This is a genomic window from Niallia endozanthoxylica (assembly GCF_008710145.1).
Classification (GTDB): domain Bacteria; phylum Bacillota; class Bacilli; order Bacillales; family Cytobacillaceae; genus Bacillus_BD; species Bacillus_BD endozanthoxylica.
The window spans coordinates 1-57671 of the sequence record NZ_VYKL01000037.1 but is presented as its reverse complement, the minus strand read 5'-3'; the positions used below and the strand labels follow the sequence as shown (position 1 = coordinate 57671).

49 protein-coding genes, 8 tRNA genes and 1 rRNA gene (1 of these 58 running past the window's edge) are annotated in these 57671 nt (G+C 38.0%); 12 read left to right on the top strand and 46 right to left on the bottom strand.

Features of this window, described 5'->3' with window-relative positions:
- From iolE (F4V44_RS21105) to iolE (F4V44_RS21075), 7 genes are all read right to left on the bottom strand, one after another.
- Positions 1 to 122 carry the 5' end (the start) of a myo-inosose-2 dehydratase gene (iolE, locus tag F4V44_RS21105; protein ID WP_150441985.1) on the bottom strand. 787 nt of this gene lie to the left of the window's left edge, so the window shows 122 of its 909 coding nt (coding positions 1-122); its start codon is at positions 120 to 122; its stop codon lies off the left edge, out of view.
- 155 nt (positions 123 to 277) lie between these two features.
- Positions 278 to 1303, bottom strand: coding sequence for an inositol 2-dehydrogenase (iolG, locus tag F4V44_RS21100; protein ID WP_317978354.1), 1026 nt, complete (start codon positions 1301 to 1303; stop codon positions 278 to 280).
- 289 nt (positions 1304 to 1592) lie between these two features.
- A complete protein-coding gene (locus tag F4V44_RS21095; RefSeq protein ID WP_150441984.1) occupies positions 1593 to 2438 on the bottom strand; it encodes a sugar phosphate isomerase/epimerase family protein in 846 nt (281 codons plus the stop codon).
- 38 nt (positions 2439 to 2476) lie between these two features.
- Entirely contained in the window at positions 2477 to 3340 is an 864-nt protein-coding gene (locus tag F4V44_RS21090; RefSeq protein WP_150441983.1) for a sugar phosphate isomerase/epimerase family protein, read from the bottom strand.
- Positions 3341 to 3426: 86 nt separating this feature from the next.
- Entirely contained in the window at positions 3427 to 4464 is a 1038-nt protein-coding gene (locus tag F4V44_RS21085) for a Gfo/Idh/MocA family protein (RefSeq protein ID WP_150441982.1), read from the bottom strand.
- Between the two features lie 62 nt (positions 4465 to 4526).
- Entirely contained in the window at positions 4527 to 5954 is a 1428-nt protein-coding gene (locus F4V44_RS21080) for a sugar porter family MFS transporter (protein WP_150441981.1), read from the bottom strand.
- Positions 5955 to 5986: 32 nt separating this feature from the next.
- Positions 5987 to 6904, bottom strand: a complete 918-nt coding sequence (iolE, locus tag F4V44_RS21075; RefSeq protein WP_150441980.1) for a myo-inosose-2 dehydratase — start codon at positions 6902 to 6904, stop codon at positions 5987 to 5989.
- A 616-nt stretch (positions 6905 to 7520) separates the two neighbouring features.
- Between iolE (F4V44_RS21075) and F4V44_RS21070 the strand changes: the two genes are divergently transcribed.
- Complete coding sequence (locus F4V44_RS21070; RefSeq protein ID WP_150441979.1) at positions 7521 to 8357, top strand: AraC family transcriptional regulator; 837 nt, start codon at positions 7521 to 7523, stop codon at positions 8355 to 8357.
- Between the two features lie 65 nt (positions 8358 to 8422).
- On the opposite strand, the gene F4V44_RS21065 is transcribed toward F4V44_RS21070, so the two are convergent.
- Positions 8423 to 8821, bottom strand: a complete 399-nt coding sequence (locus F4V44_RS21065; protein WP_150441978.1) for a VOC family protein — start codon at positions 8819 to 8821, stop codon at positions 8423 to 8425.
- A 297-nt stretch (positions 8822 to 9118) separates the two neighbouring features.
- On the opposite strand from F4V44_RS21065, the gene F4V44_RS21060 reads away from it, so the two are divergent.
- Positions 9119 to 9298, top strand: coding sequence for a hypothetical protein (locus F4V44_RS21060; RefSeq protein WP_150441977.1), 180 nt, complete (start codon positions 9119 to 9121; stop codon positions 9296 to 9298).
- A 22-nt stretch (positions 9299 to 9320) separates the two neighbouring features.
- Here the strand turns inward: F4V44_RS21060 and F4V44_RS21055 are convergent, their stop codons facing one another.
- The 7 genes from F4V44_RS21055 to F4V44_RS21025 form a co-directional block, all read right to left on the bottom strand.
- Positions 9321 to 10541 carry an MFS transporter gene (locus F4V44_RS21055; protein ID WP_150441976.1) on the bottom strand — a complete coding sequence of 407 codons (1221 nt, stop codon included), beginning with the start codon at positions 10539 to 10541 and terminating at the stop codon, positions 9321 to 9323.
- Between the two features lie 108 nt (positions 10542 to 10649).
- Positions 10650 to 11654, bottom strand: coding sequence for a Gfo/Idh/MocA family protein (locus tag F4V44_RS21050; protein WP_150441975.1), 1005 nt, complete (start codon positions 11652 to 11654; stop codon positions 10650 to 10652).
- 78 nt (positions 11655 to 11732) lie between these two features.
- Positions 11733 to 12572 (bottom strand): class II fructose-1,6-bisphosphate aldolase, encoded by an 840-nt coding sequence (gene fba / locus F4V44_RS21045; protein ID WP_150442121.1) that lies wholly within the window; start codon positions 12570 to 12572, stop codon positions 11733 to 11735.
- 158 nt (positions 12573 to 12730) lie between these two features.
- Positions 12731 to 14641 carry a 3D-(3,5/4)-trihydroxycyclohexane-1,2-dione acylhydrolase (decyclizing) gene (gene iolD, locus F4V44_RS21040; protein ID WP_150441974.1) on the bottom strand — a complete coding sequence of 637 codons (1911 nt, stop codon included), beginning with the start codon at positions 14639 to 14641 and terminating at the stop codon, positions 12731 to 12733.
- Between the two features lie 33 nt (positions 14642 to 14674).
- Positions 14675 to 15652: a 5-dehydro-2-deoxygluconokinase gene (gene iolC / locus F4V44_RS21035; protein ID WP_150441973.1), complete on the bottom strand. Its 978-nt coding sequence runs from the start codon at positions 15650 to 15652 to the stop codon at positions 14675 to 14677.
- 22 nt (positions 15653 to 15674) lie between these two features.
- Positions 15675 to 16493, bottom strand: coding sequence for a 5-deoxy-glucuronate isomerase (iolB, locus tag F4V44_RS21030; protein ID WP_150441972.1), 819 nt, complete (start codon positions 16491 to 16493; stop codon positions 15675 to 15677).
- A gap of 143 nt (positions 16494 to 16636) precedes the next feature.
- A complete protein-coding gene (locus F4V44_RS21025) occupies positions 16637 to 18103 on the bottom strand; it encodes a CoA-acylating methylmalonate-semialdehyde dehydrogenase (protein WP_150441971.1) in 1467 nt (488 codons plus the stop codon).
- Between the two features lie 435 nt (positions 18104 to 18538).
- Here F4V44_RS21025 and F4V44_RS21020 point away from each other — a divergent pair, with 435 nt between their 5' ends.
- The 3 genes from F4V44_RS21020 to F4V44_RS21010 all read left to right on the top strand — a co-directional run bounded on the left by F4V44_RS21020 (position 18539) and on the right by F4V44_RS21010 (position 22919).
- On the top strand, positions 18539 to 19114 hold the full coding sequence (locus F4V44_RS21020; protein ID WP_150441970.1) for a TetR/AcrR family transcriptional regulator: 576 nt from the start codon (positions 18539 to 18541) through the stop codon (positions 19112 to 19114).
- Positions 19115 to 19255: 141 nt separating this feature from the next.
- Entirely contained in the window at positions 19256 to 21358 is a 2103-nt protein-coding gene (locus tag F4V44_RS21015) for an MMPL family transporter (RefSeq protein ID WP_150441969.1), read from the top strand.
- A gap of 301 nt (positions 21359 to 21659) precedes the next feature.
- Positions 21660 to 22919 carry an MFS transporter gene (locus F4V44_RS21010; RefSeq protein ID WP_191090796.1) on the top strand — a complete coding sequence of 420 codons (1260 nt, stop codon included), beginning with the start codon at positions 21660 to 21662 and terminating at the stop codon, positions 22917 to 22919.
- An 80-nt stretch (positions 22920 to 22999) separates the two neighbouring features.
- On the opposite strand, the gene F4V44_RS21005 is transcribed toward F4V44_RS21010, so the two are convergent.
- On the bottom strand, positions 23000 to 23821 hold the full coding sequence (locus F4V44_RS21005) for a squalene/phytoene synthase family protein (RefSeq protein ID WP_150441968.1): 822 nt from the start codon (positions 23819 to 23821) through the stop codon (positions 23000 to 23002).
- 240 nt (positions 23822 to 24061) lie between these two features.
- Here F4V44_RS21005 and F4V44_RS21000 point away from each other — a divergent pair, with 240 nt between their 5' ends.
- The gene (locus F4V44_RS21000) at positions 24062 to 24799 is read left to right on the top strand and encodes a polysaccharide deacetylase family protein (protein ID WP_150441967.1); all 738 of its coding nucleotides are present in this window, start codon (positions 24062 to 24064) and stop codon (positions 24797 to 24799) included.
- Between the two features lie 22 nt (positions 24800 to 24821).
- Positions 24822 to 25802, top strand: a complete 981-nt coding sequence (locus F4V44_RS20995; protein WP_150441966.1) for an ABC transporter substrate-binding protein — start codon at positions 24822 to 24824, stop codon at positions 25800 to 25802.
- Between the two features lie 62 nt (positions 25803 to 25864).
- On the opposite strand, the gene F4V44_RS20990 is transcribed toward F4V44_RS20995, so the two are convergent.
- From F4V44_RS20990 to F4V44_RS20965, 6 genes are all read right to left on the bottom strand, one after another.
- Positions 25865 to 26614, bottom strand: coding sequence for an ABC transporter permease (locus F4V44_RS20990; protein WP_150441965.1), 750 nt, complete (start codon positions 26612 to 26614; stop codon positions 25865 to 25867).
- On the bottom strand, positions 26611 to 27366 hold the full coding sequence (locus F4V44_RS20985) for an ABC transporter ATP-binding protein (protein ID WP_150441964.1): 756 nt from the start codon (positions 27364 to 27366) through the stop codon (positions 26611 to 26613). The genes F4V44_RS20990 and F4V44_RS20985 overlap by 4 nt, the downstream gene beginning before the upstream one ends.
- Before the next feature lie 185 nt (positions 27367 to 27551).
- A complete protein-coding gene (locus F4V44_RS20980) occupies positions 27552 to 28112 on the bottom strand; it encodes a hypothetical protein (protein ID WP_150441963.1) in 561 nt (186 codons plus the stop codon).
- A 450-nt stretch (positions 28113 to 28562) separates the two neighbouring features.
- Entirely contained in the window at positions 28563 to 28874 is a 312-nt protein-coding gene (locus F4V44_RS20975) for a hypothetical protein (RefSeq protein ID WP_150441962.1), read from the bottom strand.
- A gap of 72 nt (positions 28875 to 28946) precedes the next feature.
- A complete protein-coding gene (locus F4V44_RS20970) occupies positions 28947 to 29615 on the bottom strand; it encodes a P-II family nitrogen regulator (RefSeq protein ID WP_150441961.1) in 669 nt (222 codons plus the stop codon).
- Positions 29599 to 31098 (bottom strand): DUF1538 domain-containing protein, encoded by a 1500-nt coding sequence (locus F4V44_RS20965; RefSeq protein WP_150441960.1) that lies wholly within the window; start codon positions 31096 to 31098, stop codon positions 29599 to 29601. Before F4V44_RS20965 ends, F4V44_RS20970 begins: the two co-directional genes overlap by 17 nt.
- Before the next feature lie 846 nt (positions 31099 to 31944).
- Here F4V44_RS20965 and F4V44_RS20960 point away from each other — a divergent pair.
- The 3 genes from F4V44_RS20960 (at position 31945) to F4V44_RS20950 (ending at position 35721) form a co-directional block, all read left to right on the top strand.
- Complete coding sequence (locus F4V44_RS20960) at positions 31945 to 32412, top strand: sigma-70 family RNA polymerase sigma factor (RefSeq protein ID WP_150441959.1); 468 nt, start codon at positions 31945 to 31947, stop codon at positions 32410 to 32412.
- A 402-nt stretch (positions 32413 to 32814) separates the two neighbouring features.
- Positions 32815 to 33114, top strand: a complete 300-nt coding sequence (locus F4V44_RS20955) for an ArsR/SmtB family transcription factor (RefSeq protein WP_396897509.1) — start codon at positions 32815 to 32817, stop codon at positions 33112 to 33114.
- 12 nt (positions 33115 to 33126) lie between these two features.
- A complete protein-coding gene (locus F4V44_RS20950; RefSeq protein ID WP_150441957.1) occupies positions 33127 to 35721 on the top strand; it encodes a heavy metal translocating P-type ATPase in 2595 nt (864 codons plus the stop codon).
- A 168-nt stretch (positions 35722 to 35889) separates the two neighbouring features.
- On the opposite strand, the gene sdaAA (F4V44_RS20945) is transcribed toward F4V44_RS20950, so the two are convergent.
- The 5 genes from sdaAA (F4V44_RS20945) to F4V44_RS20925 form a co-directional block, all read right to left on the bottom strand.
- Positions 35890 to 37452: an L-serine ammonia-lyase, iron-sulfur-dependent, subunit alpha gene (gene sdaAA / locus F4V44_RS20945; protein ID WP_150441956.1), complete on the bottom strand. Its 1563-nt coding sequence runs from the start codon at positions 37450 to 37452 to the stop codon at positions 35890 to 35892.
- Between the two features lie 486 nt (positions 37453 to 37938).
- Complete coding sequence (locus F4V44_RS20940) at positions 37939 to 39255, bottom strand: aromatic amino acid transport family protein (protein ID WP_150441955.1); 1317 nt, start codon at positions 39253 to 39255, stop codon at positions 37939 to 37941.
- A gap of 154 nt (positions 39256 to 39409) precedes the next feature.
- Positions 39410 to 40303 carry an L-serine ammonia-lyase, iron-sulfur-dependent, subunit alpha gene (gene sdaAA / locus F4V44_RS20935; protein ID WP_150441954.1) on the bottom strand — a complete coding sequence of 298 codons (894 nt, stop codon included), beginning with the start codon at positions 40301 to 40303 and terminating at the stop codon, positions 39410 to 39412.
- Positions 40304 to 40325: 22 nt separating this feature from the next.
- Positions 40326 to 41024, bottom strand: coding sequence for an L-serine ammonia-lyase, iron-sulfur-dependent subunit beta (gene sdaAB / locus F4V44_RS20930; protein WP_150441953.1), 699 nt, complete (start codon positions 41022 to 41024; stop codon positions 40326 to 40328).
- Positions 40999 to 41205, bottom strand: a complete 207-nt coding sequence (locus F4V44_RS20925) for a hypothetical protein (protein WP_150441952.1) — start codon at positions 41203 to 41205, stop codon at positions 40999 to 41001. The genes sdaAB and F4V44_RS20925 overlap by 26 nt, the downstream gene beginning before the upstream one ends.
- Before the next feature lie 661 nt (positions 41206 to 41866).
- Here F4V44_RS20925 and F4V44_RS20920 point away from each other — a divergent pair.
- Positions 41867 to 42556 (top strand): helix-turn-helix transcriptional regulator, encoded by a 690-nt coding sequence (locus F4V44_RS20920; protein ID WP_150441951.1) that lies wholly within the window; start codon positions 41867 to 41869, stop codon positions 42554 to 42556.
- Positions 42557 to 42870: 314 nt separating this feature from the next.
- On the opposite strand, the gene F4V44_RS20915 is transcribed toward F4V44_RS20920, so the two are convergent.
- The 3 genes from F4V44_RS20915 to F4V44_RS20905 form a co-directional block, all read right to left on the bottom strand.
- A complete protein-coding gene (locus F4V44_RS20915) occupies positions 42871 to 43398 on the bottom strand; it encodes a hypothetical protein (RefSeq protein ID WP_150441950.1) in 528 nt (175 codons plus the stop codon).
- Positions 43399 to 43830: 432 nt separating this feature from the next.
- Entirely contained in the window at positions 43831 to 45027 is a 1197-nt protein-coding gene (locus F4V44_RS20910; protein ID WP_150441949.1) for an MFS transporter, read from the bottom strand.
- Positions 45028 to 45145: 118 nt separating this feature from the next.
- Entirely contained in the window at positions 45146 to 46309 is a 1164-nt protein-coding gene (locus tag F4V44_RS20905) for a Gfo/Idh/MocA family protein (protein ID WP_150441948.1), read from the bottom strand.
- A 347-nt stretch (positions 46310 to 46656) separates the two neighbouring features.
- Between F4V44_RS20905 and F4V44_RS20900 the strand changes: the two genes are divergently transcribed.
- The gene (locus tag F4V44_RS20900; protein ID WP_223881994.1) at positions 46657 to 47430 is read left to right on the top strand and encodes an IclR family transcriptional regulator; all 774 of its coding nucleotides are present in this window, start codon (positions 46657 to 46659) and stop codon (positions 47428 to 47430) included.
- A gap of 352 nt (positions 47431 to 47782) precedes the next feature.
- On the opposite strand, the gene glmS is transcribed toward F4V44_RS20900, so the two are convergent.
- The 16 genes from glmS to rrf form a co-directional block, all read right to left on the bottom strand.
- On the bottom strand, positions 47783 to 49585 hold the full coding sequence (gene glmS / locus F4V44_RS20895; RefSeq protein ID WP_150441947.1) for a glutamine--fructose-6-phosphate transaminase (isomerizing): 1803 nt from the start codon (positions 49583 to 49585) through the stop codon (positions 47783 to 47785).
- Between the two features lie 603 nt (positions 49586 to 50188).
- Complete coding sequence (glmM, locus tag F4V44_RS20890; protein ID WP_150441946.1) at positions 50189 to 51538, bottom strand: phosphoglucosamine mutase; 1350 nt, start codon at positions 51536 to 51538, stop codon at positions 50189 to 50191.
- A gap of 120 nt (positions 51539 to 51658) precedes the next feature.
- Positions 51659 to 52930, bottom strand: a complete 1272-nt coding sequence (locus F4V44_RS20885) for a CdaR family protein (RefSeq protein ID WP_150441945.1) — start codon at positions 52928 to 52930, stop codon at positions 51659 to 51661.
- The gene (gene cdaA, locus F4V44_RS20880; protein ID WP_150441944.1) at positions 52923 to 53750 is read right to left on the bottom strand and encodes a diadenylate cyclase CdaA; all 828 of its coding nucleotides are present in this window, start codon (positions 53748 to 53750) and stop codon (positions 52923 to 52925) included. The genes F4V44_RS20885 and cdaA overlap by 8 nt, the downstream gene beginning before the upstream one ends.
- A 207-nt stretch (positions 53751 to 53957) precedes the next feature.
- Positions 53958 to 54605, bottom strand: coding sequence for an anti-sigma factor family protein (locus tag F4V44_RS20875; RefSeq protein WP_150441943.1), 648 nt, complete (start codon positions 54603 to 54605; stop codon positions 53958 to 53960).
- Positions 54606 to 54621: 16 nt separating this feature from the next.
- Positions 54622 to 55185 carry an RNA polymerase sigma factor SigW gene (gene sigW / locus F4V44_RS20870; RefSeq protein WP_150441942.1) on the bottom strand — a complete coding sequence of 188 codons (564 nt, stop codon included), beginning with the start codon at positions 55183 to 55185 and terminating at the stop codon, positions 54622 to 54624.
- Positions 55186 to 55415: 230 nt separating this feature from the next.
- Positions 55416 to 56312 (bottom strand): arginase, encoded by an 897-nt coding sequence (gene rocF / locus F4V44_RS20865; RefSeq protein WP_150441941.1) that lies wholly within the window; start codon positions 56310 to 56312, stop codon positions 55416 to 55418.
- A gap of 162 nt (positions 56313 to 56474) precedes the next feature.
- Positions 56475 to 56547 (bottom strand) — tRNA-Lys (locus F4V44_RS20860).
- Between the two features lie 3 nt (positions 56548 to 56550).
- Positions 56551 to 56625: transfer RNA gene (locus F4V44_RS20855), tRNA-Gln, on the bottom strand.
- Between the two features lie 71 nt (positions 56626 to 56696).
- A tRNA-Tyr gene (locus F4V44_RS20850) sits at positions 56697 to 56780 on the bottom strand.
- A 62-nt stretch (positions 56781 to 56842) separates the two neighbouring features.
- Positions 56843 to 56918: transfer RNA gene (locus F4V44_RS20845), tRNA-Thr, on the bottom strand.
- Positions 56919 to 56922: 4 nt separating this feature from the next.
- A tRNA-Val gene (locus F4V44_RS20840) sits at positions 56923 to 56998 on the bottom strand.
- Between the two features lie 53 nt (positions 56999 to 57051).
- A tRNA-Glu gene (locus tag F4V44_RS20835) sits at positions 57052 to 57126 on the bottom strand.
- A gap of 16 nt (positions 57127 to 57142) precedes the next feature.
- Positions 57143 to 57215, bottom strand: a tRNA-Thr gene (locus F4V44_RS20830).
- A gap of 32 nt (positions 57216 to 57247) precedes the next feature.
- Positions 57248 to 57322: transfer RNA gene (locus F4V44_RS20825), tRNA-Asn, on the bottom strand.
- A gap of 9 nt (positions 57323 to 57331) precedes the next feature.
- Positions 57332 to 57447, bottom strand: a 5S ribosomal RNA gene (gene rrf / locus F4V44_RS20820).
- Positions 57448 to 57671: the final 224 nt, after the last annotated feature.

Genomic DNA, 57671 nt, shown 5'->3' with positions numbered 1-57671 from the left:
CCGGCTAACGCCATTTCGCTAATACACTGTTCAAATGTATTTTCTCGGCCTAGTTCAGGCATATCATCATTTGTCCAAGCAATAGGAGCACAACCAAACTTAATTTTTGTTTCTGCTGACATGTTAAATTCCTCCCTAAATTGGATGAGTTTTTGGCAAATTAATAGATTCATAATGAATTTGGAATATAAACTTCCACTATTACCATTGAATTCTCATTAAATCCTCAATCCTATAGTGAAAATTCCTTTATCACACTTGAAGCATTGTCATTTTATTACTTAACTTCAACAATTTGATTGGTTTCAACAGATTGTTGACAGGCAATTGCTACTTTTGTACTTTGCAGACCATCAATTGCCCCTACTTCCGGCCGGCGTTTTTCTTTAATACATGAAATAAATTCTTTCATTTCATTCACGAATGCATCCCTAAAACGTTCAGGAAAGTTCTGTGAAGTTGGTCTTACTACTCCATTTTCATCAAAAATAGTGACTAAATTTTTCTCCGGTGCAGAAGCAACACGAAGCATTCCTTTTGTACCAATTAATTCCGTTTCGACATGATAACCATGTGCTGCATTTCTTCCTGCAACTAAAATGGCCATTGTTTTATCTTCTAATTGCATCATAGCTGCGCCAGTTTCTAACTCATTTAAATCATCTAACTCAGGATAAGCAGCATTTTTCCCCATTGCCCATACACGGCTGATTTCTTTTTGCGAAAACCATCTAACTAAGTCAATATCATGGATAGACATATCAGAGAATAGACCACCGCTGTAGCTAGATTGAGCAAATTTCACAAACCCTTCCATCCCTGAGCTTGGATCGATTCCGTAACAGCGAATAACAGTTAATTCACCCAATGCCCCTTCGTCCACCATTCTTTTAGCATATTGATAGGATTCATCATATCTTCTCATAAATCCAAGCTGGAAAACCTGTTCAGGATAGGCCTGAATGACTTCCATTGTTTTTTCGATATCTTCAATGTCTAATCCAATAGGCTTCTCACTGAATACATGCAGCCCTTTTTTCATCGCTAACCGAATCTGCTCCGGATGATAGCCTGATGGGGATACGATACAAACAGCATCTAGATTTGGGCTATCCACCATTTCTTCATAGGATGTATATGTTTCCGTAACGCCAAGTTCTCTTTTGGCATATTCTAATTCATCTTCAACAAAACTGCAGGCAGCTACTAGCTTAGCACCTGGAACATTCTGGGCTATATTGGTTGCATGTGCTTTTCCCAGTCTCCCTAGTCCAACAATACCTACTCTAATTTCGTTCATCATTTCCTCCCCCGTTTATTTCTAAAATAAACGCTTTCATAGTTTATAAAAAAACTCATGTGATGGAACTAATACTTGATAAAGGTTTTTCATTAATTTGTTAACTTTTGAGCATCTCTTGATAACTTCTATATAGATAATAATATTAATAGCGTTTTCAGTCAATCTTTTTTTGCTAACTTTTGTAGTTTTCAAAACTTTTGAATATATTTTGGTTAACTTACACATCGTTAACACTATGACTATAATAAAAAAGAGCAGCTCAGGTTAATGAACTACTCTCTTCTACGCATTATTTATAGTACTTCTCCAATACTTCCATCGTCGTTTCTTTCGCCTTTTTAATGACTTCTTCTGGATCCATTTGATAATATTCTGGTCTGAATAGTTCAACGGATGCTGCAAAATCATAGTTTAATTCTTTTAATCTCTTTAAATGAGCTTCTAAATCAATGACACCATGGCCCGGCCATACACGATTTGTATCATGCATTTGGCCAACTGGGAACCCATCTACATCATTAATATGGAAAATAAAGATTTTTTCTGCTGCATCATCTGTTACATCTTCAAATCTTGATCCCATTCCAGTGAATTGGAACGTATCATATACAAGTCCTACATTCTCTCTATCTACTTGTTTAACAATATCGAATGCCTGTGCAAATGTATTAACCGTGTTTTGCGGGATTCCGATAAATTCAATAGCAATCTTTACGCCGTAAGGCTCTGCTAAATCAGATAGTTGTGTTAGAACTCGAACACAGCTTGCATTGACTTCCTCTGTTAATGTTTTTCCTTTTTCCGTCACATCAATATTGGAAGGCACGACACAAATATATTCACAATTAATTTTTTTACAGATTTCTAAGTATTCTTTGAATTCTTCAATAATCTTTTCCTCATCTTCTTTCTTACGATTATTGAAAAAGCATAAGGCATTTAAAGAAAGAGGTTTAATATGATGAGTATCAAAGTATTCTTTTAAATCATCTAATGTATTTTCTTTTAAATAGTCGATTAACTGGTCAATCGTACGGATTTCAATATAATCGTAACCATATTTTTCACAAAGCTCTAAGTTTTGTTGAAGTGATGCACTTTCCCATGTTGTGCCTTCGTTAAATGATAATTTCATCGGTTTTTCCTCCTAAGCCAAACTAGCTTACAACAGTTTTATATATTTAGACCTTCTCTAATCGATTTCAACGTTACTTCATTTGACCATTCAGGGCGGTCAGGATAATGAAATACAGCATTTGTAACAATACCGTCAAAATTCGTTTCTCTTAATTTACGATATAAAGTATCGAAATCCACTTCCCCATCACCAGGATTCATGTGCTGGTGGATAGTTACGTTGGCATCAGGAGGATTAATAATATAGCGTAATCCAAATGCTGCTTTATGATTCCATGTATCAGCAATAAGAACATGTGCAAGTAAATCTCCTGCTTCATCAATGTGTTTCGCTACATCTCCAATGCCATTATCATAGTAGAATGCATGCGGTACGGAATACACTAACTTAATCCACTCTTTATCTAATGCGCAAATCATTCGCACAGCTTCAATGTTTAACTCTATAAAGTCATTTGGATGAGATTGTAAATTTAGTTTGATGCCTTCTTTTTCAAAAATCGGCATGAGCTCGTCCATTGATTTAAGGAATGCAGCTTCACTATCAACCGGACGGCTCTTGTCGCCGCTGAACTCACTGTTCATCAAATCTACCTCTAATTCAGAAGTGATTTCTATGCATCGCTTCCAATTTCTTACGGCAGCTTGACGTTCTTCTTCTTTCGGAGAAGACCATTGCTGAACGGGAAGAACGGATGAAATCTTTACCCCTGCGTCACGACAATATCTTTTTAAATCCTTGATAATCTGCTTGTCTGCCTTCGGGTATTCATAAAACCAAATAAAATCTTTACGTGGAGATAACTCTACCCATTCATAGCCTAGTCTGGCTACTGTATCGATGGTATCTTTTAAATTCGTATTATCACGATAATGTGACGGATCGTATGCTAAACGCAATTTTATTTTCCCCTTTCTTTCCTGGGATTGTCCCATATGGTGCCTGACACCTTTGCTTTTAGGACATCCTCTTTTGCTGATTTATATTAAACTCTCTCTAGAACAGTGTTTTCACTATAGAATACTGGTCTTTCTTGAAGTGTAATTGCTTCTTTTTGACCTGTTTGTTGCGCCTTCACACACGCATCAGCCGTTACTGCTGCAATATAACCATCCCATGATGTTGGTCCTTGAGGCTCACCTTTTTTGTTGATAGAATCCATGAAGTCTTGGATTTCCACATCATATGCATCCATGAAGCGATATTTCCAGTCCGTTAAGATACTTGAACTTAACTTCGCCTCTTTGCGTGTGACAACACTTGCGAACTCTGGTAAATAAGCCACACCATCTTCACCAATGACTTCACATTGAATGTCGTAGCCGTATTTACAATTGACAAATACTTCAACATTCATCACGATGCCGCTGTTTGTTTCGATGGTAAATAGCTGTGGATCTTGAAGTTTGCCATGAGAATATTTTGTTTTTCTCGGGAAAACAACTTGTACTGATTTATAATCATCGTTCACTAGCCAGTGAAGAACATCGATTTCATGGATTAATGTATCGACAACAGCCATTTCAGTTACATAAGCCTCGCCTACTTCTGGATTGCGGTGTACCGCACGAACCATTAATGGCTGACCAATTTCACCTTTATCAATCGCTTGTTTTAATGCCACATAACCGCTGTCATAACGACGCATAAATCCAACCTGAACTAATTTTTTGCCCTGTTTTATTTCCGCTTCAACAATTCGCATACAACCTTCTGCTGTTGTCGCAAGAGGCTTTTCGCAGAATACATATTTTCCTGCTTCAACAGCTGCTATAACCGTTGCTTCATGGGCAGGTCCCCAGCTTGTTACTAGTACAACATCTACCTTTTCATCTGCAATCAATGCTTTATCATCCTGATACACAACTGCATCCAATCCATATTGTTCAACGGTTTGTTTAGCTGACTCCTGATTAACATCTGTTACAGCAACAATTTTTCCGCCGGATAATTTATTTGTAATTCTATTAATATGCTCTCTGCCAATTGCTCCTGTTCCAACTACACCAAATCCTAATGTCATAATATTTTCCTCCTATTAATTAACCATCTATTTTTTTGAATTCTGAACGATTATTTCGAGAATTATTGATTACTAACTTTTACTGTTTCCGATTTCTTGTGGTCGCGGAAATAAGCTTCTAACTGTTCAAGTGACTTTCCTTTTGTTTCAGGTAAGAATTTATTTACAAATATGATTGCTCCAATACCTAAAACAGCGAAGATAAAGAATGTGGCAGACAAGCCTACAGCACTTAATAAAATTGGGAATGAGAAACCAACTAGGAAGTTTGTAATCCATAAGCAGAATACTGTAACACCCATTCCAATTCCCCGAAGTTTCAGCGGGAAGATTTCTGACAGCATAAGCCATGTTACCGGAGAGATAGCCCCTTGTTGGAACGCAAGGAATGTAACCGTCATACCCAGCACAGCGTACGGAAGTGCTGCTGACCCTTCAAGCACCAATGAGAATATTCCGATTAATGTAAGTGCTGTTGTTGTTCCAATTAATCCAACGGCTAGCATTGGACGGCGGCCAACCTTTCCTAAAAGCCAAATTCCTACGAAAGTGGCTAACACTGAGATTACACCGTTTGCTATATTACCGACTAGTGCAGCATCTGTAGAGAAGCCGGACTGTTGAAGGATTTGAGTTCCGTAATACATAATCGAGTTAACACCAGTAATCTGTTGTACAATAGCGATACCAATACCAATTAAGACAATGCGGCGAACCCAAGGTACATTTAAATCACTGAATGTTGCTTGCTTAATTTCAGTCTCTTGTGCAATATTATCTTGAATTTCCTTTAATTCCGCTTCAGCACGGCTTTGTTCACGAATTTCCTTAAGGACACGAAGAGCATCCCCTACTTTTCCATTTGATGCAAGCCAGCGCGGGCTCTCAGGTACTGTCAGCATTCCAAACCATAGGATAACCGCAGGAAGCGAGGCAATAACTAACATATATCTCCAAATATGTGCAACTTCTTCACCAAACGCAGTACCAAGAATGGCATTGAAAACAAATGCTAACAGCTGGCCGGTTACAATCATTAATTCGTTCTGAGTAACCATCCGTCCGCGCCTTTCTGCAGGAGACATTTCTGCTAAGAAGGCCGGTACCATTACCGATGCAGCACCGACAGCAAGTCCTAATAAGAAACGGACAAAAACCATGATTCCTGCAGAAGGTGCAACCGTACAACCAATGGCTGCTAAGAAGAATAGAAAGGCAAGATTCAGAATCATTTTGCGGCGGCCGAAACGGTCTGCTAACCGTCCGCCAAACACGGCACCAAATGCTGCTCCAAATAGAAGGGAGCTTGTAACGAGACCTTCTGTCACTGGAGTTAAATTAAGCTCATCCGGTCTTGCCATATAAGGCAATGCTCCGTTTATAACACCTGTGTCATAACCGAATAGAAGCCCTCCGAATGTTGAAATAATGGTAATCTTTTTTAAAGCTTTCTTGTGATCATGCTTTTTTTCAATTGCTTGACTACTCATGCTTCACCCTCCCCAGGGTTTAGATTTTTTTATTAAGAACTAACTAATGCATTTTCTTTATCTAATACTAATAGTTCTTCATTAATATATTTACGGGCTTTTAAAGCATATTCTAATGGGTGCGCTACAGAAGGATCCTGCTCAGCTTCAATGACAATCCATCCCGAATAATTAACATCAAGTAATTTTTCATAAACTTCTGTAAAATCAATACATCCATCACCAGGAACGGTGAACATTCCCGCTAAAAATGACTGTAGGAATGATTTTCCTTCCTTTTCACATTGTCCCCTTACATCTTTACGAACATCCTTAAAATGAACGTGTTTGATGCGATCCTTATGTTTATGTAACAATGTATTATAATCACCATCAGAAACGAAAATATGACCTGTATCATAAAGTAAATGAACATGATTCTGATCCGTATTTTCCATCAGGCGATCTATTTCTTCTAATGTTTGTACACCCGTACCCATATGGTGATGGAAGACCAGCTTCAATCCGTATTGCTCTGCGATTTTCCCAAGTTCATTAAGCCCTTGGCAAAGTTTATTCCATTCTTCATCAGTGAAATAAGGTTTTTCGGTGAAGACATTCTTGCTTGTACCTTGAATACTATAAGTTTGCTCAGATACAACAGCTACAGCCGCGTTAACCGCTTGCAAGTATTCGCAATGTTTATGGAAGGCTGTTGAAACTTCTTCTACTCCATCACGAATAATAAAACTACTAAACCACTGGCCTGCTATTCTTAGATTACGAAGCTGAAGCTCTTTGTTTAATATGTTTGGTTCAGGGAAGAAACCTCCTACTTCTGTTCCTTCAAATCCGGCTACAACAATATCACTTAGCAAATGTGATAGCGTGTTCTCTGCTCCGATTTCCGGAATATCGTCATTACGCCACCCGATTGGAGCGATTCCCCATGAAATCTGTTGACTCCCCATAGTAACACCCTCTTTCCTTCTAATAAATTGCATAACATTTGATTCCCCTTAGATAACTTACCTTTTACAAGAAAGAATAATAATTCGCAAAAGTAGACTTCACTGTAAGTTTTGAGCGAATTCAACATAAAACTATTACGTTTAAGCTATTCTCCTCCTTTTACTATATATAACTTCAATCTCATCATGCGCTCGTTGTTATGTTTTGATTAACTGTTGATAACCTATGCATCAATCATATTCATAAAAGCGTTTTCAGTCAAGAGGGCACAACTTTGAGGAGAGAAACGATAGTTCCTCTCCTTTTGATCATTCATTCCGTTCCTTTACTGATTAAACATGCATGAAAAGCCTGTTATATCAACGTTTTCAGACGCTTTCCATTTGCCCGTAAACCGTTTCAATTAATTGGACAATTCTCTATCATTTTTGCCATTTTAGATTATTGCTGTCTATGTTTCATTTTCATATACTTACATTATTATAACATTAAAGAAAAACGATACTTTTTTTAAAATAATTGCTATATTTATAAGTAAATTGCTATTCCCATAGTTTTTTTAGAAATATTGCTATATATTAAAGTTAATTCAGTACGATTTTGAAAGGAGATAACATGGAGGAATTGGGAGTTTTATCAGATTCTAAGTCATATTTCCACACTTCAAGTTGTTTTGCAAAAAAGGCCCTTTATTACCTTTTTAATGCCGGCAGCTACGTATGCTCTGACCTTTATCAAACAAAGCGGGACTGCTTTGAACAATTTTTATTTATCTATATTAAAAAGGGTAAAATGGAAATTCATTATAAAGATTACAAATATATTGCTAATGAAAATACCTTTGTTTTCCTTGATTGCTATCATCCCCATCTTTACAAGACATTGGAAGAAACGAGTTTTGAATGGATTCATTTTGATGGAAATTCCAGCAGAGCTTATTTTGATTATCTTTTTCAAAAGCATGGCTGTGTCTATTCACTGGAAAACTACAGGGACATTCCTGATTTTATGAATAGAATTCTTAGTATAATGGAAACAGCTAAAGTAGATGAGCATGCCATTTCCATACTAATCCATAGAATTCTTTATGAGTTAGAAAAGATCTCAAACCAAGCAGACCATACTCTTGAAGAGACGATTAAGAGCGCCATTTCCTTTATCGAAAGTCATTATAATCAAGACATTACCTTAAATGATATTGCTGCCCATGTAAAAATAAGTCCTTATCATTTCACAAGACTGTTTAAAAAACAAACAAATTACACCCCGCATCAATATTTAATTGATTATCGGGTCAATAACGCAAAAGGGCTTCTATTTAGTTCTAATCTCTCCATTAATGAAATTGCATCTCAATGTGGTTTTAACAGTGTTTCTCACTTTGTGACTACCTTTAAGAGTCATACAAACTTTCCTCCTAAGAAGTACCGAGAGTTTCTGCTTAAGATATAATGAACACAAACTAAGATGAGTAACACAGACCACGGTCATGTTCTGTGCTACTCATCTTAGTTTGTTTATCCTAATCTATGTGTCTGACGTTCTTCTACTAACTGTAATACCTCTCCATTAGGCCCTTTAAAACGAATCGTTTTCCGGCCAATGCCATTTTTCGGTTGATCAGATTGAAAGATGACCCCTTTTTGGATAAAATCCTCCATCGCCTGCTGAAGATCCTCTACTACAAACGCCAAATGGTTTACTAATCCATGTTCAGAATAAGAGGTTACTGGAGATATTTCACGTATCAGCTCTATTTCAAAACCAGGCAGCCCATGATGCGTTAAAAAAACTAACTCTTTTTGTCCAACATTAGCCCTCACACGCACATTAAACCCTAAAAGACTTTCGTAAAATTGAATAGACTCTTCCATATCACTTACCATAATCCCAACATGCTCTACTTTTTTGATCATTCGTATCCCTCCTAAAAAAAATAAAAATAAGTGAAAAACTGAGAAAAACATAGAAATAGTGAGCAATAGACTAATGATGTCCGTTTTCACATGCTTTGTTTCCGTTTTCAGCCACTTTGTCAAAACTTAACCAATATATGATAATAAACTCATCAAATAAAGAAAGGAGATAACAAAGATGAAAAAGTTCACCTCATTCATGAAAACCATTAAAGCTGATTATGAAAAATCAATGAATAACTACGGAATGGCTTTAATCACTGTTTACGAAAAACACTAAAAAAGGGGATGACAAAAATGGAAAAATTAATAAAGTTAATAACAAATTTCTTAACTGATTATAAGGAATCGGCGAATCGTTACGGAGCTGCCCGTCTCGCTGTCCATGAAGGATTATTAGCACAAAATAAGGATATTAATTTACTGAATAACTATATTGAATATCAGCATGGATCATCAGCCAATTCTCCTAGATAAAAGAGAATTGGCTTGTTTTTTTTTATATACTTTCATGTTTGTGTAAATCATTTTCTGAAGCTACTTTTTCAAATGCCTTTGACCTACTCTCTCTTCTGCTCCAAATAATGATTAACACGGTTGCTATCATCCCTAATACTCCCACAAAATAAAATCCTGCCTTAATTCCCATGAATGAATTGAATAGCCCTGCAAAAAAGGGCCCTCCAAAAATACCAATGGCATATAAGGCCTGATATGCCCCCATTGCTGTAGCTCTTTTTTTCTGATCGATTTTATCAATAGACATTCCCAGCAAAAGTGGGAAAATTAAGCCAAGTGAAAAACCGCTAATCATCTGAACAATTAAGAATAAACCTTTTGTTTGAACAAAGGGCAGAACTAAAGTAATAACAGCAGCCATGAAAAAGGCCCATTTCAACGATCGCCATTCCCCTAAAAGCGGAACAAGCACCCTTCCCATAAAAAGGGTTGCAATCGCATGCGGAACCATAAATGCAAAGACGATAAACGTAAGCTCACTGGCATTAAACCCAATTTGCAGTGCATAGTTAGAGGTAAAACCAAACATCGTAGAAAAAATGATGCTATGAGCTATGATTGACAATAGCGCGACTTTTAACAATGAAGGCTCCTTCATAACAGACACTAATTCTTTTACTTTCATAGGCTCTCTATGAATCTTTTCTTTTGGCTCATAGATAAAGAAAGAAAGAACAGCACCTAAAACACTAAATACAACACCTATCCAAAACGGTGCCTTCCAGCCCCATTCATCGACAATATACCCGCTAAATGCCATGCCTAAAAATTGCGCTAATACAACAATAAAAGAAATACTGCCCATAGCACGATGAACTTCATGAGCGGCAAAATAGCCTGGGTATAGGACTGTAAAGGCAACCCAAGAGGCTGCAGAAACTCCTGCCAGCGCACGAGCTGCCAAAATTAACCATAAACTATCCGTGAATAAAAAGAGTAGACAACTGGTCAGACTTGCTAACATGCCTAATATAATAAATGGTTTTCTCAGCTTCAAAAGGTCTGAGAAAATCCCGATTGGCAGCCGGCACAGAAGCTGCGTCACTCCATAGCTGCTCAGAACCACTCCGATAAAGGTATATTGTGCCCCTATTGTTTCTAGATAAGGAGACAAGATTGGAACATACATAAACTGCGGAAACCACAAAAGAAAGGAAACAACCATAAATAAATATTTATTCCTAACAGATAACTCCCCCATCACACCACCTCCGTTTTTTTATTCAGATTTTTTAAAAAAGCCAGGCAAGAAAATTGCCCGGCTTTTCACGATGTAAAATTAAATAAGAAGACTTATATGCATTACTAATTATTTATATAAATCTGGGCATTTATCTATTTTTATTTCTACCCGCTTTCCTGTTTCTCTTGCTTCAGTACCAGCTGTAGTGGTAACAGATGCAACATATCCATCCCAAGCAGTTGGTCCGTTCATTTCATCGGCTGTAACTGAATCAACCCAAAGCTGAAGTTCTTGTTCATATGCCGCTTCGAACCGTTGTTCCCAATCTATAGGAATCCCTGTGAAATCCTTTCCTGCTGTACGAATGCTGGAGTATGATGGATTAGATAAGGAGACCACTCCATCCTCACAAACAACTTCACACTTTATGTCGTATCCATATTTACAGTTAACAAATATTTCTACATCAATATGAATACCAGATTCTGTTTCTAAAATCAGAACTTGCGGGTCATGCAGCTTTTCATGTGTGTTTGATGTTTTCTTGGGCATGATGACTTGAGCTGCCACATAATCTTCATTCAGCAACCATCTTAATACATCGATTTCATGGACAGCGCTATTCACGATTGCCATTAGAGTATCATAATTCTCGCCTGAAGAAACATTTCGATGTGCACAATGGAGCATCAGCACCTCTCCAAGCTTGCCGCTGTCGATTATTTCTTTTAACTCCATATAGCCTCTATCATATCTTCTCATAAATCCAACCTGAACCAATCTTTTGCCGAGCTTTACCTCTGCATCAACAATTCTCTTACATCCTTCTGTTTCAACAGAAAGCGGCTTTTCACAAAAAACATATTTGTTATGATTTATCGCTTCTAATACATACTGTTCATGTGTTGGATCCCATGATGTAACAACAACTGCATCAACTTCAGGAAGGCTAATTAACTCTTCACCTGTTTTAACAAACTTAGCACCGACTTCTTGTGCAATTTGTTCTGCTCTTTCGACATGGATATCCGTAACGGCAACCACTTTGGCACCTTTCACTTTATTGGTAAATCTACGAATATGATCCTGTCCGATTGCTCCTGTCCCAATAACCCCAATCTTCAATTCCACCGCAGGCCCTCCTTTATTTAAAGAATACCGATAATTGAGTAAAGGGAATGACTATTACAGCCATCCCCTTCCTTTGAATTAAGCTTTATTACTAGATTTAAATTCTCTTATTTTCGCTTTTACAGTCTCTTTAACCGCTTCTTTACCTGGGGTAAGAATGGCACGGGGATCATACAGATGACTATCATTTGCCAATACTTCACGCACAGCCTTTGTCCATGCCTGCAAGCACTCAGTGTTTACATTAATCTTTGCATGTCCAAGTTCAATCGATTTCTGAATTTGATATTCAGGAATCCCAGAGCCGCCATGCAATACAAGGGGGATATTCGTTAACTCGGAGATTTCCTTCATTTCGGCAAAACCAAGCTTCGGCTCACCCTGGTATGGTCCATGAACAGAACCAAGGGCTGCCGCTAAGGCATCAATGCCTGTTTCTTTTACAATACTTACACATTCCGCTGTATCCGCGTACTGGATACCACCGATCAATCCATCTTCATTTCCGCCTACTGTTCCAACCTCTGCTTCAACAGAAACACCATGCGGACGTGCATAATCTACAACTTGCTTTGTCATAGCGATATTTTCAGCAATTGGATGATGTGAACCATCTATCATAACCGAAGTATACCCTGCATCAATTGCCTCTTTACAGCGGGCAACACTCATCCCATGGTCTAAATGCAATGCTACAGGAATGGTTATATTCTTTTCTTCTACTATTCTATTTACCATCGCAGCGATTGTTTTAAATCCGCCCAGGTAATCTACAAGTCGATCGGAAGACGAAACAATAACAGGAGAATTCTCTTCTTGTGCAGCCTCTAAAATAGCCTCCGCCCATTGAAAGCTATTAATATTAAAAGCCCCAATAGCATATTTACCGTCTTTTGCTTTTTCAATCATTTCCTTCATAGAAACTAACTTTGATGAAATTAATGTTGTCACTTATCCCTCACCTCTCTTACTTCTTCAAAATTCAATTTATAATAGTTTAAATTTTCAATAAATATTTTCGATTTTTTTTAATAGCGAGGGCTTATCATACCCTCGCCACAAAATAGAATCATCTATTAATATTGTTTAGCAGTTTCTAATTTTTGCTTTCTTGCTTCACTTACTTTTTGAATGCTTTCTTTGTTAGATACTTCTGCCACACCGACATTCCACCAGCTTTCATAGCCGTCAGTCATTGTTTTCGGAAGTACTTTAATATCAATTAACGTAGATACTTCTTGTTTCTTTGCATCTTCTAAAGCAGCCTTTAGTTCATCAATTGAATGAACACGATAGGTTTTAGCCCCATATCCGTCAGCTACTTTTGCGTAATCGATATTTAAAATCTTGTTATCATGCGTTCTAAATTCACAGAAGTAACTTCCGCCGCCATTGTCCATTTGCAGGTTATTAATACAGCCAAAACCAGAGTTATCAAACAGGACCACATTAATTTTTTGATTGTATTGAATAGCTGTAATTAATTCTGAATGAAGAAGAAGGAAGCTTCCATCACCCACAAGGGAATATACTTCTTTATCAGGCTCAGCCAACTTAACGCCTAATGCCCCTGAAATTTCATAGCCCATGCATGAATAGCCATATTCGACATTATACGTATTAGGTACTGATGTATTCCAAATACGCTGTACATCACCTGGAAGAGAACCCGCTGCAGTGATAATCGTACTGTCAGGTGAAATGATCTCATTTACAGCTAATAATGCTGTCGTTTGAGGTAATTCTGTATTTAATGCATCTGCATACTCATTTAAAATTTCCTGAGTGAAATGATTTTTTACTTCTGGAGTAAAGTTTTCACGAGTGAATGTTACTTTGCTTAAGCGCTCACGCTCAGCATTCCACTCTTCCTTCAATTCAGTAATGATACTGCCAAAGTCACTTTCATAACCATCTAATAGCGGTGCTAGTTGCTCTAAAGTAGTTTTGGCATCTGCCACTACTTGGAATGCATCTAGTTTATACGCTTGCAGACGACTAACGTTGATATTTAAAAACTTCGTTGTTTCAAAGTCAAATGCTGTTTTAGATGAAGTAGCAAAATCAGTATATCTTGTACCAATACCGATCACTAAATCAGCTTGGCGTGCCGCTTTATTAGCAGCCAATGTACCAGTGATACCCATGCCGCCTAAATTATTTTTGAAATTAGATTCTACAGTCGCCTTCCCTGCTTGTGTTTCAACTAGCGGGATATTATGTTTTTCAGAAAGTGCGATTAAAATGTCACGTGCTCCAGAATACTTTGCACCGCCGCCAACTAGAATAAGAGGCTTTTTACTTGCCTTAATTAATTCAGCTGCACCGTGCAGTTCACGTTCAACTGGTGCTTTGCGATCTAAATAGTGAACGCGTTTGGCAAAGAACTTTTCATCATAATCGTAAGCTTCCCCTTCAACATCCTGTGCAATACACACTGTTGCAGGACCGGCTTTGCCCGGATCTGTCATGACTTCGAAAGCACGGATTAGACTTGACATTAACTGCTCAGGACGTGTAATACGATCCCAATATCTTGAAACCGGCTTTAATGCATCATTTGTTGTAACTGCTAAGCTGTATTCTTGCTCTACTTGCTGTAATACCGGGTCAGGCTGTCTTGTAGCAAATGTATCGCCAGGAATGAATAATACAGGGATATTATTTGCTAATGCCGTTCCTGCAGCCGCTGCCAGGTTAGCTGAACCTGGTCCTACTGATGTAGTAACAGTATAAATTTTTCGGCGTAACATTTGTTTGCTGTAGGCAATAGCCGCATGTGCCATACCCTGCTCGTTTTTACCTTGAATCACTTTTAAGTGACCAGCATCTTGTTCAAGTGCTTGGCCCATACCTAATACGTTTCCGTGACCAAATACATTGAAGATTCCTTCTACAAATGGAAACTCTTCACCATCAACATGAATATATTGCTGGTTCAAAAATTTGATTAATGCTTGTGCTGTTGTTAATCTAATTTTCCCCATTATTTCTCTCACCTCGAGCCGTTTTGTTTCCGATTATGATCTTTCAGCGATTAACTGTTCAATTTCCTCAACTGTAGGCATGGCTTCAGAAGAACTGTGCTTGCTGACAACAATTGCTGCAGATGCACTGCCATATTTTAAAGCTGTTTCAATCTCTTTACCAGAGATTAATGCATATAAGAAAGCAGAAGCATAAGAGTCGCCGGCACCGAAAGTTTTTAATACTTTTGTTAAATAGGCTTGACCTCTGAATGTTTCGCCTGATTTTGTATACGCGTAAGAGCCTTCTACGCCATGTTTAATCACAACTAGTTCTGGAGAATGTTTAAATAGGCTGGCAATTGTTGCTTCATTGTTGCCTTCTTCTACATTTTCCATCACATCAAATTCATCACGTGTACCAACAACAACATCTGCCTGCTCAGCCACTAATGTATAGTAGACAGAAGTTTCTTCTTTTGATGCCCATGTATAGCCGCGGTAATCTAACTCAAAAATAACTTTTACATCATTTTTCTTAGCAAGTTGTACTGCCTTTAATACCGCTTCACGAGATGGACTTTTTGCAAGAGCTGTCCCTGAAACTAAAAGGATTTTTGATCGTTTAATATAGTCTTCACTTACTTCTGAAGGATCCAGGTAAAGATCGGCTACTTCATCACGGTACATTAAAATACTGCACTCTTCCGGGCTTAAAATTTCTGTAAAAGCCAACCCTGTTTTATGTCCTTCTTTATCTGTAATCATATTAGATGTATCAACACCAATGCCGCCCATGTATTGTTTAATAAAACGTCCATGCTGGTCATCAGCCAATTTTCCAATAAACCCTGACTTCAATCCTAATTTAGCTGTTCCAATCGCGATATTTGCCGGGGAACCACCTACGTATTTTTTGAATGTCATCGTTTCTTCCATTGGACGATTATACTCTACTGCGTTTAAATCGATGCAGGCACGGCCTATTGCAATAATATCAAATTCTCTATCTGACTTAAATTCGACTCTCATGTTATCGGACAACTCCTCTTCTTTATTTACGGTCTAAAATCCATTCATGGGCTGGATCGTTATGGAATTTCCAAATTTTTGTTGGGCCCGCCATAACGTTTAAATAGTAAGAATCATAGCCATCAGGAACTCCTACTGGATGATACCCGGCAGGTACTAAGACTACATCTCCGTTTTCGACTGTCATCGTTTCATCTATTGATCGATCATCTGTATATACTCGTTGGAATACAAATCCTTGTCTTGGATTCATTTCATGATAGTAGGTTTCCTCTAAGAATGATTCGTGCGGTAAATTATCTTGGTCGTGTTTGTGCGGAGGGTAACTGGACCAATTTCCCCCATCTGTGTACACTTCAACAACTAAAAGGCTGTTAGCAGAAGAATCCGAATCGGTTAACATATTATGAACCATACGTTTGTTGTTATATTTTCCTCTATGTTCAACACCGACATTCTCGGCTTTAATCAGCTTAGTTGGAAGCTGCTTTTCTGACGGAGAGTAACAAAGAACAACACGAGCAGAATTTACTGCAGTTACTTCAAACGTACGATCATTTGATACATAAACACTGTCAGTTGGCTTCTTTTCAAATACGCTTTCTCTCGTTCCTAAATTTTCAAATGTCTGTTCTTGATCAGTCACATTGATTTTACCTGTTAATGCGACAATGCAGCATTCCCATTTTCCTAATTCTTCTTTATATAAAGCTCCAGGAGCTAAGTCGACTACCTTAAAGCGTACGTATTCTAATGGCGAATTTCCTGATGTCACATCATGGACAATTGTCACTCCAGCTGAAGTTTCTTCTGTATTTGGTTTACGGAGTAATTTACTCACTATGTAATCTCCTCCTCTAATATCTTAAAAAAACAATCCTCATACATATGGATTAAGTTGATATTCTTCAAATAATCACTTATGTATGGCTATTATCCCGCGAGAACGCTCACAGGATAATAGCCATTGTTTTCTTCTATTGATTATTCAAATGTAGGTGCTTTATAATTTGCTGTTACAACTTTTTTACGAGTATAGAATTCTACGCCGTCTTTTCCGTTTGCAGGAAGTGTACCATAGAATGATGATTTCCAGCCAGAGAATGGGAAGAATGCCATTGGAGCTGGAACCCCTAAGTTGATTCCTAACATACCTGCATCAATGTTCTCACGGAAGTAACGGATGGAAGAAGCATTTGATGTATAGATACATGCACCATTTGCAAATTCTGATTTATTTGCTGTTTCAACAGCTTCTTTTATGTTTTTCACGCGAACAATGGAAAGTACAGGTGCAAAGATTTCATCCTTCCAGATAGACATATCTGTTGTTACTCCATCGAAAATAGTTGGTCCAACGAAATATCCATCTTCAGGTAAACCAATTTCACGTCCGTCACATACCAGCTTCGCACCTTCTTCGATACCCTTTTGGATATAACCAAGTGTGCGTGTTTTATTTTGTTCTCTAATAACCGGTCCTAAGAATACACCTTCATCTAATCCGTTACCGATTTTTAATTCTTTAGATCTTTTAATTAATAGATCAAGGAACTCATCTGCAATACCTTCTTCAACTGTTACAACCGCACATGCCATGCAGCGTTCACCAGCTGAACCAAATGCGGATGCAATAACATTTGTTGTAGCTAATTCTAAGTCAGCATCATTTAATACGATGGAGTGGTTTTTAGCACCTGTTAGTGATTGAACACGTTTTAAATTTTCGCTGCCGCGTTTGTAAACATATTCACCGACAGGTTGTGAACCAACAAATGAAATCGCCTTAATTGCCGGGTGATCAAGGATTCCGTTAACCACATCATGCGCACCATTTACAATGTTGAATACACCATCAGGAAGTCCTGCTTCTTTAAGCAATTCAGCTAACTTTTGCGGTAAAAGCGGTGTTCTTTCAGATGGCTTTAATACGAATGTATTACCAACTGCAATCGCCATTGGGAACATCCAGCAAGCTACCATCATTGGGAAGTTAAATGGTGTAATTCCTCCTACAACCCCGATTGGATAACGATAGTTCGTAATTTCAACATCTGTTGCAATCGTTGTTAATGAATCACCCATCATAAGTGTTGGTGCACCTGCAGCAAATTCTACATTTTCAATACCGCGGCCAACCTCACCTAATGCTTCAGTTAAGTTTTTACCATTTTCAATTGTAATTAAGCGTGCTAACTCTTCCTGATTCTCTTGTAATAATTGTTGGAATTTAAACATGATTCTAGCGCGTTTTTGAACCGGTACGTTCTTCCATTTTTCAAAAGCTTTCGCTGCAACTTCTACTGCATGGTCCACATCTTCTTTTGTTGATAGAGGAACTTGCGCAATTAACTCACCTGTTGCTGGATTGTACACATCTTCATATTGTGCTGTTTTACTTTCTACCCATTCACCATTTATAAAGTTTTTAAGTTTTCTAACCTCTGCCATGTGTTTCTTCCTCCTCAAGTTTGAACATTATTCTGTATTAGTAGCTATCATTCTAGTAAAATCTTAATTAGTTATTGATATAGTTTTGATAACCTTCTAAAAGTTAGCCTTTTCTTTGGTTTTAATTCTGTTTTTATTAACTTTTGGTTATGTTTTGGTTATCTTTGATTACATCTTAATACTAAAAACGTTTTCAGTCAACCGTTTTTTTTGCTTTTCTTTTAAATTCAAACCATGTGTAAACGATTTCATTCTAATCATTTATTAAAAGTTCGATTTTTTATTATTAACTATTGGTTATATCTTGATGATGTTGAATTAATCATAATATGATTATTACCATCAGTCAATCATTTTTATATAGGACCCAACTTCCACGATATGAACTCCTCCCCACTGTCCAAAAAGTGCTATAATACTGTCTGAGGTGAAGACATGGCACGTGAGCGAAAGTTTTCTAAAGAGGAGTTATTTCATGAAACAAAGGAGCTTCTCCTTCTTCATGGCTACGAAGGATTCTCCTTTAGTGTTTTAGCAGACCATTTACATGTTTCCAGAGGAACGATTTACAAATACTACGATAATAAGGAGGAGTTAGTGACAAGCCTGATGATTCATGAAATGAATCAATTCTTGTCTGATCTAAAAGAAATTGAACAATACCCAGGTTTTGATGCCCAATTTGATTTTCTTTTGGAAGTTATTTTAAAGAAGAGGGAGATTCACCGATTTATTGGAATAAACGCTCAAATTCCCATTGGTACAAATGAGAGCGTAAAGAAGAATAAAGAGGTATTGGATAAGCTTCATCTCGATATGTATGGCTATCTGCAAAACTTTATCCAACTTGGAAAGAAGGAGTCTAAATTAAAGCCTCATCTCGCTAATGGGTTAATGCTGGGATTTATCTTTCAATCTGTTGCGATTCCAAACCACTTTGGTATTCCGCACGCCGAATGGATTCAGTCCATAAAGGAAATAATTAGTCATGGCATGCTAGTTTCTAAATAATTGACACTACTGTCACTTTGATTGATAATGAGAACTGACATTGGTGTCATTTACTATTCACAAAAGTGACGGATGTGTCACTTTAAACTTTTTATTCTCATGAAAGGCGGCGTAATAAATGATGACAAGAGGAATGAAAAAATGAAAACAATTATTCATCATATTACTGATTTCGTGACAACTAAAAAGGGAATGTGGATTACCCTAGTCACTTGGCTGGCAGTTACACTTCTTTTAGCCGTCTTTGCACCAAGTGCAAAAGACTATGAAGTTTCAAGCATTGCTACCCTGCCAGATGATGCTCAATCTGTTATCGCTCAAAATAAAGTGGATCAATATTTTTCAGAGGATGATGGAACTCCAGGAATACTTGTCTTCCAATCTGAAAAAGGAGAGATTGACGCAACACAGCTAATAGACTTTTTTACAAAGCTTGAAAAGGAAATCGATGGGGTTGAACAAGTAGTACCATTTGCTTCCCTGCCTCCTCAAGCAGTTGCAGGTTTCTTTTCTGAAGATAAACAGACAGCTGTGATTCCGCTAACCTTTGACCCGAATATAGACTCAAAAGAACTACGGGAAAAGCTGGAACAAATTCAAATTCTAGCAAAGGATACAACTAGTTTGAACCTTTACATTACTGGACCTGCCGGAATTGCTGTCGATTCCTTGAATCTTTTCTCACGTGCAGATCTTGTACTGATTTTTTCAACAGTTGGTTTAATCCTCATCTTATTGATTGTCATTTACCGTTCACCATTATTAGCATTAATCCCGCTTTTGGCAACGGCTTTTGTCTATGAGGTCGTCTACCAAATCCTTGGACTAATAGGGAAAGCCGGGCTGGTAATGAGCAGTCAAACGTTATCGATTATGACCATCCTATTATTCGCTGCGGTCATTGATTACTCATTGTTTGTCTTCTCCCGCTTCCGTGAAGAGTTAAAGGTACACGAAAATAAGTATGAAGCAATGAAATGGGCGATGCGTGAAACAGGCATGCCGGTATTCTTTTCCGGAGGAACGGTATTAGCTGCGATGCTCGTCTTGTTCTTTGCAGAATTCGGCGACTATCGTAATTTTGCTCCAACCTTTGCGACAACCATGGCCGTCATCATGCTGTCATCTATCACTCTAGTACCAGCACTGTTTACGCTTTTTGGAAGAAAATCTTTTTGGCCAAAAGTACCGCATGTCGGTGATAAGCATATTAAAAACCACTCAGTGTGGAGTAAAATTGCTCGATTTGTTACAACAAAACCCGGCTTAGCTGCTGGCATCATCGGCATTATCTTACTAGTATCTGCGAGCAATATGGTCAATCTCAACTATGAGTTTGATACGATGAAGTCTTTTCCTGATGATATGCCTTCGAGAATGGGGTATGAGATTTTAGAAGAGAATTTTGATAAAGGCGACCTAGCACCGACCACGGTTCTGTTTGAAGGAAAGGATGCCCTCACGAAAGAAGATCAGGATCGATTGATTGCTGTGTTATCAGAACAGGAAGGCGTGAACAATGTCCGCCTCAGCGACTTGACCGAGGATCAAAAGGTCATGAATCTAAGTCTGACATTTAAGGAAAGTCCTTATGCAGTTGAAACGATGAATACTTTGGAGAACATAAGAGAGATGTCAGATCAATTAGTGGCCGATAGTGATTTGAACGGTACACTCCACTTTGCCGGTGAAACAGCGAAAAAAGTGGATGACCGGGCGGCTAATAATAGAGACCTTGTCGTGATTGTACTGTTAGAAACCTTGTTAATTTTCCTATTATTAATTGTTCTCACAAAGTCATTTAAGATGCCTATTTACATGATGGGTACCATTTTAGTCTCTTTTCTTGCAGCCTTAGGCTTAGGAATGTTCTTAACCAATTTATTCTTTGATATCCCTACGATTTCAAATCGAGTACCGCTTTATTCCTTTGTCTTCTTAGTGGCGCTAGGAATTGACTATAATATTATTTTAATCTCGCGCTTCCAAGAAGAAAGAAGACAGCATCCTGTTAAAAAAGCGGTAGAAATAGCCGTTTCCCATACAGGAGGTGTGATTTCCTCCGCTGGAATTATTTTGGCCGCAACCTTTGCCGTCCTTATGACACAGCCAGTGGAGTTATTATTTGTGTTTGGCTTTATTGTTGCAGTCGGCATTCTTTTAGATACATTCTTGATTAGAGGAATTTTATTACCAGCCCTCCTTGTATTACTTGAAAAAGATCAAGTAAAAGAAACAAATTGATAAAGTGAAACTTCCATCCGTGGGGGTTTTCTTCATCCCCCACGGATGGTTAGTTGAGGCCCACAGGATGTGGGTCACACAGACGTTGCCACAGATGTGGCGTTCTTAGTCTGTGATTCCACAAGTGGACCGTTAAGAGTGGGATAAAAGCCGATCCAGTTATGCTGAGGCAGACCTGGATCGGCTTTTTCTTTTTTCACACCAACATAATACTTGCTTACTAATAATAAGCTAATATATGAATTTATTATCAGGAAGCATAGAATCTAGGTGAATTGCCGATGGATAGAAAGCGGAGGTCATGATACTGAAATTAAATAAGGCTTTTTCCTACAGCAAGATTTTTGTTATTGGCAGTGGTTTCTTAACGTTAATGCTTGTTTGGACCTTTTATAATGCTTATATGCCGCTTATTCTAGGGGGATTTATTGAAAGCAGGGCCATCCGCGGTGCGATTATGGGGCTGGATAATTTACTTGCCGTTCTTCTCATTCCCATTATTGGAGCTTGGTCAGATCAAGTGAAAACAAGAATAGGAAAGCGGCTTCCTTTCATTATCATCGGGATGCCCATTGCCGCTCTTTTCTTTATATTAATTCCTTACGGTGCTGCTGTGTCTTTCTGGCTGCTCATCACCATTGATATTATTTTCTTACTTGCGATGACGCTATTTCGGGCTCCTGTAATTGCCCTCATGCCTGACCACACACCTACAGACAAAAGATCGTCTGCTAACGGGGTCATCAATTTTATGGGTGGCATCGGATCCATTATCGCCCTGTTCGGCTTATCTTTACTATATGACTGGGATCGTACGTATCCCTTTCTAGCTGCAGGTCTTCTTCTGCTGTTGACCTTTATCCTGCTCTTTACGACAGTTGACCGCAATCCACCTTATGGCAGCAGTACGGCAGCTGATTTGGAAGAAACGAAAGTGTCCCATTCCTTTATTACTGATTTTCGGCAGCTGACAAAGCCTGAATTTAAAGGGCCGCTGCTTATTTTACTGGCTATTTTTGTTTACTTTATCGGGTATGCCGGGGTAGAGGCGTTATTTACGGTTTATGCAGTTGAATATTTAAATATGAAGGAAAGCGCCGCCGGGGTCACACTAGGCTTTTTCAGCCTTGCCTTTCTTCTTTTCGCGATTCCGGCGGGAATATTAGGAAATAAATGGGGGAAACTGCCGCTCATGCGTGCAGGACTTATGCTCCAGCCTATCTTCTTTATCAGCATTCCACTCCTGCCATTACTCCAGTCTCAATTCCCTGCACTAAATGAAATCCTATTGTTACAGATCATCCTCTTTAGCGGAGGAATTACATGGGCACTTGTGAATGTTCAAGCTTATCCCCTCGTAGCTGACCTAGGAGGAAAAGACAAAATTGGCTTTTTCACCGGCTTATATTACTTATTTTCCATGGCCGCGGCCATTATTGCCCCTAGCATATTAGGACTCATGATGGATTTATTCACACACCCTGCCCTTTTCTATAGCTCAGCCATCAGCTTTGTCCTCGCTTTTTACTTACTAAGGAAGGGAAGCCGGCATATCAGCTAATGCGATCTTTCAACGTAAGGGATTCTAGGAGCAGGGGGACAGTTTCGAACCGTGTACCCTGCTTCGTATTCTTTTTCTGCCTATACATTTCCTACTACTTTTCCTACTGCTTTTATTACTTCCAGTCTGCTCATTTTTTCTTTTCCATTCATTAAAGCCTGCAGCGTACCATGTGCCAAAGCCAAAGGAATTTTGCAGAACTTTAGAATCGAATCATTTTTGATATCTTTAACGTACTGGTCGGCCAACTCAAGATTTCGGCTGGCATAGGCAAACATATCTTCTAGTTTCCATCCATCTGGAAAGAAGCTGACACCGCGATCCTTATCCTCATGATGGTTGCGAAGAATATTAACTGCCTGTAAGCCCCGGCCAAATGCAATAGCTAAATGTTCATCGGCATCTGTCTGGTCATACCACTTCCATATATCTGTCAGCATCACGCCTACTAGACCTGCTACATAATACGTATATTGATCTAAATCCTCTTCATTTTGTATTTTCCAATCTTTATTTACCCATTCAGCCATCCCTTTTGCCATTATCGATGTTGATTCCAATACCTTGTCGACAATCGTTTCCGGACAAACCTTAATCCACTCAGCAAGCTGTAAAGTGACCTTTGGCAGCTGTGACTGATACGGCTGGAAAAGGGCTGTTAATTCATTCTCATGAAAAGGCTTCTGGAGAATTTGACTAATGGAAAATAAAAGATGGCTTTTATCCTTTGATTGAAGTTTGGGATGATCTTCAATTTCATCAATTGCCCTCATACATAAGTAAGCAGATGCAACAGCTTCCTGTAATCCTTTTGCCAGATGACTGATTGGGATATAGAATGTCCTGCTCGTCGCCTTTAGCGTATCTCTAGCATTTTTATTTAAATACTTTGTTTCGCTCACTCAGTATTGCCTCCTTACTTTCCTGTAAAAGCAAAATTTTTCCCATTAAAAAAACGATAGTTGGAGAAAATTTGTTAGATAATACAAATAGAATGTAAAATTCCTCTATTTTAAATTATACGATTATAAAAGCCAATAAACAACACAGACCATTTTATAACCTACTTTTCCCAAAATTAGTTTGACTAATAAAAAAAATAAGCTCTATAATATAGTGAAATAGTGAACAAGGAGGCCTTTATGTCATTTTCTGTCCTTATGTATCATGAAATAAGAAAAGAACAGGAGTTTAACCCGGAGCAGCCGTCACCTATTGATGTAAAGCAGGATTATACCGATTTTCTTCCATCGCCGCTCTTTGTAACTCTTGAACATTTTGAAGAACAAATGGCTTATTTACATGAACAAAACTACCACACATTAACATTAGCTGAAGTAAAAAATTATTATCTCGGAAAAGAAATTCCTAGGAATTCGGTACTGCTTACCTTTGATGATTGCTTTCAATCGGTCAAAGAGTATGCCTACCCTATTTTAAAGAAATACAGCTTTCATGCAGTAGCTTTTGTTGTGACAAGCTGGCTGCACGATACATCAAAGGAATTTAATCCCGAAAAGTCGATATGTATGACGAAAAAGGATTTAGCGGATATCTCAGATGTTTTTGAGTATGCGAATCACACCCACTCCTTTCATCAAAGGGCAGATGCAGCAACAAGCAGGATGATGGAAGCAAGTGATGAGGAATTTGCGCAGGATCTTGATAGGTGTAATGAATTTGTAGAAGTAAAGGATGTTTTTGCTTATCCATTCGGATTATATAATGAACGAAATGTATCACTCTTAAGAAAAAAGGAGTTTTTATTAGCCTTTACAACGGAAACTGGTAAAAATGATCGGCGGACCGACCCGCTCACTCTTAAGAGAAATGCCGTTCCTTATTTTCTCAATTTAGATGCTTTCAAAAAAATAATCTAGTAAACGATTGGAGAAAAGGTCGATGAAAAAACGATTAATCGCTTTATTATTACTTGTATTTTTATTCCTTTTATCAGCATGCGGGAATGAAGGAGCCGAAAAGGCGGACGACGCAAAGGAAGAACCAAAACCAGAAGCGAGTGTAGAAGAGCCCAGCGGTGAGGAAATGACAATCGGCGTACTGCCTGCTGAATCAGCTATTCCGATTATTTTAGCGAAAGAGCAAGGCTTTTTTGAAGAGGAAGGCGTTAATGTTTCGATTAAAAGTTTCTCCTCTCCTAATGACCGAAATGTTGCTGTGCAGGCAAAAGAACTGGATGCTGCTATTGGCGATGTCATGACAGAAGCTACATTTAAGGATAATGGAATAGATATGAAAATCACCTCTGATATCAGTGAGGATTTCAAGATTCTTTCGTCACCAGATTCCGGTATCACGGAAATAAGTGGATTAAGCGGCAAAAAGGTGTCCCTTGTCCCAAACTTTATTTTAGAGTACATAATGGATGAATTTGCGAAAAAAGATCACTTTGACTATAAGGTTGTTGAAATCCCTTCTTTCTCGGGAAGAGCAGAAGCCTTACTATCCAATCAAATTGATGGCGTTGTTTTTACGGAACCGCAAGCAGGTATGCTAGTCAAACAAGGAGCCCATCTTCTAGGCAGTTCAAAGGAAGCAGGTATCAAGGGCGGTACCATTCAATTTACGGATGAGATGATTGACTCAAAACCAGGTGATATTAAAGCCTTTTATAAGGCCTATAATAAAGCGGTAGATTATATGAACGAAACAGAAGCTGCCGAATACAGTAACATTCTATCGAAATATCAATTCCCTGAACAAATGAGCACATACTTATCCACCATGGAGGATGACTTCGCCCATGCTGGCAAGATTGACAAAGAACAATTTGATAACATTATCAAGTGGACAAAGGAAAAAGGCCAGATTAAGAAAGAATACACTTACGAGGAATTAACTGATTTCAGTTTCATTGAATAAACTTTGGTGTCAGGCACCGTAAAAAGACTTTGGTCTTTTTGCGGCGCCTGACACCTTTTCTTTTATTTTGCGGCCCATGGTGTCAAGTGGGTTTCTAGTAAATCTAACAGTTTAAAGAAGAGCAACCCAATAAAACCTAGAACAATAATCCCGCAAAACATCTCCTCATAATTCATTTTCGTCCAAGCGCTCATAATAAAGTAGCCAACTCCATATGTTGTGGCATAGTTTTCCGCAAAGAATAACGATGCAAGGGAAATGCCAATACTGATTCTCAGAGCTGAAAATACCTGCGGCAGAATGGATGGAATGATAAGAAAGCGATACTGCTGTTTGATTGATGCAGAATAGCTTTCCATCACCTTAAAGTGCGAGACGGGTATCCTCATCACCCCATCTCGGACAGATAGAATCATCTGAAAAACAACAATCCATATAATCAGCATAATCTTTGAGACATTCCCGAGACCAAATAAAAGCATAAACACCGGAAGAAAAGCAACCTTTGGAATCGGATAAATATAATATAAAAATGGAGAAAACAGACGATTGGCCTTTTTATTCACTCCAAGAAAAATACCGGCCGGAATTCCAAGCAGTATGGCAATGCTTAGAGCTGCCAGCACTCTTAGAATACTTCCAAGCGAATGAAAGCCCAGAACATCTATGACGGTAAAGAAATAGGAGAATGTCTCAAGCGGTGACGGGATAGTATGCGTTTGGACAAATAGATAGATGATTTCCCAAAAAACAATAAAACTAAAGAACCCGACAATCAATTGATTACCAGCGATTTTTCGTATGATGTTCATTTCATTGGCAGCTCCATATTCATTGATTTTCTTATTTCTATACAGGCCTCATAGAACCCAAGCTGCTCCTTTGCATCCTTTTGCGCAAAGTAAGGGTTCTTCATTTCTTGTATTGTACCGTTTTTATTTAGAATTAAAATAACTTCACCTAAGAAGACTGCCTCTTCAATATCATGCGAGACAAACAGCAGGGTCGTTCTTAATTTTTGCTGCTGCGCTAATATTAGCTGCTGAATATGTTCCTTTGTCATTGAATCTAAGGAAGAAGTTGGCTCATCCATTAACAGCAGCTCAGGTTTGCTGATTAACGCTCGTGCAATAGCGACCCGCTGCCTTTGCCCACCGCTCAGTTCATGAGGATACTTATCCTTTAGACTCTCGAGCTCCATTTCTTTTAATAAGACAAGAATTTGTTCTTTCGCCTTTTCTCTATTTTTCTCCTTCTTCAGCAATAACGGCATCATAATTGCTTCCATGACCGTCTGCCATGGAAAAAGACCTAAATCCTGAAATAAAAAGGCTGTATTTCCTTTTGACTTCTTTATCGGCCCGCCCCCGATTGTAACACGGCCTTGACTGGGCTGAATAAACCCCGCAATTAAATTCAACAATGTACTTTTGCCAGCACCAGACTTACCAATCAAAGCATAGGACTTTCCCTTCTTCAAGGACAGCTCAACATGATTTAGAATAAGCTGCTCTCCAAATTGAAAAGAAATGTCACTTATCACCACAAAGTCCTCATTACTCATAAAGTCTCATCCTTTAACAGAAGATATGATCATAATATCACAATGAAGGAAGCAAAGTGCAGTACCTGTAATACATTCAGACTATTTAAAAGTAATAGAAAAAACAGCAAGGCTGCCCCTGCTGTTTTTTCTTAGCTATCTATTTAATAGGATACCAATGAAAGAAAGCGGATAAACGACTTTGTTCATTTTGTAAGAAGAATCCCCTGCTCCTGTATCATGCTAGTCAGCCTGTCTTTCATTTCATTTGATGTCGTGATCACGCTGCATGAATGTCCTTTTGCCTTTATGATGAACTCATATCCTTCGTTCACTTCTTTTGTATAGCCATAGTATCTGTGATTTTGATCAATCGGAATAATCTGAAATGATTTGATCTGTTTCCAAGCGATATACCTGTTTCCACAAAGGAGACCGGCTTCAACTATCGCGAATAAATTAAAAGAGTTTCGTGAATGAACTAACGGAAGGAGCAATAATAATTGATAAGACCAATTTAGATCCCATCCGATAATAAACATCGCTATAACAAAGAGCAGCATGAAGGAATAAAGTATGATACCCCATTTTTGCTTAGAATAGGTTGGAGAGTTAACTACTTTTTGAGGAAAAATTCTAACCGCATTCTTTTCACTATCCGTTGCCGGCACTATAATCGTTTGATTCATTTTTATTAATAGTTGAACAAATCGATAGGTATAATAAACAACTGCCATTAAAAATAGAATATTGAATACTAATTTCAATGGATTCACCGCCTTTAACACTTTCACCTCATGTTCATCTACGAAACAAAAGGTCTTTTCGTTTCACCTTGTTTGAGCACTCAGACTTAGATACCTAGTAAACTTACGTTTGATTCCTATATATCCAACTTATTAAATCGACATAGGAATTCTTTTTCTATCATGTATGAGTAGTAAACATAGTTCTTCCGCTAGATATTTGACTCATCCGTGTGAAAAGGACTTTTCACACGCCTTTCAGCTCCGCTGAAAGGTTGCGATATGGTCATGAAACGGGAGGAGAAAACTCGTTTTCTCCTCCCGTTTCATGACCATATCGCTTAGATGAATCAAATATCCACTAGTATATATCGAAATATTAAAAAGAACATATATAATTAATGGTCAACGAAAAAGGGAAGCAGAAGAATCGACGCTCTGCTTCCAAACCGGAGAAAACCCCTTCTACTGCTAATGTTTATACCTTCTTTTTCTGTTTAAGACAAACAGACTGCCTCCGAGTGTGAGCACGGATATAAATTTGCTTGCCAATAACAAATACGAGGTGGTTTGAGAATCTATTGGGATGTGCGGAAAGATTACTAAGAAGTAAACGATAACAAGTCCAGCTATTAGAATAATATAAGCATGATCAAAAGCTTTATTAATAATTTCCTGTCCTTTCACATCCTCTGAACTTCTTAGAACAGTAACAGCATAAGTAAATACTAATATGATAAAATAAGCGATAGTTATCACAACAACAGAAACATCAAGATTCATTTGTATGACTGCCCCCTTTGTATTCTAATAGGTACTAGGATGATCCAAGCAGGATGGCAACATATACAGTTGTTACTTATATAATCCGTACGTCTTATTCACATCTTGAATAAAGATGATTCCATTGCCCGGTTCATCTATATTTATTTTTTTCCTTATCGAATCGATAATGGCATCCGTGCTTTCTTTTTCTGACAGTATCAGGACAATCTCTTTCTCCGGTTCAATAGCCATAGCAAATACTTTACTTGTTTCATGGATTCCCGAACCGCGTGCATTTATAATTGTACCACCCTTTGACCCTGCTTCAGCTGCTGCATCAATCACATATTCCGCATTCCCTTTTTCTACAATCACCGTAATCGCATGATACATGATAGTTTCTGCACCTCTTCCTTCTTTGATATTATCGCTTTTGCAGCTCCTGGCCCCAATAATATGACCAACAGAAGTAGTAAAGGCAATACCATGATTTGGTTTTGAGAATTTGAATTTCTCATTAAGCTTTTCAAGGGATTGATGGACTCTTTCTTTATCACAAACCATCAGCACAATTTCTTTTCTCACATCAGATAAAGCCAAAAATTCCAAGAGGCGGTTCTTGATGGTGCCTTTCCCAAGCAATACAGTTCCGCCCGGCATCCCGCATTTCTTAGCTGTCTGTATAACCTTGCTGCCTAAACCAAAGTCAACAATAATACATATTAATTCAAAGTCAGCCGCTTCAGATTGACTCAACATCCTTAACCATTCCTCCTTTTTTCGATTTTAATTTAAACACAAGACCCAAAATCTGCAAGGCAATTAATGGCGTCAATGCAACCATCGCAATCATACCAAATCCATCCACTAATACGTTGGCACCTTCTATAGATTCTGCTGCACCCTGTACAAAGGCCAGGATAAAAGTCGCTGTCATCGGTCCTGAAGCTACACCACCGGAATCAAAGGCAATTCCAACAAACAGTTTTGGAACAAAATAGCTCATAGCAATCGCTATAATATAGCCAGGTAATAGATAGTGCCATAATTGTAGTTCAGGAATAATAATTCTAATCATGGACAAAGCAACCGCAAGACCTACTCCAAGCGAGAGAGTGCCAATGACTACTTTTCTCTGCACATAGCCACTTGTCACATCCTCGATTTGATGTGTTAATACATGAACGGCTGGTTCAGCCAGAATGGTAACAAGTCCCAATATAAAGGATATAATTACAACATATGCTTTATTATCTAAAGATGCAATACTATGTCCAATCGCTGTGCCCACATCCATAAAACCGGCATTCACTCCAACTAAAAACAATACAAGTCCAACAAATGTAAATAAAAGACCCATCAGTATTTTCCTTACCGAATTTTTAGACATCTTAAACGATATTTTCTGGAAAATAAGAAAGAGTAAAATAATTGGCAGCAAAGCAACAACAATTTCCCCCGCGATCATAGGCAGTTCATGAATAAACGGACCAATAAGAGAAACGGTATCCATTTCATGGTGCTCGAGGCTTCCCGAAATTTTATCCGTTTTCGAAATAATATTCATGATCATAACGGAGATAATCGCTCCAGTAGACGCAATGGCCACAAGCCCAAAGCTGTCCTTCTCAGAGGCTTTACTGTCTTTCTTCAGTACTGAAACACCCAGGGCAAGCGCCAGAATAAATGGTACAGTTAACGCTCCTGTTGTCGCTCCCGAGGCATCAAAAGAAATCGCTAAAAACTCAGGTGACGTAAAGATGGCTAGAACTAAGATGATGAGATATAAAATGGTTAATAATTTATAAAGAGGAAAGTTAAAAACAATTCTAACGAGGCCTACACTAATCAATGCACCAATACCAATCGAAACTACAGCGACAATACTCGCTTTTGAAATCAAACCTGACGTGACTAAATCAACCTGCCTTGCAAGAATATGCAAGTCCGGCTCGGCAATGGAAATAAAAAAACCAAGCATCAATCCAGCTGCGACAACAATCCAGACCTTATTTGATTTTGCAATCGTCCCCCCCATCGATCGTCCAATCGGTGTAATTCCAATATCAACGCCAAATAAAAATATAGCTAACCCAATAATGATGAGAATAGCTCCAATAATAAAACGGAAAATTAATACGGGGTCAAGCGGGGCCAAAGTAAAATGTAAAATCAGAACGATTATAGTAATGGGTAAAACAGCGTACAATACTTCCTTTATTTTAGAAGCTAATACATTCAATGAAAATCATCCCTTTCCATTCAACTTTAATGAGGAAAAACGTTAATAACACCTCTTTCATTTATTATTTTAAAGTTTCAGGCAATCAAGTAAAAAAGCCTGTTACAAAAGGACATACTTATCCCTTTGTGACAGACTCCACCTATTAAAATCTATGAATTTATAGTTTTATTGCATAAGAGAACATTAGAAGTTATTCCTATATCTATAGTAACATACCTTTGCACTTTCCTCTAACAATATAGCCTTTTCCTACCTTTATCATATTCTGAGACTGATACGACTTCCATGCAGCCATCGGAAGTCATTTCCGATGTTCAATCCGATGAAACATTCTATCCGGCACAAACATCAGAAATGACTTCCGAAGTTTATTCCTCTCAAAATTCAACTTCGGAAACCATTTCCGAAAACCATTCCGAATTCCTCGCTCGTTCGGAAAATACTTCCGTTGTTTGTTCCGCATTATTTAAACAACAACAGACAAACAACAGCATGCAGGAGAGTTTAACAAATTTGAAACAGAGGAAATCCGTCCGTCTTTCGTTCCTCAAGCAAAACAGATTTCGTTCGAATACGGGATACCTAACATATTCAAGGGCAATGCTGATTATGACAGAAAAAGCATTTCTTTGAATTTTTGTTTTGTAAAATTTCTACTCTTTTTCTCAATTTCCGGCTCAATTGACCCCTTTTCCAGCTGAAAACGTATAAATTCCGGCTGAATTGGTATATTTTACGGCTGAAATTCGCATTTTTGGAGATTCGAACTCTTTTCTATTTCACGGTATTTTAGTGGTACCCGGGAATACAAGGAATGGTGCACGTTCCGAAAGGTGTCCAAGCATGGACTTTGAACAACTAGCCGCTGAGTATTCGAACATGATTCACTCCATTATTCATTCACTGCATATTTACAAAAATCAGGATGATTTTTATCAAATTGGCCTGATTGCTCTCTGGGATGCAAGCAAAAACTTTGATGAACAAAAAGGGAAGTTTTCCACATATGCCTATAGCTTTATTAAAGGGAGAATCCTCACTGCGCTCAAAAATGAGAAAAGGCACGACGATCACTCTTTCTATCCAGATGAAGAGTATTGGAATCTATTAAACTGTGACACAAGGCTCCTCGAAAAAGAAATGCTCTTAAGCTACTTCCACCACCTGACAGAACGTGAAGAAAAGTGGGTCCTTCAGCGCTTCTACTACGGTCTGTCAAATAGAGAAATAGCTGAAATGGAAAAGATGCACTTAACGACCGTCCGCTCCTGCGAAAGACGTGCCATGCAAAAGGTAGTTGCTCTCAACTAGAGCATGTGGTCCTATCGTAGTTTTTATATAAAAGGTTTTGTTAACGTTGATCTTTATAAAGCACATGAGCAAAAAACCGAAGTGCAACTGATTTCACCTCAGTTGGCCTTCGGTTAAGAATATTATTACTGTGTAAGAAACAGTAATAATATTCTTAACTTAGAGAAATATAGCTAATACCTTTTTACTGATGAAAACATCTCCTCCGTAGTCATTTCACTGATAAATTCTAACATCAAACTTTTTCTAGATTAGACAAACTAAATTACATTTGGGAAAGTCGGAAATTTCATTACATAAGTTTGACACACATATTAGAGATTGCTAATATGATAGCAACAAAACACATTAGCTCTGTCTAATATGTTAGGAGGGTTATATTTGAAAAACAGCAATATTGACATGAAAGTAAAATTAATTCATGGATTTTCTAATAAAACTAGGATTCAGATTCTTGAAAGTATAAAAGACCAGGAAAAAACTGTTTCACAGATTGTAGAAGAGATTAACGGCAATCAATCAAATATTTCTCAACACCTTGCTTGTTTAAAAGGATGCGGAATTATCGTAGGGAGAAATGAAGGAAAATACTGTTATTATAGCTTGCGAAATCAGCATATACGGGATCTATTGACCATGTTTGATGTCGTTCTTGAGGATGTTCAAAATGATGTGGCATGTTGCGAACGTCACATAGATTAGGAGTTGGTTGGAATGGCGGACAAATGCTGTGGTTCAAAAGAAAAGGAACCACTTATAGCAAAAGAAAACACTAACACTGTATTAACCGATACTTGTTGCAGCAGCCAAATTGAAAAAGAAGACATACATGTCATTCAAATAGAGAGCTGCTGTAATCATTCATCTTCATCTAAATTATCTGAAGAAAAAATGGCTATTGCATCTTGTTGCAGTAAAGAAAATGAAGACGCTCAAGAAAAAGCAGGCTGCTGTTCAAGTAAACTTGAAGTGCCTCAAACAGTAAATAAACTTTCAACTATAGGTGAACAAGCTGAATTTCGCATTTACGGAATGGATTGCCCTTCTTGTGCCTTAACCATCGAAAAAGGATTAAGTAAATTAAAGGACATTCAGGAGGTAAAGATAAATTACAACACCGCAAAACTACAATTAGTCGGTAAAGATAGCGCTTCTTTTGACCAGATAGAAAGTGAAGTTCAAAAATTGGGCTATACAATTGAACCCCTTAAACAAAATAAAAACGTGAGAACGTACAGTGTGGAAGGAATGGACTGTGGGAGCTGTGCTAAAAGTATTGAAAATCATTTAAATACTCTTCCAGCAGTTAAAAGTGTAAGTGTTCACTTTTCAACTGGAAAAATGAAGGTTGAACATGAAAACAGTGTGGAAGAAATCGTTTCAGAAGTATCTAAAATTGGTTACAAGGCTTCTTTACTAACAAAGAACAAGCTAGCCGAGACACCGAAAAACAAAGAAGGATATGGGTCCATTATCTTTTCGGGTATTTTAATTGCACTTGGTTTTATTGGCTCTTATGCTGGAATCTCTTCTTTAATGACCACTTTAATGTATGCAGTTGCAATGGTCATAAGTGGGTATAAACCAGTAAAAAGCGCCTACTATTCTATTAAAAGCCGATCATTAGATATGAATGTTCTTATGTCAGTAGCAGCGATCGGAGCTGCCTTAATAGGTGAATGGTTAGAAGGGGCAACGGTAGTCTGGTTGTTTGCTTTAGGAACGACCCTTCAAAATATGTCAATTGAGAAAACAAGAAATTCAATACGTAATTTGATGGATTTAGCACCATCAGAGGCATGGATAAAAATAGGAGCTCAATTGGTCAAAAAGCCAGTAGAGGAAGTTTCAATTGGTGAAATATTAATCGTAAAACCTGGAGATAAAATCCCATTAGATGGTGAAATTATTGAAGGTGTATCAAGTGTCAATCAAGCACCAATAACAGGAGAATCGATTCCTGTTGATAAAGAAGTCGGAGACACTGTCTATGCAGGTACAATTAACGAAAGCGGATCACTTGAAATAAAAGTCATCAAGTTAGTTGAAGATACGACAATAGCTAAAATCATTCACTTGGTAGAAGAAGCACAAGAACAGAAAGCACCGACGCAGGCATTCGTTGATAAGTTTGCAAGTATTTATACACCTATTGTCTTTATCTTAGCATTAGCTGTAATGGTTCTACCCCCTCTCCTTAACGTTGGTACATGGGATGAATGGTTCTATAAGGGGCTTGAACTATTAGTTGTCGCTTGTCCATGTGCCTTAGTTATTTCTACACCTGTAGCTATTGTTTCTGCCATCGGAAATGCGGCAAAGAATGGTGTATTGATAAAAGGAGGTACATTTTTAGAAAAAGCAGGTGCTATAAGTGCAATTGCTTTTGATAAAACAGGAACATTGACTGAAGGAAAACCAAAGGTATCTCAAATCAAAGGATTTAATACATTAGAAGACGAATTATTATCCATCGCTTTAACACTTGAAGAATATTCAACCCACCCAATTGCAAAAACAATTGTGGAATATGCTCATGTCAAAGGTATTAAAGCAAAAAATGGTGCGTTATTTAAAAACATTGTAGGCAAAGGTGTTCAAGCAACAATTGATGGAGTTATCTATTATGCTGGTAATGCAAGACTTTTTGAAGAAATGAATATCCCCCTAGGTACTGTAATAACAGAAATTCAAGAATTACAGAGCAAAGGAAATACTGTCGTTATTATTGGTACACAACAAGATATTATAGGTATCATCTCAGTTGCTGATTCAATCCGTACGACTACTATTAAGGCATTAAGCGGATTGAAACAAGTCGGAGTTCATCAAGTTGTCATGCTAACTGGTGATAACGAAGGCACAGCAAAGATGATTTCAAAAGAAGCTAATGTTAATCGTTATTTTGCAGAACTATTGCCCGAAGATAAGGTAGAGGCCATTAAGAAATTACAACTCGAAGGTCATAAAGTAGCAATGGTCGGAGATGGCATAAATGATGCTCCTGCACTTGCAACGGCTGATTTAGGAATTGCTATGGGTGGAGCAGGAACGGATACAGCAATGGAAACCGCTGATATTGTTTTGATGGCTGATAACCTTGAAAAGCTGCCGCACACGATTAAATTAAGCAGGAAAGCATTATCAATCATCAAACAAAATATTTGGTTCTCATTGATCGTTAAATTTGTTGCATTAGTTCTCATTTTCCCAGGATGGCTTACACTATGGCTAGCCGTATTAAGTGATACAGGAGCTGCCATCATTGTCATCTTAAATGCCTTACGTCTATTAAAGGTGAAAGAATAATCAAGTGGTGGACCAGCTCAATCCAATGGACGAACAAGAAGAAAAGAATGGAATCTATTAAGTCAGCTAGCATTTAACGGCTTACTAGGCCTGCCAAAAACATAAAAGAGACTCCGAAAAGTCAGCTGTCACTGATTTTTCGGCAGTCTCTTTTCCCATTGTATTCCCCTACACAATTTGAACGAGAAGAATCTCATCTATAATCGGAATCTCCCTTTTTAGCATTGCTAAAAGACTCTCATCTACAGTATCATCCACTTCGCAAATCGTAATCGCAGGACCATTGATTTTTGAACGTTCATTCCCCATACGGGCAATGTTACACCCCTTTTCCTGAATAATCCATGATAGATCTGCAATGACTCCTTTTCGATCGGAATGGCGAATTATTAGCGTTGGCCGTTCACCACTAAACTTTAACGGATAACCATCAAATTCCTGGACTTCCACTTTACCTCCGCCTAAAGAACTGGCTAATACCTTCACCTTATGCAACTCTCCGGCTAATTCAATCAAAACAGTGTTCGGCTGGTAGCTTCCAAGAACTCGTTTTGTAAATTCATACTTTAATCCATTTTCTTCGGCTAATTCTTTCGCATTCAGAATAGCATCATCCATTATTGTTAACCCAAGAACACCTGCTAAGAGAGCTAAATCTGTGCCGTGTCCCTGGTAAGTTTCAGCAAAAGAACCCATCAGAGTAAACTTTGCAAATAGAGGTTTTTCGTTTAAAAGCTGGCAAGCAATATTACCAATCCGAACAGCTCCGGCTGTATGAGAGCTCGAAGGACCCACCATTACAGGACCAATGATATCATAAGCACTTTGGTGTTTTACCGGACCATTGGCATCAGATTTCCCACCTAAAATCTTTTCTCTTATTTGTTTCCCTGCTGGAGTTCCCGCCAAACCTCCCATTCCCGTTTCTCTTAACGATGCGGGCATTTGCTGTCCAACCTCATGCATGACTTGTATGACTTCATCCGGAGGAATTAAGCTAATCACCCCAGCTAACGCCATATCTGCCGCAGCTAGAGCAGTAACGGCATGTAAACCGTTACGATAAATGCATGGGATTTCTACGAGCCCGGCAACAGGATCACAAACCAATCCCATTGAACTTTTCAACGCAATCCCAACCGCATGTCCCACTTGCTTCGGTGTTCCGCCAGCAAGTTCCACCAATGTACCTGCAGCCATCGCAGTGGCTGATCCAATTCCAGCCTGGCATCCCGCTTCACCGCCTAATAGCGAGGCTTTATTGGCAATCACTAAGCCAAGTGCAGCAGCAGTAAAATTCGACTGGACGATCTGGTCACGAGTAAATCTACCGCTGTCTAGAGCATGAACAAGTACAGCTGGCAAAATCCCAGCTGAACCGGCCGTTGGTGTTGCTACAACTCTCCCCATCGCCGCATTAACCTCTGATACTGCAAGTCCGTTGGCTGCGACCTGTAAGGTTGTAGAATGGACAAAAGAGTTCGCCGTTTTAGCATACTCATAAAGCCGATGCCCATCTCCCCCCGTTAAACCTGTACGAGACATGACTGGACTCTGAGTTCCTTTGCGAACAGCCTCCTCCATGACTGTAAATTGTTCGGACATTTTTTCAATAATCGTCTCTCTCGATAAACCTTTCTGTATCTCTTCTGTTTTTATCATTAATTCTGCAATAGTTATATTCTCACGCTCTGCCGTTTCAATTATTTCCTGTAAATGTGTAAAAGACATGTTGTCACCCCTTTAAGCTAATAGAAGCTGTTGCAAAAAAATGATTCAACCGCAGATAAAAATCAAGAACTTTTATAAACCATACTTCCCGACAGTAAGAAGGAATCAAACAGCCAAACATTCGACTTATTGGACAACCCTTTATTTGTTTCATTTTATTCAAAATACTCCACTATAAATACTGCCATTTTTCTTAGCATTGACTAAGATGAGTATTTTTAATAGCTCGATAAACAACCTTACCTAAATCCCCTTTTTATCTCATAACTGATATCACGTATGAATCGGTTAATAAATAAGCTTTAGTTATTTGCATTGTTGATTTTTGACTCATCCGTGAGAAATGGGCATTTCTCACGGATGAGTCAAAAATCCGACTGATTAACATGATTCGTTAACATAGCCAATAAAGAAAAAAGAGCTTTTTCAGGTGACAATAACAAGCCATCTGATCAAGCCCAACAGATATAGAAGTGAATGATTTAATTAAAATAATGAGTTCAGACTTGCTAAAATTGTAAGTACACCCACAACAATAACAAACACATTGCTAAGTTTTCCTCTGTACTTAGATAGTACAGGAACTTTACGGATTGCATACATTGGTAACACACATAAGATAGCAGCAACTAGCGGACCGCTTAGAGAATCAATAAGTCCAAGAATACTTGGATTTGCATAAGCAACATACCAGCATGTTAATACAACAAACACAAGGATTGATGTTTTAATTGTTTTTTCTTTGATATCTTTACCACGAGCTTTACCAGACTTAATGATCATGTCACGCATTACCTCATATGCTCCAACATAGTGACCAAGGAAAGATTTTGTGATAGCCACAAAAGCAATGATAGGAGCTGCAATAGTTACTAGAGGTGAATTAAGTTCATTAGCAAGATAGGATAAGATAGATAAGTTCTGTTCTTTTGCCATAACAAGATCATTTGGAGTCAAACTTAATACACTGCTCCAAACAAAGAACATAACAACACCGAATGTCATGATATAACAAACTTTCTGTATTTGAGCACTTTTGGCGTCAACAGCCTCTATTCCATAGGTTGCTCTCTGTTTCATAACAAATGACGAAATAATAGGAGAATGATTGAACGAAAATACGATAATTGGCAGTACCATCAAGATTGTTGTAAAAATTCCTGTTCCTGTTGAAGCACTAGAAACACTTGAAAAACTAAGCATTGACGTATTCCACTTTGGAATCAATGAAATGGCGATAAAAAGCAATGAAATGATAAAAGGATATACTAGCATACTCATTACTTTTACAGTGATATCCTGACCAAAATTCAATATAGCGATAAGACCGAGTACTAATACAAGCGATAAAATAGCTCTTGGAGGCTCACTCATATGCAATTGGTTTACCATGAAACTACTAGCAGTATTTGTAAGAGCCACTGAATACATCAGCACGATAGTATAAATGGAAACGAAATATACGATGTTAAAAACAATACTTGCCTTATTTCCGAAATACTCTCTTATCGTACCTGTAATTCCCTCTTCAGCAGAATTAGAAGCGTATATCATTTTCGCAAGTGCTCGATGCGAGTAGTACATGACAGGAAATGCAAGTACGGTAATTAACAATAATGATAATAAACCTCCTGAACCTGCATTAATAGGTAAGAAGAGTACTCCAGCTCCAATCGCTGTTCCAAAAAGGCTCAGTGCCCAAGTGGTGTCTTGTTTATGCCACTTTTTAGGGTCTGGATAGTTTTCTTTTTTTAACGAAGGATCTTCATAATATTCTAGTTTTCTAGCAGTATTCCCATTCATCTAATAATTCCTCCTTGTTTCCTGCTCTTATGCCTCTTTTTTATAACATAGGAATAAAAACCATTCTTGAAAATTGAATTGCTTTCACTAGTCGCCAATAGGATCAGTTGTTGGCGTTTTCAAAACATTTTAAATGTATAATAAAAGTTAATTATTACTGTGGCTGCAGTACTTTCTCTCCGAAAATTTTACTTTTAATAGCAATACCTGTAGGTGTGGCTGCCACTCCACCTAAACCTGTCTCTCTTAATTCGCGAGGCATCTGTCTTCCAACTCTATACATGGCTTCAACCACTTCGTCAGCATTAATAATATTGGTTACGCCAGCTAATGCAAGGTCCGCTGCTACTAAAGCATTTGCCGCGCCAATCGCGTTTCTCTTTACACAAGGAATTTCTACCAAACCAGCAACCGGATCACAAACTAAACCGAGTAAATTTTGTAATGCAGTTGAGAAAGCCTCAGAAGATTGCTGTGGTGTTCCTCCGGCAGCTTCCACTGCTGCTGCAGCTGCCATTGCCGATGCACTGCCTACTTCAGCTTGACATCCTCCGAACGCTCCGGCAATACAAGCGTTATTTGCAACAATCATTCCAAATAATGCCGAAGTGAATAGAAAATGGACTTTATCTTCATGACTTAGCTTTAACGTATCACTAATAGTAAATAGTACTCCTGGGATCGTTCCACTCGCGCCTGCTGTTGGAGTTGCACATATAACCCCTAACGAAGCATTTACCTCATTAACACCGATAGCACTTTGGACCCCGAACATCATCATATCTCCAGAAAGGGTTTTTCCGCTTTCTCGATATTTTTTTATTTTTACAGCGTCTCCTCCGGTTAAACCAGTTGGAGAAAATACCCCATCGCCTTCAATACTTTTATTTATAGAATTTTCCATAGTCACTAAATTCTTTTCCATCTTGCTCCAAATTTCTTCATAAGAAGCTTTCGTTTGTTCCATTTCCTGTTCAATGGCTAATTCATAAATTGGCTTTTGCCTTTGATTAGCCGCATCTATAATTTCCTTTATGCTCATGTACATAAAATTTAACACCCCTATCTCATTAAAGAATAATGATATTAGCTGTACCGCTAAAAGCCCTCAATTCCTTCTGAACATCACTAGGCAATTGATTATCTAGATCAAACGCATAGAGATATTTACCGTCCTTTTCCAAACTATTAAAATTGGTAATTTCCACATTATATTGTTTAAAGACCCTACGTAAGACAAATTCAAGATCATCTCTTTCGGAGATTGCTATAAGAACCGGCAATGGCCCTTGAAGATTTAAGCTAAATCCATCAATCTCTGTATGTTTAACTTCAATTAAACCGCCACCGACTGAAATCCCCAGTGCTCTAACACATCTACTTTCATCCTCCAGATAAATATCTGCAGTATTCGGATGACCAACAGGACTGTCACCTGCTTCTTCAATGAAGGTAATATCAATTCCTTTAGATTCTGCTATTTTAATAGCAATAGGAACTCTACTATCATCAGTAGCAAATCCTAATACACCAGCAATAATGGCAAAGTCCGTTCCATGTCCTTTATGAGTTTCAGCAAATGATTCATAATACTTCACCACTACTTTTTTCGGAAGACCTTGAAATAACTTATTGGCAACTGCTCCAATAGCTAAGGCACCTGCAGTATGCGAACTCGAGGGCCCTATCATAACCGGTCCAATCACATCAAAACAACTTTTGTAATTAATAACTTTTTTTTCTTTAATAGGTACTACGTTCATGTTCATATAAGTTTCCTCCCATAGTTGCCATACCAATTGTCGGAATTACTACTCCGGAATCTTTTCTGAGTATTCCAGTTCTAACATTTGTTCCAAAAGCAAGGATCGGATTCGCTGCAATCATGTCAGCTTGAGTAAGAGGTTCAATAGCAACAAAAACTGCAGTAGAATGATCACCAACATTCATTTTCGGGTTTCATTCCAACTAAAGGAATAATAACGCCTGATATGTAAGGGTTTTCAACAGTGGCAAAAATTGAACTTCCCATTCTTTTGGGTACTTATTGAACACTCAGAGAAATTATCGTTGCCACAATATTTGTTTCCATTCGTTCTATCAAAACAACGATCGTTTAACCTAATCCTTTTCTAAAACTTTAGAAAAATTTATTACAGTAATTATTTTTTATTACCACACGCATAAAATACCATATACCTGCGCATAATGTCAATGAAATGATAATAAATTATTTTTATGAAAATTTATTATTATAATTTGGAATGTTTTTAAAATGCATTATAGTTTTAGTATTGCAATATATTTAATTTTAGTGATTTTCTGGAATGATTATCTTTCCCTTCCCAACCTGTAATTTTAATAAATAACCAAAATCCGTGACAATACGATTAATTTTTCTTCCTGTAAAGTTCCAAAAACCTTGTTATAATAGATTTATCTATCTATTTACAATGCTGGCTTCATTATTAAACAAAATCCTTGTCGTGAAAGGTCTGAAGCTTGGTTAGCTAGAGCTGAACAAAAAAGGAAGCTACCTAAGAATAAGCAGGGCATTTCATAGTGAATTAATTTAGGGATACGGATTACTCTTATAAGGAGGAATACTCAGTTGGATAAGGAACTATTTCGACACTATCAAAATATAATGAATTATTTCGGGGCAATTTTAGGATCTAATTATGAATTTGTTTTACATGTTTTAAATCCTAATGGAGGTTCTCATATTGGGCACATAGTTAATGGAGAGTTAAGCGGAAGATCTTTAAATGGTCCATTAACTGACTATGCAAAAAAATTAATCAACGAAAAAGTATATTTAAATAAGGATTATGTTGTGGATTATGTTGGAGAAGGACCAAGGGGTAAAAAGTTCCGCTCATCAACTTTATTTATAAAAGATCATGAAGGTCAATTACAAGGTCTTTTATGTATAAATTTTGACGCCGATGCCTATAGGAAGGTAGCAAAGGATATATTAAAATTAGCCAATCTAAGCTTAGATATAGAGCATATCGAAAAAGAAACGGATAAGGAACAACCGGTTGAAAAACTTACCGATAATATTCGAAATATCATTTATGCAGTAGTAGATAAAGATATATTAGAATCTGGAGCACAATTATCACCTGAACAAAAGAGACTTGCCATTTCCAAATTAAAAGAACACGGGATATTTGATATTAAAGGTACAATAAATGAAGTGGCTGATATTATGGGAATGTCGGAATCAAGTGTATATCGTTATCTTCAAATGATTACACGCAACGAAAAGTATCTTCAAACGAACGATAACACTTAAGCTGTTCATGATAAAATTGTTTAATTTCTACTTATTGCTTAGGCCATTTGAAAAAGGTTTCAAATGGCAAGCGGGATTGTAAATTAGACTTATGTTTGTACGATGCACATTCCTGTACAAGTTGTTTCCTTGAACACTGGATACATGGAGTTGTGACAAGAAAAGCTTTGTTACGTAAAATAGCCAAGCACCATTCGCCCTATACGTATCAAAGGAGCTAATCCTTAGCAGAGTAGAACGGTGCAGTCAATTCAAATGGATAAGCTTACCTAACCGCAGAAGACCTTTTAAACACCCAGTAATCTTTATCGCTTTCAAATGACCTTCCCCTTGGAAAACCCTGTAATAACAAAACATGTAACAAATGCACTCAAAGTCACTATGATAGCAAAAACTAATCCAATAGCTCCCATAAAAGTATCCTCACCCGGATAAGAAGGTTTCAAGTTTACTAACCAAAAGACAAAAATAAAGGTTAAGAGAATATAAAAACTGCTTCCTACAGCCGCCATTTTCAAACGGTTATTTCTCGTACCTTCCCAGGCCTTATTTATTAAAATCCAAACATAGATACTTGCAATGACAGCAATAAACATAACAATAAGATGAATAAACGGAATAAATAAATACATCAACATATAAAGAAAAGTAACCGTTAAAAAGAAGAAAACTCCGTTCAGACCAAATAAGAATATTCCAGATAACCAATGGTTTTGAAACCATTTTGCATCTCTTAGCTTATAAACTAGTTTATTATCTTTACCAACCCTATCTATTAATGGCCTTTTAAAAAAAAGCACCAGCAACATTCCTATCATACCCATTAATATAATTAAACTCATATTATCGTTCTCCCACTGTGAACTAATTATAGCATTAAAGCATAAATTCCCTTTACAATAAGGCTACGAAGAACTTCGCTTACTAGTTACAAATCCTTTTCTATTGTTTCAACATCCTTGTTCTCAACATAATTGATATGCCAAGTCTATATATGTTTTTTCAAAACCATCTACCCATTCTACTAATCGTCCTTCCAATATTACCTTTTATCTAAATAGTAGCACAAATATTTGCAGCTAGATTTAGCAATTGAAAAAGCTAAAAACCGTGTTTTAGTCACTATAATCAAGTATGGCTGCGAAAAGGAGAGAAGATGATCTGGAATAACAATAAAAAAGGACTGAACCCGTATTGGATCCAGCCCCGAACTTTGGTCTAGCTTCTAACCAATCCATATAACGATAGGTTACGAAAATAAGTAACTTTAAATACTAGCTCGCCTGTAGGATATTGTTTTCTATACGTTTCTTTTTTCCATGGAGTACATAGTATAAAAAGATACTCGCGAATACGACTACTGCCAAGGTAAAATACAACCCGCGAAAACCAACTATAGGAATGATAAATCCTAATAGATAAGGGCCAAATCCTACTCCTGAATCCATAAATACGTAAAAGGTTGAGGTTGCAAGCCCCACTCGGTGACGCGGTGATTCCTTTATAGCAATTGCTTGACAGCAAGAATTCATCGTTCCAAATCCAAGACCAATTAGCGCTCCTGCTAGAAGGAGAATGAATCCTTGGTTAGCTTGACTAAGAGTAACTAATCCAATCACAAATAATATTAACGCCGGATACATAACAATGTTATCTCCTCTTTTATCTAATAACCGTCCAGTAAATGGTCTTGAAACCAAGATGAAAACAGCATATACAAGAAAGAAGAAACTTGCAGCCTCTATTAAATTAATTTCTTTTGCATAAGAGTTAATAAATGACAGGATTCCTGAGTAAGCAAAACCCATAATTGCAATAATGATGGAGATAGGAACAGCCTTTATTTCGAAAAAATCTTTCAACTTAAAACCTTTCATCGCATCAAGCTGTTCTTCTGTGATATCTCCTTCAGGGATATGCACAAATAATAAAATAATAGTACTTATGAGAGAGAAAAGTGTACAAGCTGCAAATATTATCGTAAAACTTCCTTGTTCGCTGATATAAAGACCTAGGAAAGGGCCAACTGCCATTGCAAGAGTTATACTTAATGAAAAATAGCTTATTCCTTCTCCTCTACGTTCATTCGGAATAATATCCATGATAATTGTTGCTATAGCTGTGGTAAACACCCCAAACGCTGCTCCATGAATAAATCGAATAAATAATAATACGTTCATGTTTTCTACAATAAAATATAACAGCATCACAATCAAAAATAAAAATAATCCGCCATAAAGCATCTTTTTACGTCCAATGATTTCAATATATTTGCCAGCAAAAATACGTGAAACTAGTGCACCCACTACAAATATACTAGACACTAGACCCGCCATGCTTTGTGAAGCGTGAAATTCTTCAATCGCATAAACAGTTAAAGTCGTTATTAATAAGTAAAAGGTCAAACTCCCAAAAAAGGTGGATGCGGACATGATAATAAAATCTTTTGTCCATAATTTCGATGTATTCACCCCTATACCCTCCTATTTCCAAAACAATAAAGTACTTTGTTTCATATTTTTCTAAACAGATTATTTTTTATTTGTAAAAGCTTCATTTCCAATTCCAGTAAGCCAATAGTTAAAATTATTAATGAGTCCCTTTTACATCTAATGTTGTGTTCGTTACATTCTTTTTCTCAAATGTAGAAGCGCTGATTTTTTCTTGTAATTTTTCATAATAATGGTCTGGATCGACGGGCAGTTCAACCATTTCGTTTGACCAAGAAGATAAATAAATAGCATTTGAAATTTCTAAAGCCTTTATCCCGTCTTCTCCTGGTGCAAGTAAAGGTGAACCTTTACTAATTGAATCAATCCAGTTTTGAATAATGCTTGCATGATTTGCATTTTCACTTTTTACAAGAATATCAATTTTCCTCCATTCCGGCTTACCGAAACCGCCTTTGTACGTCTTATTAAATTCACGTTCTGATTGTGTTAATTGGTAGAAAGTAAGTTCCTCATTTTCAACAACAATTTTCCCGCGATCTCCAATAATCTCAAAGCGATTCGTGCCTGGTACTTCTCCTGTTGAAGCAATAAATACACCGGTCGCCCCATTTTCATATTCGACATATACTGTTGCATCATCTTCAACCTCAATATCATGGTACTTTCCTACGCTAGACATTGCATGAATCCGTTTTGGCATATACCCTGTCGTCCACTGCCAAATATCTAATTGGTGAAGTGCCTGATTTAATATAACACCGCCGCCTTCACCTTTCCATGTGGCCCTCCATTTACTTGAATCATAATAACTTTGTGAACGGTAAGTATCAGTCACTATCCAATTGGTCCGCTTCATCTCACCAAGTTCTCCTGAATGAATAAGGTCCCTCAATTTTTGATAAAGGGGATTTGCCCTTTGATTATACATGATACTAAACACTTTACCACTTGCTTTAGCTGCTTCATTCATTTCCAACACACTTTTTGTGAAGACGCCTGCCGGTTTTTCAATGAGGACATGTATCCCTTTAGCAAAGGCTTTTTTTGCTAGCTCGGGATGACTGTAATGCGGTGTCGCAATAAGAACTGCATCAATTCCTGATTCACTAAAGAAGGTCTCTTCATCCCGGAAAATTTGCATATCTCCTTCAGTATGATTTTTTATCCATTCAATTCGACTTTCATTCCTACTACAAATGGCCGTTAATGTTGCGCCTTCAATCTGTCCTTTATCTAGTAATTGAATATGTGAACTGCCCATATTTCCTACTCCGATTACGCCAACTTTTATGAAACTCATATCTATCGACCTCTAATTTTTAAATGTTTAAAAAATCATGATAAAAAATTAATAGTATGCAATAACTCTAAAAAATATTAACCGTAATGCGATACACATGTATCATTATATGGTTAAATTGAGTATAATGAATTTAGAACACCTTTGTCAATCAGATTGTTTTCTTCATACAATTATCAGTTATGATAGAGTATAGTGAGTAAAATCGTTGATACAATTGGGTATGTTTATGACAAAGAACTTGAAAGTTAATTTTTACACATTTGATCAAGAACAGAAATTCTATATGAAAGATCAAAACTTCAGATATAATTAAATTGGGATATAAGGTGGAAGGAGTACACACTGTGAATAACGATAATCAAATTCAAAATAAGACATCTAGTGTTCAAGTTATTTCCCGTGCGGCTAACATACTGAGGACTCTTAGGGATCATCCAAAAGGTTTAAGCCTGTCACAGATTGCAAAAGAAGTGGGATTAGCAAGATCAACAGTACAACGAATTGTTTATACACTAGAACAAGAAAATTTTGTCGCGCAAGTCTCTGCTTCTGGCGGTATCCGTCTTGGTCCTGAAATCGCAATGCTTGCTGCTGCTGTCCATAGTGACCTTAGAGAAGAAATTAGGCCATTTTTAATACAACTATCTAAGGAAGTAAATGAAACGGTCGATCTCTCGGTTTTAGATAACGGAAAAGTGCTTTTTGTGGATCAAATTATCGCTCCACATCCTTTACAAGCGACTTCACAACCAGGAGCAGCTTTTCCATTACACTGTACAGCAAATGGAAAAGCTATCCTCGCCTCCTTACCTATAACTGAGGTTGAAAATCTGTTACCGGAGCAATTAACAAAGTATACTGATACGACAATTACAAATCGTAATGAACTCTTAAAGGAGTTAGAAGCAGCTCGTAAAGAAGGTGTTACTTATGCCAGAGAAGAGCACATTCATGGAATTTGCGCGGTAGGCGCAGTTGTTTTTGATCGTATGAAAAATTTAAGTGCTATCTCAATCCCACTCCCAACCACTCGCTTTTATGGGAATGAGGAAAAGCTAGCAACTGCTCTTCGCAAAACTTGTCAACAGATCCACCAACACTTTGAAATAGAAAAATAAAGTACCCTCAATCCATTATTTTTTCTGAAATAATGGATTACATACTCAATAATTACCTTTGCAACTATCCAAAAAAGCCCTTGCTCTATGCAAAGGCTTTTCTTTTGACAAATTCCCCGAATTATTCAAAAGGTATGGACTAAAAAAGTAGTTTTATTCAATAATTTTAACTAGCTCTCCAAACCTTAGAATCACTTGTTCTAGCTAAAACTTGCTCAATTTCAATTAAAATGACAAAAAATACCCCTAACCATCGTTAGAGGTATTTTCTAAGACCTTATCAGTATAGAACTTTTTATTCAGTATAAAACTTTTTGTCTTTTTATAATTGAACCGAACCTTCTGCTTCTTCTTACTCAACTGTTACTGATTTAGCTAGGTTACGCGGCTTGTCGACGTCGCAGTTGCGGTGCAGGGCTGCGTAGTAGGCGAAAAGCTGCATTGGGATGACAGAGATAAGAGGTGTTAATAATTCATGCACTTCTGGAATGACGAAACGATCATCAGCCATTTCGAGACCCTTCATGGAGATAATGCATGGATTTGCGCCGCGGGCTACGACCTCTTTCACGTTTCCGCGGATACTTAAATTGACGCTTTCTTGTGTTGCCAAGGCAATAATTGGAGTACCGTCCTCAATTAAAGCAATTGTTCCGTGCTTCAATTCTCCGCCTGCAAAACCTTCCGCTTGGATATAGGAAATTTCTTTTAATTTTAGTGAACCTTCTAGACATACATAGTAGTCCACTCCACGCCCGATAAAGAAGGCATTTCTTGTTGTTGATACATATTCATGGGCCATTTTTTCAAATTCTTCTTTACTGTCACAAAGAATTTCCATTGCATTTGCAGCAATTCCAAGCTCTCTAGAAAGGTCAAAGCCAATTTCTTTCCCCTTGCTTCTTGCCACAACCTCAGCAAGGATAGATAATACAGCTAACTGAGCCGTATAAGCTTTTGTTGAAGCAACAGCAATTTCTGGACCGGCATGAAGCAGTAATGTAAAGTCAGCTTCTCTGGATAATGTTGAACCAGGAACATTTGTGATGGTTAATGCTTTATGGCCAAGTTCTTTAATCTGAACTAACACGGCACGGCTGTCTGCTGTTTCACCGCTTTGTGAAATAAAAATAAACAACGGCTTGGCAGATAATAATGGCATGTTATAACCAAATTCGCTCGCAATATGAACTTCAACTGGTACAGCTGCGAGCTTTTCAATGAACTGTTTCCCTACCAAACCTGCATGATAGGAAGTACCTGCAGCAATAATATAAATCCGGTCAGATTCATTAACTGCCTTCACAATTTCCTGATCAATCTCCAACTCGCCCTTTTCACTGCGATACTTTTGAATAATTTTGCGAAGAACTAACGGCTGTTCATCGATTTCCTTCAGCATAAAGTGCGGATACGTTCCTTTTTCAATATCGCTGGCATCTAGTTCAGCACGATAAGGATTACGCTCAATTACTTCACCCGCAAGCGTTTTGATTGTTACTTCGTTTTTCTTCACGATAACAATTTCTTTATCCATAATTTCAACAAATTGATCTGTGACTTGCAGCATAGCCAATGCATCACTCGCCACTACGTTGAAATCTTCTCCAATACCAACTAAGAGCGGACTTTTATTTTTTGCCACATAAATAATATCAGGATTTTGCTCATCCATTAAAGCAATGGCATAAGAGCCTTTCAGAAGCTCAAGTGTTTGACAGAAGGCTTTTTCTACATCTATTCCTTTATTAACAAATAACTCGACAAGCTGAACAATGATTTCCGTATCCGTATCACTCATTAATGGAACATCCATCAAAAACTCATTCTGGATTAATTCATAGTTCTCAATCACACCGTTATGAACGAGTGTGAAACGCCCAGAATTACTTTTATGTGGATGTGCATTCGTTTGACTTGGTACACCGTGCGTAGCCCAACGAGTGTGACCAATTCCTGTATTCGCCAACAAATCATAATCAACGACATTACGTAAATCAGCAATGCGGCCTTTCTCTTTAAACACTTGTACTCCGTCACCACTCATAAGGGCGATACCGGCAGAATCATAACCTCTATACTCAAGTTTTTCTAAACCTTTTAATAAAACCTCTTTTGAATCCTGGTTACCAATATATCCTACTATTCCACACATATTTCTTCTTCCTCCCTATAAGGGGACAAGAAGTCTTTTATAAAAGTTCAAAATGATCAACTGCTCACAAACAATAAGTGCGATCGGTCGCATAATATCTGCAAGAGATATTTTGAACAGTATTCGGGACATTCTTGTCCCCTTATCTCTGTATTATTATCTTTTATCAAACATGACAGACCTTTTGATCTTATCATTTATTAGCATGCCCTTCCCTTTGTCCATTAAGTTGCCTTAATGATTTAAGAAAGAGCTTTTCGGTTGTGCTTTTCAACCGGGAGGCATCCGCCGAAACTTCGATAAACCTCCTCCTCGTCAACTATCACCTATCATTCTAGGTGTAGTTCAGGCGCTTTTATAAAATGATTATTTATTATCTTTCCCCCGCCTCCCTCATCATCATATGTGCTGCTCCCAAAAATGTTCAGAAACAAGAACATCATACACTACTTTATAACCTTCGTCAATGTTGGCCATTTTTATTCATTTTTGGATTTATACAATTAAAATATGCATAAAAAAAATAAAGGTGTCAGGCACCGCACATGGACAATTTCACTCATTTTGTCTTTTGCGGTGCCTGACACCTTCTATACTATGTTTTTATTCCGTTAATCCCATTTCTGTTTCAACGACTTGCGCAATGCGGCTGACATATGACTCGCAAAGCTCTTCTGTTGATGCTTCGGCCATCACACGAACAAGCGGTTCGGTTCCTGAAGGACGAACGAGTATACGGCCATTTCCGTTCATTTCCTCTTCAACTTCCTGGATAACCTTGCTTACTTTTTCATTTTCAGTTACATGGTGCTTGTCCTTTACACGAATGTTAACAAGCTTTTGCGGATACTTCCTCATTTCAGCAGCAAGCTCAGATAGCGGCTTCTTTGTCATCTTCATAATATTGACAAGCTGAACACCTGTTAACAATCCATCACCTGTTGTATTGTAATCAAGGAAAATAATATGACCTGATTGCTCTCCGCCTAAGTTGAAACCGCTTTTCTTCATCTCTTCAACAACATAGCGGTCTCCTACTGCAGTTGGAATGCTCTTAATTCCTTGCGTTTCTAATGCCTTGTAAAAACCTAAATTACTCATAACTGTTGAAACTACCGTACTATGCTTCAACATTCCATGCTCTTTCATATACTTTGCACAAATATACATGATTTGATCGCCGTCTACGATTTCTCCATTTTCATCGATTGCGATTAAACGGTCGCCGTCACCGTCGAAGGCAAGCCCTACATCTGCTCCTTTTTCTTTTAAAAAGGCTGCTAGCGCTTCAGGATGTGTGGAGCCCACACCATCGTTAATATTTAATCCGTTAGGTGAAGCACCCATTGTTGAAAGATCTGCATCGAGATCAGCAAATAAATACGTCGCAAGGTTAGATGTTGCCCCATGTGCGCAATCTAAAGCAATATGTATACCGGAAAAGTCTTCATCAACCGTTTGTTTTAAATATTGTAAATATCTTTGTACACCCTCAAAATAATCATTTACAAGACCTAAATCCGCTCCAACAGGTCTTGGCAATTGATCCTCCTCCATATCCATCAGCTGCTCGATTTCATTTTCCTGGTCATCAGATAATTTAAATCCGTCCGGACCAAAGAACTTTATCCCATTATCAGCCACTGGATTATGAGAAGCAGAAATCATAACTCCTGCCTGTGCTCCCATTGCTTTAGTTAAATAAGAAACCCCTGGGGTGGAAATGACACCCAAACGCATAACTTCTGCGCCAATGGAAAGAAGACCTGCAACAAGAGCTCCTTCCAACATATGCCCAGAAATACGTGTGTCACGCCCTATTAATACCTTTGGTCTATCATGGTTTTTAGTTAATACAAAACCGCCAAAGCGTCCTAATTTGAAAGCTAGTTCTGGCGTTAACTCACTGTTTGCCACTCCCCTAACTCCATCAGTACCGAAATATTTACCCATTGTTTGAATCGCTCCTTCTAGGATTATTCCTCAATGATATAGAGGGAGCAACCATTATGTCACCCTCTATATCAGTTGTTTTTTGTTTGCTGTCATAATCATTGTATTAGTAATTAGATTTTAGGCTTGTTTTTCTTCAATGGCAACTGTAATCGTATCCGTTGCCGCTGTCCAAGATACATTCTCTGGACCCTTAACATCGAGTGGAATTTTATGCTCCCCTTCAGTCAGCTCCGCCACATTAATAGATAATTGAAAATCAGATTCTTTGATATCAGCTAGTTCGTTCTCTGTTCCAGTTACTATTAAATCAAGACTTCCACTTGAAGGATCTCGAAAAACAGCACTATAGTTCTCAGTTAATCCATTAAAACGGATTGGAAGCTTTTCTAGTGTTTTCGTTGATTCCACTTCAGTTACGGCCGTTTCTTCACTGCCGGCGCTGACTTTTACAGTGGCTTTAACAGTTTTTGGACTGACTTCTTTTATTCCATCGGAGATGATGATAGGAAGTGTTAATTCTGTACTTTCCTTCACTGTACTGACGTCTACTTCTACTTTAACGGATTCTGTCTTGTCCAAAATGTCCTGATTGGCTGAGATAGAAGCTTCATTTGTATCCAATGTAATTGAATCAATGGATACTCCATCTGGTGGTGTCCCTTTCTCAACAATATCAATTTTCACTGTCTTGCTTAGCTTATTTATAGGAATCGTTACATTCACTACTTCTTGATCAACAATAACTTTTAACTTGTTTAAATCTTTATCAAGAACGGTAATTCTTGCTGATTCATTAACCGTTTCACTTACCGTTTTATTCATTTCAATAATAGCCTTTACATAACTAATTTTATCCATTACATCTTTTCCGCCGGTAATTTTTACTTTACTCGGTTTCACAACAGGCTTACCAGCCCCGTAACCATCAGCTACCATTTTATGATTAAACTCTGCCTCAATCGTAAATTCCTTTGTAACCTTTTCTTGTACATTTACTTCTATATATGTCGGATTAATCGAAGCATCTAATTTTTCAGATAAATCCCTAATTTGCAGCTTTATTCGCTGTTTTCCAACCTCTACATTTGAAAGGTCAGCATATACTTCAAAATCCCTTTGAGTCTTTGCAGCTTGTAAATTAGGTGTCGGGCCTTTTAGCGTTACCTCTACCTTCTCCGGAACACCGGTTATGACCAGATTATCAGTATCGTAATAACTTTTCACCGGTATATCTGAGATCACCTCTGATTGTTCGCTGCCTGGAACATTTATATCATTGGTTCCTTTACTGCTGTCGTAGACGGTGCCAAATAATAACAATGCTAACAATAAAGCTACTAATTTCATAAACAGCTTACTATCTGTCAATTGATCAAGCCATTTATCCATGTTTTTTCCCCCTCCAGTTCCAGCGAGCTGAAGAAGCTTGTTTCTCTGTTCTTGATGCTAATAATTCAGTTGTAAGCATTTCACGAAAAGCGTCCTTGCTCAATTCTCTGTGAAGCTTACCGTTTTTCGTTAAAGAAACAGCACCCGTTTCCTCTGATACTACCACTGTTAGGCTGTCTGTTACTTCACTAATCCCAATCGCAGCTCGATGTCTTGTCCCTAGCTCTTTTGATATAAACGGACTTTCTGATAATGGTAAATAACAGGCTGCAGCTGCCACTCTATTTTTTTGTAAGATAACCGCACCGTCATGCAACGGTGTATTGGGGATAAAGATATTGATCAACAGCTCAGATGATATTTTCGAATCGACTTCAATCCCTGTCTCAATGTAATCACTCATCCCGGTTTCCATCTCTAGAGAGATAAGAGCACCTATTCTTCTTTTTGCCATATAATCAACCGCTTTTATTATGGATTCAATCATTTTTTCCTGATCATCCTCTTCCCGCGAGCTCGTTCGAGAGAAGAACTTTCCCCGGCCTAATTGCTCAAGGGCCCTTCTTATTTCCGGTTGAAAGACAATAATAATGGCCAAAAAGCCCCATGAAATAATTTGATCGGTAATCCAGAAAAGAGTTTGAAGATGAAAGACTTCACTTATCAGCTGAACGATAAGAATAACGAAAATTCCATTTAAAAACTGAACTGCTTTCGTCCCTCTGACAATCATAATAATTTTATATATGACGTACCAAACGAGGAGAACGTCAACAATATTAGCTAAATATTTCATTAGTTGAAAGTCTTCAAACAACATTGTTCTTCCTCCATTTTTTGTTTGTTAACTTTGGTACATAAAAATCAAATAGCGTTTTATTAACTTTATATCTTCTCACTATGTATCCTTCCTATTATACCATAATAGGTACAAATACAAATCTAGAAAGTAATATCTTCTCTACTATTAGAAATAGCCATCAAGAAAAAACCCTGCCGTAGCAGAGTTTTTTCTTAACAACAGATACTAACCTTTATCGTCGCTTTTTCCTACAACCTTTTGTTCATCAAAGACTTGAAAGATTTCTTCTCCCGTCTCCTTTATGTGGTACCACAACCATTCAAATACCTCATTAATTTCTTTTATTTCTCCTGTTACTTTGCCGGCTGATGCCATGTATTGTTCACCATTAATAACCGTAACATTCCCGTCAACTTGACCTTCAATTTTTAAATTCCCATTCCGAACTAGGATATCCCCTTTTACTACCTCACCCTCAGGGACAATGACCGTATCATGTTGAACAACCAGATTCGGCTGTTTGGAAACAGAGAATTGTTGGTCCTGATTCCAACTAGAGAATAAGCTTCCTGACATTAACAAGAGAAAAAGAGAAGCCGCAGTCAATAAGGGATGGTGCGTAAACCATCTCTTTACTCCCACTTTTCGCTTTTCCTTTGGCAAATTGGCCATGATATTTGCTGTGAAATTACTCGGAGCTTGTATATGTGATGTACTTTGCACTAAGGCAATCGTCTTCTTTAATTGATGAAAATGCACCTTGCAATCCATACAGACGTGAATATGCTCTCTTAGCTCTTTTTCATGCTCGGCTGAGATCTCATCATCTAAGTATTCATGCATATATACTACCCATTTTTCTGGACATTTCAAAGTTCTCACCCTCTTATCACACATGTCGTAATTGTTTCCTCAGCGCCTCTCGACCGCGATGGATTCTTGTTTTCACCGTACCTAGCGGCATATCCAAGATTTCGCTTATTTCATTTAGCGACAGCTCTTCTATATACTTCAGTACGATTACTGTACGGTACTTCTCAGGCAATTTTGAGATTTCTCTTTGTATTGTATCCTGCAGTTCCAGACTCTCTACATCATCCTCCGGCAACGGAGTTTTCGCCGGAATTTGGGAATACATGGTCAACCCCTCAGTTCCTGCAACCTCAGCATCAAGATAATAATCTGGTTTCTTCTTTCGTATTCGATCAATACAAAGATTCGTGGCAATTCGATAGAGCCAAGTTGAAAACTTTAAGTTAATGTTGTAGCTCTGTATGTTTACGTATGCGCGAATAAATGCTTCTTGAGCAATATCCTCGGCCTCATGCCTATTACCTAACATACGAAATGACAATTGAAACACTTTATCCTTATATAGTTCTACTATTTCTCCAAAAGCGTTTTGATCTCCCTTTAAAACTTGTTTAATCCGTGCCTTTACAATTGCTTCCATTCTTTAACCTCCGCTCTATGCGGCTATTCGATTATACGAATCAATACCGGAAAAGGTTTCATATTTCTTCTTTATTCATATTCAGTTTTAATAATGATTTACTATGTATGTATTGATGTTCAATTTGAAATTTTGAAAATCTTTTTAAGTTGCTATATGTTAATCATTTAACAATAGTGATTGGCAAAAATAAGCAGCAACTGTCGATAATAGTTACCGCTTTTTGTTTATTATAATAGTTTTTCACCAAATAATGAACCCATTAGTTTGACTGCAGCTGCAGCCGTTTTATTTTTCTCATCAAGAATTGGATTCACTTCGACAAATTCAGCAGAAGTAATAATCCCAGATTCAGCGAGCATTTCCATTGCAAGATGGCTCTCACGATAGCTAACACCTCCTGTTACAGGTGTTCCTACTCCCGGTGCATCTGTTGGATCCAAGCCATCCAGATCAAGTGATAAATGAACACCATCTGTCTTATCTTTTAAATAAGCTATGGTTTCCTCCATCACTTTTGTCATTCCTAACCGGTCAACCTCATGCATTGTGTATACTTTAATGCCTTTTTCTTTAATTAGTTTCCGTTCCCCTTCATCCAAAGACCGTGCTCCAATGATGACAACATGCTCCGGTTTCACCTTTGGACTGTATCCCAGCATATTAGTTAAGAGCTCATGACCTAAACCAATGTTTACCGCTAATGGCATCCCGTGTATGTTTCCTGTCGGTGACGTTTCAGCAGTATTTAAATCACCATGAGCATCAAACCAAATAACCCCTAAAGTCTTATAATGCTGCGCAATCCCGGCTAATGTTCCAATTGCGATACTATGGTCTCCGCCTAAAACTAGAGGAAACGCTCCTTCTTCTACTACTTTTGAAACAGCTTTCGCCAATTCCTGGTTCTTTTCTGCAACTAGCTGTAAATTTCTCAAATTTGATTTTGGGTCAACCACAACCTCAGGCCGGCCAATAGCGATATCCCCCTTATCATCAATTTCATCAAAAAGTGTGCTTAAATTTTCGTATATACCCGCATACCGCATCGCACTAGGTCCCATATCTACACCACGTCTCATTTGGCCAAGGTCCATAGGCATCCCAATAATTGATAATTTCCTCATAATATAACCTCCACGAATAGCATAAGGATAATCGCATTTTGTATTTCCCTTAAGTTTCTTCCTACTATATTATGATTTGGTCTTATAACAATTGTTAAAATGCTGCATGATTGGGATGCAAAAAAACCTTAGGATTTTATTTATCCTAAGGTTTTTAAGAGATGAGCCATGAAGGACTCGAACCTTCGACCCTCTGATTAAAAGTCAGATGCTCTACCGACTGAGCTAATGGCTCTAATGGCTGGGCTAGCTGGATTCGAACCAACGAATGACGGAGTCAAAGTCCGTTGCCTTACCGCTTGGCTATAGCCCAATATGAATTTTAACAAAATAAAAAGGACATTTATTATCCTGTCCTACCTTTTGTTTTTTATTCAAAAGAAATGGTGGAGGGGGACGGATTCGAACCGCCGAACCCAAGGGAGCGGATTTACAGTCCGCCGCGTTTAGCCACTTCGCTACCCCTCCGTAATGCTAGATATTTCTTATAAGATATAAGACGCTACTACAGAAATCAAAAAATAAAAGGATGGTGCCGGCCAGAGGACTTGAACCCCCAACCTACTGATTACAAGTCAGTTGCTCTACCAATTGAGCTAGGCCGGCGCTATGGTGGAGGATGACGGGCTCGAACCGCCGACCCTCTGCTTGTAAGGCAGATGCTCTCCCAGCTGAGCTAATCCTCCAAAATTTCCTTTTATAATAATATTACACCCAATAAGTTTACATAATATTATTATGGTGACCCCTACGGGATTCGAACCCGTGTTACCGCCGTGAAAGGGCGGTGTCTTAACCGCTTGACCAAGGGGCCTTTTTAATTTAATAAAAGCTTCCAATCGGATTCGAACCGATGACCTCTTCCTTACCATGGAAGTGCTCTACCTGCTGAGCTATGGAAGCATTAGCTCATAAGCCAAAACTTATTATAAAAATGGCTCCGCAGGTAGGATTCGAACCTACGACCGATCGGTTAACAGCCGATAGCTCTACCACTGAGCTACTGCGGAATAATGATTGCTTGGCGACGTCCTACTCTCACAGGGGCAATGCCCCAACTACCATCGGCGCTGAGAAGCTTAACTTCCGTGTTCGGGATGGGAACGGGTGTGACCTTCTCGCCATTGTTACCAGACTTTTAAAGACATTTACTATTATAATGTCTTTTATAAATTTTTCAAGGGGTTCTTTTAAAAAATTATTCCCTCAAAACTAGATAATGCTGAAGAAAAAGAGGCCCACAGGATGTGGGTCACGCAGGCGTTGTCACAGGATGTGACGTTCTTAGCCAGCGTTCCTTTATTATTTGTGGTTAAGTCCTCGACCGATTAGTATTTGTCAGCTCCACGTGTCACCACG

Bases quoted from the DNA above. Each gene is read 5' to 3' on its own strand.
- iolG (WP_317978354.1), bottom strand. From the start codon at position 1,303: ATGATGAACGAAATTAGAGTAGGTATTGTTGGACTAGGGAGACTGGGA.
- F4V44_RS21095 (WP_150441984.1), bottom strand. From the start codon at position 2,438: ATGAAATTATCATTTAACGAAGGCACAACATGGGAAAGTGCATCACTT.
- F4V44_RS21085 (WP_150441982.1), bottom strand. From the start codon at position 4,464: ATGACATTAGGATTTGGTGTAGTTGGAACAGGAGCAATTGGCAGAGAG.
- F4V44_RS21080 (WP_150441981.1), bottom strand. From the start codon at position 5,954: ATGAGTAGTCAAGCAATTGAAAAAAAGCATGATCACAAGAAAGCTTTA.
- iolE (WP_150441980.1), bottom strand. From the start codon at position 6,904: ATGGGGAGTCAACAGATTTCATGGGGAATCGCTCCAATCGGGTGGCGT.
- F4V44_RS21070 (WP_150441979.1), top strand. From the start codon at position 7,521: ATGGAGGAATTGGGAGTTTTATCAGATTCTAAGTCATATTTCCACACT.
- F4V44_RS21065 (WP_150441978.1), bottom strand. From the start codon at position 8,821: ATGATCAAAAAAGTAGAGCATGTTGGGATTATGGTAAGTGATATGGAA.
- F4V44_RS21060 (WP_150441977.1), top strand. From the start codon at position 9,119: ATGGAAAAATTAATAAAGTTAATAACAAATTTCTTAACTGATTATAAG.
- F4V44_RS21055 (WP_150441976.1), bottom strand. From the start codon at position 10,541: ATGGGGGAGTTATCTGTTAGGAATAAATATTTATTTATGGTTGTTTCC.
- fba (WP_150442121.1), bottom strand. From the start codon at position 12,572: ATGAAGGAAATGATTGAAAAAGCAAAAGACGGTAAATATGCTATTGGG.
- iolD (WP_150441974.1), bottom strand. From the start codon at position 14,641: ATGGGGAAAATTAGATTAACAACAGCACAAGCATTAATCAAATTTTTG.
- iolC (WP_150441973.1), bottom strand. From the start codon at position 15,652: ATGAGAGTCGAATTTAAGTCAGATAGAGAATTTGATATTATTGCAATA.
- F4V44_RS21025 (WP_150441971.1), bottom strand. From the start codon at position 18,103: ATGGCAGAGGTTAGAAAACTTAAAAACTTTATAAATGGTGAATGGGTA.
- F4V44_RS21020 (WP_150441970.1), top strand. From the start codon at position 18,539: ATGGCACGTGAGCGAAAGTTTTCTAAAGAGGAGTTATTTCATGAAACA.
- F4V44_RS21015 (WP_150441969.1), top strand. From the start codon at position 19,256: ATGAAAACAATTATTCATCATATTACTGATTTCGTGACAACTAAAAAG.
- F4V44_RS21010 (WP_191090796.1), top strand. From the start codon at position 21,660: ATGATACTGAAATTAAATAAGGCTTTTTCCTACAGCAAGATTTTTGTT.
- F4V44_RS21000 (WP_150441967.1), top strand. From the start codon at position 24,062: ATGTCATTTTCTGTCCTTATGTATCATGAAATAAGAAAAGAACAGGAG.
- F4V44_RS20995 (WP_150441966.1), top strand. From the start codon at position 24,822: ATGAAAAAACGATTAATCGCTTTATTATTACTTGTATTTTTATTCCTT.
- F4V44_RS20990 (WP_150441965.1), bottom strand. From the start codon at position 26,614: ATGAACATCATACGAAAAATCGCTGGTAATCAATTGATTGTCGGGTTC.
- F4V44_RS20985 (WP_150441964.1), bottom strand. From the start codon at position 27,366: ATGAGTAATGAGGACTTTGTGGTGATAAGTGACATTTCTTTTCAATTT.
- F4V44_RS20975 (WP_150441962.1), bottom strand. From the start codon at position 28,874: ATGAATCTTGATGTTTCTGTTGTTGTGATAACTATCGCTTATTTTATC.
- F4V44_RS20970 (WP_150441961.1), bottom strand. From the start codon at position 29,615: ATGTTGAGTCAATCTGAAGCGGCTGACTTTGAATTAATATGTATTATT.
- F4V44_RS20960 (WP_150441959.1), top strand. From the start codon at position 31,945: ATGGACTTTGAACAACTAGCCGCTGAGTATTCGAACATGATTCACTCC.
- F4V44_RS20955 (WP_396897509.1), top strand. From the start codon at position 32,815: ATGAAAGTAAAATTAATTCATGGATTTTCTAATAAAACTAGGATTCAG.
- F4V44_RS20950 (WP_150441957.1), top strand. From the start codon at position 33,127: ATGGCGGACAAATGCTGTGGTTCAAAAGAAAAGGAACCACTTATAGCA.
- sdaAA (WP_150441956.1), bottom strand. From the start codon at position 37,452: ATGTCTTTTACACATTTACAGGAAATAATTGAAACGGCAGAGCGTGAG.
- F4V44_RS20940 (WP_150441955.1), bottom strand. From the start codon at position 39,255: ATGAATGGGAATACTGCTAGAAAACTAGAATATTATGAAGATCCTTCG.
- sdaAA (WP_150441954.1), bottom strand. From the start codon at position 40,303: ATGTACATGAGCATAAAGGAAATTATAGATGCGGCTAATCAAAGGCAA.
- sdaAB (WP_150441953.1), bottom strand. From the start codon at position 41,024: ATGAACATGAACGTAGTACCTATTAAAGAAAAAAAAGTTATTAATTAC.
- F4V44_RS20925 (WP_150441952.1), bottom strand. From the start codon at position 41,205: ATGAATGTTGGTGATCATTCTACTGCAGTTTTTGTTGCTATTGAACCT.
- F4V44_RS20915 (WP_150441950.1), bottom strand. From the start codon at position 43,398: ATGAGTTTAATTATATTAATGGGTATGATAGGAATGTTGCTGGTGCTT.
- F4V44_RS20905 (WP_150441948.1), bottom strand. From the start codon at position 46,309: ATGAGTTTCATAAAAGTTGGCGTAATCGGAGTAGGAAATATGGGCAGT.
- glmS (WP_150441947.1), bottom strand. From the start codon at position 49,585: ATGTGTGGAATAGTAGGATATATTGGTAACCAGGATTCAAAAGAGGTT.
- glmM (WP_150441946.1), bottom strand. From the start codon at position 51,538: ATGGGTAAATATTTCGGTACTGATGGAGTTAGGGGAGTGGCAAACAGT.
- F4V44_RS20885 (WP_150441945.1), bottom strand. From the start codon at position 52,930: ATGGATAAATGGCTTGATCAATTGACAGATAGTAAGCTGTTTATGAAA.
- cdaA (WP_150441944.1), bottom strand. From the start codon at position 53,750: ATGTTGTTTGAAGACTTTCAACTAATGAAATATTTAGCTAATATTGTT.
- sigW (WP_150441942.1), bottom strand. From the start codon at position 55,185: ATGGAAGCAATTGTAAAGGCACGGATTAAACAAGTTTTAAAGGGAGAT.
- rocF (WP_150441941.1), bottom strand. From the start codon at position 56,312: ATGAGGAAATTATCAATTATTGGGATGCCTATGGACCTTGGCCAAATG.